Origin of the sequence: Edaphobacter paludis (genome assembly GCF_039993895.1) — a bacterium.
GTDB classification, from domain to species: domain Bacteria; phylum Acidobacteriota; class Terriglobia; order Terriglobales; family Acidobacteriaceae; genus Edaphobacter; species Edaphobacter paludis.
Genome location: NZ_CP121194.1, coordinates 1,780,510 through 1,837,493 on the forward strand (window position 1 = coordinate 1,780,510; position 56,984 = coordinate 1,837,493).

At 58.3% G+C, this 56,984-nt stretch carries 52 protein-coding genes (2 of these 52 only partly in view); 20 read left to right on the forward strand and 32 right to left on the reverse strand.

Annotation, left to right across the window (positions count from 1 at the left end; all coding sequences use genetic code 11):
• The 7 genes from P4G45_RS07325 to P4G45_RS07355 all read right to left on the reverse strand — a co-directional run.
• Positions 1-17, reverse strand: the 5' end (the start) of a protein-coding gene (locus tag P4G45_RS07325) for a glucose 1-dehydrogenase (RefSeq protein WP_348269230.1). It extends 775 nt beyond the left edge of the window; only the first 17 of its 792 coding nucleotides appear in the window; the start codon lies at positions 15-17; its stop codon lies off the left edge, out of view.
• A gap of 89 nt (positions 18-106) precedes the next feature.
• A complete protein-coding gene (locus P4G45_RS07330; RefSeq protein ID WP_348269019.1) occupies positions 107-1,099 on the reverse strand; it encodes a tetratricopeptide repeat protein in 993 nt (330 codons plus the stop codon).
• 84 nt (positions 1,100-1,183) lie between these two features.
• On the reverse strand, positions 1,184-1,951 hold the full coding sequence (pal, locus tag P4G45_RS07335; RefSeq protein ID WP_348269231.1) for a peptidoglycan-associated lipoprotein Pal: 768 nt from the start codon (positions 1,949-1,951) through the stop codon (positions 1,184-1,186).
• Positions 1,952-2,032: 81 nt separating this feature from the next.
• Entirely contained in the window at positions 2,033-3,343 is a 1,311-nt protein-coding gene (gene tolB, locus P4G45_RS07340) for a Tol-Pal system beta propeller repeat protein TolB (protein ID WP_373694190.1), read from the reverse strand.
• Positions 3,344-3,492: 149 nt separating this feature from the next.
• Positions 3,493-4,371: an energy transducer TonB gene (locus P4G45_RS07345; protein WP_348269021.1), complete on the reverse strand. Its 879-nt coding sequence runs from the start codon at positions 4,369-4,371 to the stop codon at positions 3,493-3,495.
• On the reverse strand, positions 4,310-4,723 hold the full coding sequence (locus tag P4G45_RS07350) for a biopolymer transporter ExbD (RefSeq protein ID WP_348269022.1): 414 nt from the start codon (positions 4,721-4,723) through the stop codon (positions 4,310-4,312). The genes P4G45_RS07345 and P4G45_RS07350 overlap by 62 nt, the downstream gene beginning before the upstream one ends.
• Before the next feature lie 2 nt (positions 4,724-4,725).
• Positions 4,726-5,499 (reverse strand): MotA/TolQ/ExbB proton channel family protein, encoded by a 774-nt coding sequence (locus tag P4G45_RS07355; RefSeq protein WP_348269023.1) that lies wholly within the window; start codon positions 5,497-5,499, stop codon positions 4,726-4,728.
• A 142-nt stretch (positions 5,500-5,641) separates the two neighbouring features.
• Between P4G45_RS07355 and recN the strand changes: the two genes are divergently transcribed.
• From recN to P4G45_RS07395, 8 genes are all read left to right on the forward strand, one after another.
• The gene (recN, locus tag P4G45_RS07360) at positions 5,642-7,336 is read left to right on the forward strand and encodes a DNA repair protein RecN (protein ID WP_348269024.1); all 1,695 of its coding nucleotides are present in this window, start codon (positions 5,642-5,644) and stop codon (positions 7,334-7,336) included.
• 399 nt (positions 7,337-7,735) lie between these two features.
• The gene (locus tag P4G45_RS07365) at positions 7,736-8,746 is read left to right on the forward strand and encodes a 4-hydroxy-3-methylbut-2-enyl diphosphate reductase (RefSeq protein WP_348269025.1); all 1,011 of its coding nucleotides are present in this window, start codon (positions 7,736-7,738) and stop codon (positions 8,744-8,746) included.
• Between the two features lie 32 nt (positions 8,747-8,778).
• Entirely contained in the window at positions 8,779-10,803 is a 2,025-nt protein-coding gene (shc, locus tag P4G45_RS07370) for a squalene--hopene cyclase (RefSeq protein ID WP_348269026.1), read from the forward strand.
• A gap of 27 nt (positions 10,804-10,830) precedes the next feature.
• Positions 10,831-11,973, forward strand: coding sequence for an adenosyl-hopene transferase HpnH (gene hpnH, locus P4G45_RS07375; RefSeq protein WP_348269027.1), 1,143 nt, complete (start codon positions 10,831-10,833; stop codon positions 11,971-11,973).
• A gap of 2 nt (positions 11,974-11,975) precedes the next feature.
• Positions 11,976-12,422: a hypothetical protein gene (locus tag P4G45_RS07380; RefSeq protein WP_348269028.1), complete on the forward strand. Its 447-nt coding sequence runs from the start codon at positions 11,976-11,978 to the stop codon at positions 12,420-12,422.
• 51 nt (positions 12,423-12,473) lie between these two features.
• Positions 12,474-13,481, forward strand: coding sequence for a hopanoid-associated sugar epimerase (gene hpnA / locus P4G45_RS07385; RefSeq protein ID WP_348269029.1), 1,008 nt, complete (start codon positions 12,474-12,476; stop codon positions 13,479-13,481).
• Positions 13,478-14,158 (forward strand): phosphorylase, encoded by a 681-nt coding sequence (locus P4G45_RS07390; protein WP_348269030.1) that lies wholly within the window; start codon positions 13,478-13,480, stop codon positions 14,156-14,158. The genes hpnA and P4G45_RS07390 overlap by 4 nt, the downstream gene beginning before the upstream one ends.
• Positions 14,159-14,209: 51 nt before the next feature.
• Positions 14,210-15,262, forward strand: coding sequence for a zinc-dependent dehydrogenase (locus P4G45_RS07395; RefSeq protein ID WP_348269232.1), 1,053 nt, complete (start codon positions 14,210-14,212; stop codon positions 15,260-15,262).
• 113 nt (positions 15,263-15,375) lie between these two features.
• Here P4G45_RS07395 and P4G45_RS07400 read toward each other — a convergent pair whose 3' ends face one another.
• The 6 genes from P4G45_RS07400 to P4G45_RS07425 all read right to left on the reverse strand — a co-directional run bounded on the left by P4G45_RS07400 (position 15,376) and on the right by P4G45_RS07425 (position 24,017).
• Positions 15,376-16,929, reverse strand: a complete 1,554-nt coding sequence (locus P4G45_RS07400; protein WP_348269031.1) for an acido-empty-quinoprotein group A — start codon at positions 16,927-16,929, stop codon at positions 15,376-15,378.
• Between the two features lie 49 nt (positions 16,930-16,978).
• A complete protein-coding gene (locus P4G45_RS07405; RefSeq protein ID WP_348269032.1) occupies positions 16,979-18,121 on the reverse strand; it encodes a c-type cytochrome in 1,143 nt (380 codons plus the stop codon).
• Positions 18,122-18,181: 60 nt separating this feature from the next.
• Complete coding sequence (locus P4G45_RS07410; RefSeq protein ID WP_348269033.1) at positions 18,182-19,588, reverse strand: multicopper oxidase domain-containing protein; 1,407 nt, start codon at positions 19,586-19,588, stop codon at positions 18,182-18,184.
• Between the two features lie 235 nt (positions 19,589-19,823).
• Entirely contained in the window at positions 19,824-22,259 is a 2,436-nt protein-coding gene (locus tag P4G45_RS07415) for an Orn/Lys/Arg decarboxylase N-terminal domain-containing protein (protein ID WP_348269034.1), read from the reverse strand.
• A gap of 214 nt (positions 22,260-22,473) precedes the next feature.
• Positions 22,474-23,481 (reverse strand): sigma 54-interacting transcriptional regulator, encoded by a 1,008-nt coding sequence (locus P4G45_RS07420; RefSeq protein WP_348269035.1) that lies wholly within the window; start codon positions 23,479-23,481, stop codon positions 22,474-22,476.
• A gap of 110 nt (positions 23,482-23,591) precedes the next feature.
• On the reverse strand, positions 23,592-24,017 hold the full coding sequence (locus P4G45_RS07425) for a BrxA/BrxB family bacilliredoxin (protein WP_348269036.1): 426 nt from the start codon (positions 24,015-24,017) through the stop codon (positions 23,592-23,594).
• A 103-nt stretch (positions 24,018-24,120) separates the two neighbouring features.
• Here P4G45_RS07425 and P4G45_RS07430 point away from each other — a divergent pair, with 103 nt between their 5' ends.
• Positions 24,121-25,188 (forward strand): UDP-N-acetylmuramate dehydrogenase, encoded by a 1,068-nt coding sequence (locus P4G45_RS07430; protein WP_348269037.1) that lies wholly within the window; start codon positions 24,121-24,123, stop codon positions 25,186-25,188.
• A 322-nt stretch (positions 25,189-25,510) separates the two neighbouring features.
• On the opposite strand, the gene P4G45_RS07435 is transcribed toward P4G45_RS07430, so the two are convergent.
• Genes P4G45_RS07435 through modA form a run of 3 tightly spaced genes read right to left on the reverse strand, consistent with a single transcriptional unit; the run spans position 25,511 to position 27,734 of the window.
• Entirely contained in the window at positions 25,511-26,224 is a 714-nt protein-coding gene (locus tag P4G45_RS07435) for an ATP-binding cassette domain-containing protein (RefSeq protein WP_348269038.1), read from the reverse strand.
• Positions 26,225-26,249: 25 nt separating this feature from the next.
• The gene (gene modB, locus P4G45_RS07440; protein ID WP_348269039.1) at positions 26,250-26,924 is read right to left on the reverse strand and encodes a molybdate ABC transporter permease subunit; all 675 of its coding nucleotides are present in this window, start codon (positions 26,922-26,924) and stop codon (positions 26,250-26,252) included.
• A gap of 48 nt (positions 26,925-26,972) precedes the next feature.
• Positions 26,973-27,734, reverse strand: a complete 762-nt coding sequence (gene modA / locus P4G45_RS07445; RefSeq protein WP_348269040.1) for a molybdate ABC transporter substrate-binding protein — start codon at positions 27,732-27,734, stop codon at positions 26,973-26,975.
• Between the two features lie 42 nt (positions 27,735-27,776).
• On the opposite strand from modA, the gene thrC reads away from it, so the two are divergent.
• The 6 genes from thrC (at position 27,777) to P4G45_RS07475 (ending at position 33,758) form a co-directional block, all read left to right on the forward strand.
• On the forward strand, positions 27,777-29,171 hold the full coding sequence (gene thrC, locus P4G45_RS07450; protein WP_348269041.1) for a threonine synthase: 1,395 nt from the start codon (positions 27,777-27,779) through the stop codon (positions 29,169-29,171).
• Complete coding sequence (gene thrB, locus P4G45_RS07455) at positions 29,168-30,061, forward strand: homoserine kinase (RefSeq protein ID WP_348269042.1); 894 nt, start codon at positions 29,168-29,170, stop codon at positions 30,059-30,061. Before thrC ends, thrB begins: the two co-directional genes overlap by 4 nt.
• Before the next feature lie 274 nt (positions 30,062-30,335).
• Complete coding sequence (gene trxA / locus P4G45_RS07460) at positions 30,336-30,668, forward strand: thioredoxin (protein ID WP_348269043.1); 333 nt, start codon at positions 30,336-30,338, stop codon at positions 30,666-30,668.
• Positions 30,669-30,836: 168 nt separating this feature from the next.
• The gene (locus tag P4G45_RS07465; RefSeq protein WP_348269044.1) at positions 30,837-31,304 is read left to right on the forward strand and encodes a hypothetical protein; all 468 of its coding nucleotides are present in this window, start codon (positions 30,837-30,839) and stop codon (positions 31,302-31,304) included.
• Between the two features lie 118 nt (positions 31,305-31,422).
• Positions 31,423-32,814 (forward strand): hemolysin family protein, encoded by a 1,392-nt coding sequence (locus P4G45_RS07470; protein WP_348269045.1) that lies wholly within the window; start codon positions 31,423-31,425, stop codon positions 32,812-32,814.
• On the forward strand, positions 32,811-33,758 hold the full coding sequence (locus P4G45_RS07475; protein WP_348269046.1) for an ABC transporter permease: 948 nt from the start codon (positions 32,811-32,813) through the stop codon (positions 33,756-33,758). Before P4G45_RS07470 ends, P4G45_RS07475 begins: the two co-directional genes overlap by 4 nt.
• A gap of 105 nt (positions 33,759-33,863) precedes the next feature.
• On the opposite strand, the gene P4G45_RS07480 is transcribed toward P4G45_RS07475, so the two are convergent.
• From P4G45_RS07480 to P4G45_RS07490, 3 genes are all read right to left on the reverse strand, one after another.
• Positions 33,864-34,319: a metallophosphoesterase family protein gene (locus P4G45_RS07480; protein ID WP_348269047.1), complete on the reverse strand. Its 456-nt coding sequence runs from the start codon at positions 34,317-34,319 to the stop codon at positions 33,864-33,866.
• A 5-nt stretch (positions 34,320-34,324) separates the two neighbouring features.
• Positions 34,325-34,804, reverse strand: coding sequence for a hypothetical protein (locus P4G45_RS07485; RefSeq protein ID WP_348269048.1), 480 nt, complete (start codon positions 34,802-34,804; stop codon positions 34,325-34,327).
• 142 nt (positions 34,805-34,946) lie between these two features.
• On the reverse strand, positions 34,947-35,801 hold the full coding sequence (locus P4G45_RS07490; RefSeq protein ID WP_348269049.1) for an ABC transporter permease: 855 nt from the start codon (positions 35,799-35,801) through the stop codon (positions 34,947-34,949).
• Positions 35,802-35,946: 145 nt separating this feature from the next.
• Here P4G45_RS07490 and P4G45_RS07495 point away from each other — a divergent pair, with 145 nt between their 5' ends.
• From P4G45_RS07495 to P4G45_RS07505, 3 genes are all read left to right on the forward strand, one after another.
• Complete coding sequence (locus P4G45_RS07495) at positions 35,947-36,873, forward strand: GGDEF domain-containing protein (protein WP_348269050.1); 927 nt, start codon at positions 35,947-35,949, stop codon at positions 36,871-36,873.
• A 205-nt stretch (positions 36,874-37,078) separates the two neighbouring features.
• Positions 37,079-37,657 carry a hypothetical protein gene (locus tag P4G45_RS07500; RefSeq protein WP_348269051.1) on the forward strand — a complete coding sequence of 193 codons (579 nt, stop codon included), beginning with the start codon at positions 37,079-37,081 and terminating at the stop codon, positions 37,655-37,657.
• A gap of 122 nt (positions 37,658-37,779) precedes the next feature.
• Positions 37,780-39,015: a glycosyltransferase WbuB gene (locus tag P4G45_RS07505; RefSeq protein WP_348269052.1), complete on the forward strand. Its 1,236-nt coding sequence runs from the start codon at positions 37,780-37,782 to the stop codon at positions 39,013-39,015.
• 62 nt (positions 39,016-39,077) lie between these two features.
• Here P4G45_RS07505 and P4G45_RS07510 read toward each other — a convergent pair whose 3' ends face one another.
• The 4 genes from P4G45_RS07510 to P4G45_RS07525 form a co-directional block, all read right to left on the reverse strand.
• Positions 39,078-40,970, reverse strand: coding sequence for a glycoside hydrolase family 2 TIM barrel-domain containing protein (locus P4G45_RS07510; protein ID WP_348269053.1), 1,893 nt, complete (start codon positions 40,968-40,970; stop codon positions 39,078-39,080).
• A gap of 128 nt (positions 40,971-41,098) precedes the next feature.
• A complete protein-coding gene (locus tag P4G45_RS07515; RefSeq protein WP_348269054.1) occupies positions 41,099-42,481 on the reverse strand; it encodes a glycosyl hydrolase family 28 protein in 1,383 nt (460 codons plus the stop codon).
• Positions 42,482-45,277 (reverse strand): glycosyl hydrolase, encoded by a 2,796-nt coding sequence (locus P4G45_RS07520; RefSeq protein ID WP_348269055.1) that lies wholly within the window; start codon positions 45,275-45,277, stop codon positions 42,482-42,484.
• A 5-nt stretch (positions 45,278-45,282) separates the two neighbouring features.
• Positions 45,283-47,157 (reverse strand): glycoside hydrolase family 35 protein, encoded by a 1,875-nt coding sequence (locus P4G45_RS07525; RefSeq protein ID WP_348269056.1) that lies wholly within the window; start codon positions 47,155-47,157, stop codon positions 45,283-45,285.
• 254 nt (positions 47,158-47,411) lie between these two features.
• Between P4G45_RS07525 and P4G45_RS07530 the strand changes: the two genes are divergently transcribed.
• Positions 47,412-47,993 (forward strand): PEP-CTERM sorting domain-containing protein, encoded by a 582-nt coding sequence (locus P4G45_RS07530; protein ID WP_348269057.1) that lies wholly within the window; start codon positions 47,412-47,414, stop codon positions 47,991-47,993.
• Between the two features lie 69 nt (positions 47,994-48,062).
• Here the strand turns inward: P4G45_RS07530 and P4G45_RS07535 are convergent, their stop codons facing one another.
• Positions 48,063-48,602 carry a hypothetical protein gene (locus P4G45_RS07535; RefSeq protein ID WP_348269058.1) on the reverse strand — a complete coding sequence of 180 codons (540 nt, stop codon included), beginning with the start codon at positions 48,600-48,602 and terminating at the stop codon, positions 48,063-48,065.
• A gap of 157 nt (positions 48,603-48,759) precedes the next feature.
• Positions 48,760-49,995 (reverse strand): zinc dependent phospholipase C family protein, encoded by a 1,236-nt coding sequence (locus P4G45_RS07540; protein WP_373694168.1) that lies wholly within the window; start codon positions 49,993-49,995, stop codon positions 48,760-48,762.
• A 319-nt stretch (positions 49,996-50,314) separates the two neighbouring features.
• Between P4G45_RS07540 and P4G45_RS07545 the strand changes: the two genes are divergently transcribed.
• On the forward strand, positions 50,315-50,752 hold the full coding sequence (locus P4G45_RS07545; protein WP_348269060.1) for a TlpA disulfide reductase family protein: 438 nt from the start codon (positions 50,315-50,317) through the stop codon (positions 50,750-50,752).
• Positions 50,753-50,773: 21 nt separating this feature from the next.
• Here the strand turns inward: P4G45_RS07545 and P4G45_RS07550 are convergent, their stop codons facing one another.
• From P4G45_RS07550 to P4G45_RS07580, 7 genes are all read right to left on the reverse strand, one after another.
• The gene (locus P4G45_RS07550) at positions 50,774-52,087 is read right to left on the reverse strand and encodes a rhamnogalacturonan acetylesterase (RefSeq protein WP_348269061.1); all 1,314 of its coding nucleotides are present in this window, start codon (positions 52,085-52,087) and stop codon (positions 50,774-50,776) included.
• 79 nt (positions 52,088-52,166) lie between these two features.
• A complete protein-coding gene (locus tag P4G45_RS07555; protein ID WP_348269062.1) occupies positions 52,167-52,475 on the reverse strand; it encodes a permease in 309 nt (102 codons plus the stop codon).
• A gap of 116 nt (positions 52,476-52,591) precedes the next feature.
• On the reverse strand, positions 52,592-53,029 hold the full coding sequence (locus P4G45_RS07560; RefSeq protein WP_348269063.1) for a CYCXC family (seleno)protein: 438 nt from the start codon (positions 53,027-53,029) through the stop codon (positions 52,592-52,594).
• A 514-nt stretch (positions 53,030-53,543) separates the two neighbouring features.
• The gene (locus tag P4G45_RS07565) at positions 53,544-53,858 is read right to left on the reverse strand and encodes a 4a-hydroxytetrahydrobiopterin dehydratase (protein ID WP_348269233.1); all 315 of its coding nucleotides are present in this window, start codon (positions 53,856-53,858) and stop codon (positions 53,544-53,546) included.
• A 35-nt stretch (positions 53,859-53,893) separates the two neighbouring features.
• Positions 53,894-55,012 (reverse strand): HD domain-containing phosphohydrolase, encoded by a 1,119-nt coding sequence (locus P4G45_RS07570; protein WP_348269064.1) that lies wholly within the window; start codon positions 55,010-55,012, stop codon positions 53,894-53,896.
• A 114-nt stretch (positions 55,013-55,126) separates the two neighbouring features.
• A complete protein-coding gene (glmU, locus tag P4G45_RS07575) occupies positions 55,127-56,551 on the reverse strand; it encodes a bifunctional UDP-N-acetylglucosamine diphosphorylase/glucosamine-1-phosphate N-acetyltransferase GlmU (RefSeq protein ID WP_348269065.1) in 1,425 nt (474 codons plus the stop codon).
• Between the two features lie 24 nt (positions 56,552-56,575).
• Positions 56,576-56,984, reverse strand: partial view of a pitrilysin family protein gene (locus tag P4G45_RS07580; RefSeq protein WP_348269066.1) — the end only. The gene runs 1,088 nt beyond the window's last position; only the last 409 of its 1,497 coding nucleotides appear in the window; its start codon lies off the right edge, out of view; it ends in the stop codon at positions 56,576-56,578.

Genomic DNA, 56,984 nt, shown 5'->3' on the forward strand with positions numbered 1-56,984 from the left:
CTTGAAGGATTTGACATCGTTAGGCCAATGTATCGTCCCTTAACGAAGTAGAGCAACTCAAGGGGCACTTGAATTGCTCTGGAGGTTTTCGGAAATTTCTTTGAGGCTAGCGGCGTGGATTTACAGCGACGCCCATGCCGCTGAGTTTGCTGCGCGCCTGCATTGCTTCCGGGGAGTTAGGGAAGCGCTGGATGAGCGAGCGAAGTTCGCGGACACCGGCCGCGTTTTGCTTGGAAGCGATGAGCGCGTTGCCCTTGTGCAGGCGCGAGACGGGGACCTTGTTGCTGGCGGGATATTGCTCGATGACCTTGTCGTAGTTCTTGATCGCTTCAGCGTAGCGCCCGGCACGGTAGTCGATCTCTCCCTGATAGTAGAAGGCATTTCCTGATAAGGGATTGTCAGGATAGTTCTTGGTGACGTCTCCGAATTCGGAGGCGGCGAGCGAATACTTGGCGGCCATGTAGTCGCCGAGAGCGGTCTTGTAGAGCTCGTCCGCGGGTGGTGCTGCGGGGCCGGCGTTGGATGGCGGGAGTGGCGTTCCGGCGAGGGGCTTGCCTCCGGCATCGGTCGTTGGCGCGGGCAGGGGAGCGCCTTCTGCGGGCGCGTTCGAGGCGGGGGTGGAGTTATCAGGCTGACCTGTGCCGCCGGCAGGCGCGGGTTGCATCGCCGCGCTCATCGATTGCTGCTGGTTCTGAATGTTCTGGAGCAGCTTTTCGAGATTGCCGATGCGTGCCTTGACCTCGTCGATGGAGTCGTTCATAGACTGAATCTGGCCCGAGACCTGGTCGACTTTGTTGCCTTGCGCGGTCTGCTGCTCCAGCATCTGCTTCTTCAGGTCATCCATGTTGGACGACATCTTGTTGACGGCGTCAGCGCTCTGTTGAATCAGGTCCTTCATGACGCCCATGCGCTCGTCGTTAGTCTGCTGGAGGCGGGCGACAGCATCCTGTAACTGCTGAACCTGGGTCTGGAGCTGGATCATGTCCCGATTCGCGGCAAAGGCGGTCGGGGTGAAGATCATCACGGTGCCGAGAAGAGCGACCGAGGCGAGACGGATCGATTTGCTGGCGAAGGGGAGCTTATTTGGTTCGTTGGCCATGGGCGACGCTCGGCTTTCTGGGGATGCTGTCAGCCCCCGTGCAGGGAATGCACGAGGGCTGAGGTGAGTGGAAACTACGCTGGACTAGCGGTCGAGAGAGAACTGGGCGCGGCGGTTCTGCTGCCAGCAGCTTTCATTCTCTTCCGTGCAGAACTGCTTCTCTTTGCCGTAGCTGATGACGCGGAGACGACTTGCGGCGACTCCTGCATTGACCAGCGCGGTGCGGGCTGAGTTGGCGCGATTCTCGCCGAGCGCGAGGTTGTACTCGGCCGATCCACGGTCATCGCAGTAACCACCGATGACAACCTTGATGGCGGGATGCGCGGTGAGGTAGCTGGCGGCCTGCGCAACCGAGGATTGCGCATCGGGGCGGAGATCGTAGCTGTCGTAGTCGAAGAAGACGTCCTTGACGTTCTGATGGAAGACCTCGTCGCTGCCCATGTCGCCAGCCTCATTGCTGGGAGCGGTGGGCGCTTCGGGGACACGGACTGTGACGCGGACGTTGGCTTCGGCGGTGCCGCCGTCGCCCTTCGCGGTGAGATGGAAGTTGGTCGAGGTCGAGGGGGATACGGTCTGGGTACCGTTGGCGTTCACCGGGCCGATGCCGTCGATGGTGACGGTGGTGGCATTCTCCGTACGCCAGTTGAGGACGACGGACTGGCCAACGTCGATTGCCGTGGGATCGGCAGTGATGGTGGCCGTGGGTGCTGCTCCGGTCTCAGCGGGCGCGGGTCCGAGACTGTTCGGATTGATACCGCTGTGTTTTTTGTGGCAACCGGTGACGGCTCCCATTGCGATTACGGTAGCGGCCAGCACAATGGCCCGGTGTAGTTTGGTTCGCGTTACGTTCATCATTTCTCCCCTGCTCAGCAGCAGTATCTCAAAACAATCAAGTTGACTGCGAAGACTATTTCGCAGTTTGGACGAAAAAAATTATTTCCAGCTCCAGTTTGGCATGTCAGCACCGGCTCCCGTGAGTTCATGCTTCTGGGTTCCGTCGGCGAGCATGGTCCAGATCTTGTTCTGACCCGTCCTGCCGTTGGCGGTGCTGGCGTAGACGATGTGTCTGCCATCGGGCGACCACGAGGGGAAGTCGCACGGACCCTGGTCATGGGTGAGTTGAATCCAACGCTTGGTGGCGATCTCCATCACGTAGATGTCCTGACCGCCGGGAGCGCCGGGGCCGTACTTGCGGTTCCAGGCGAAGGCGAGGAACTGGCCGTTGGGCGACCATGAGGGCGATGACGCGTAGCCACCGTCGGTCATGCGCTGCACGGCGGAGCCATCGGCGTCCATAATGTAGATCTGCGGCAGACCAGTGCGGCCGCTGACCCAGGCAATCTGCGCTCCGGTCTTCGGGTTATAGACGGGCGAGACATCGGGGCCGCGGAAGCTGGTGATGCGGCGGCTCAGACCACCGTTGGAATCCGCAATCCATATCTCGGGATCGCCGGTACGGGAGGAAGAGTAGGCAATATCTTTTCCGTTGGGCGACCATGCGGGCGAAAGATTGGTCCCGCCTGCTTCGGGAAAGCTGACCATGCGATTGAGCAGAAGCGAGTACATGCGAATCTGGAAGCCGTGTTTGCCGAGCGAAGAAAACGCGAGGCGAGAGTTGTCGGGCGCGATGCGCGGCGAGATGGAGATGGTGCCGAGATGGGTGACGGGATGCTGGTTGGCTCCGTCGTAGTCCATCGCCCAGATCTCTTTGTTGCCGCCCCCCATCTTGACGTAGTAGATCTTGGTTTCGGCAATGCCGGGAGTGCCGCCGCCGAGGCGGAAGATGATCTCGTCGGCGAAACGATGGGCCACCTGGCGTGCGGAATCTTCTGATGCGGCTTCGTTGTACTGCTTGGCGAGCACCTGAGGGTACTGCGTGTTCTTGGCATCGAAGAGAAAGCCGTTACAGACGATTCTGCCACCCTGAACGCTGAAGCCACCGAAGGCGACCATTGCCGCGGAAGAGGGAGCGGCGGACCACTGGGCGAGGCTGATCTCCGCAGGTGCGCCAGGAGTGGCCTGCGGCTGGAGGCTCTTTGAGACGACGTCGAAGATGCCGGCGTTGGCGAGATCGTTGTAGAGCGTCGTGTCGAAGGTGTGCTTGAACGGGACGGTCTGCGGATCGCTGGAGAGCGGCTTGAAATCTGCCACTGCGATGCGAATGCTGGCGGCTCCGCTGGAGGTCGAGGTCTTGAACCAGTCCTGCGCATGGAGCATCGGGCCGCTGATTAGAAGGAGGGACATGACTGCCAGCCAGAAGGGCAGCCGCGCGGGGGAGTGAGTGGGTGTGCGAACTGGGCTAAACATTCTCTCCTATGGTAGACGCAATTAATGGACGATGAGAGGTTGAAAAAGATAATTCACGCTATTGTCTGCGGTAATAAAAAATCAGATTATTGCCTTCGGTAATTAAATGTGTACTCCACGGTGATGTGATCGCCCTGAGGCAGCGGGCCGAAGCCGTTGACACGCTGCAGGGCGCGGAGGGCGGAAGTATCGAGGCTGGGAGAGCCGCTGCGGGTCTCGATGCGGGCGTTGGAGGGTGTGCCCTCGCGGTCGATGTCGAAGACAATGGTGACGCTCTTGCCGTTGGAGGCGACGGGGTCCGCCTCTTGCGTATACCAGTTCTGCGCGACGGTGCGGTTGACGATGTTGACGTAGTAGGCGAATCGGGCACCAAAGGCGCGATCCTGCATGCTGACGCTGGCAGAGCCGTTCTTGAGCTGCATGGTCGCTTCTGGAATGCGAACGCCGCCGGTATCGCCGGTTGTGGCTTTCTTCGGCTGAGGCGGCACGGGTTGAACGTGCTTCGGTGGCTGTGGCGTCTCTTTCGGCGCGACCTTTGGCGGCTTCACGGCCTTGGTGGGGATGGGGATGTCTGTCGGTTTGGGCGGCGGCTCGGTCTTCTCCTTGGCGACGACGGGAGCGGGGCTCGGCGTCTCCGAGGTGAGTACTCCGGTATCGAGTTCGCGCTGCTTGGGAGGAAGCGGAATGGAGGCGACCATGGTGGCCTGAATGGCTCCGGCGTTGGACGCATTCTCGCCCCATGGCGGAGTGTGTGCGCGAAAGATATACGCCCAGCCGAGAATGGCCGCGACAACGAGCGCGTGCAGAACGAGCGAGCCGACGATGTTGCCGCCGAGCTTGTCATCGGTGCTTTCGTCGCGACTGTATTGGAGCTGTGTGGCTATGACCCGGTCCTCACTTGACTCATTTTGTGATCGGCTGGGTGACGATGCTGATGTCGGTGATGCCGGCCTGCTTGACCGCATCCATCACAGAGGCGAAGGCACCGAAGGGCACACGCTCATCGGCGCGCAGGTAGATGACGCGCTTTGCAGTGGGAGCAGAGCCAACCGTTCGCAGCAGGTTAGGCAGATCATTGACGTTGACGGGCTTGTCCTGCAGAAAGACATTTTGATCTTTATCGATGGTCACGACCATGCGCTCTTCGGTGAGCTGATTGACCGAGCGCGTCTTGGGGATGGCGACGATGACCCCGGACTGAAGCACGGGCGCGGTCAGCATGAAGATGAGGAGCAGGACGAGAACAACGTCGACGAGAGGTGTGATGTTGATCTCGGCGAGCGCTGTCTGCGTGCGACCTTTGGCGGAGAAGGCCATTGCTAGAAGGACCTCCGGCGCGGCTCTTCGGGTTGCTGCGGCTGCGCAGGCGGGGTGAGTAGCGCAGCATTTTCGATGGCGTTAAGAAGCTCACGGCCGAAGTCGTCCATGCGCGAGGCGAACTCGCGCAGGCGCGCGGTGAGCTGGTTGTAACCGACGACGGCAGGAATGGCGACGACCAGGCCGGCGGCAGTTGTGATGAGTGCTTCGGAGATACCAGGGGCGACGGCGCGCAGGGTGGCAGCGCCAGCAGTGCCGAGGCCGTGGAAGGCGTCGATGATGCCCATGACTGTGCCGAAGAGTCCGATGAAGGGAGCGATGGCGGCGATGGTGGCGAGCCAGGTCATGCGGCGTTCCATGGCGGTGAGGGCTTCGCTGGAGGCGGTCTGCGCGGCGCGCTCGAGGGCGACAGGGTTGCGCGGGAGGCCGCGTCCTCCGTTCTGGCGCTGATACTCGTCGTGAATCTCGATGAAGACGGGGACCAGCGGGCTGGGCTTGAACTGTTCGGCGACCGAGGCGATCTCGCTTAGCCGGGTGGATTTGCGAAAGGCGCGGACGAAGCGCTGGCCCTGCATCTGGGCGCGGCGAAAGCTCGACCACTTGGAGAGCATGATGGCCCAGGAGAAGATGCTGGCGATGAGCAGGATGACCAGCACCGTGAAGGCAACGGGGCCGCTGTTGTGAACCATCTCTATCAGCGCGCTGCTGTTGGCTGCTACGGGAGCGGGGTTAGAGACGTCTTCCTGGAGGAGAGCAAGGGCAAAGTTCCAGAGCATAGTTATTGATCACCAGTTATTAGTGTAAATCGAGGATGCGAAGAAATGGAGGTGGGCATCTGCGGTGATGCCTGAGGGCAGTGATAGATGCTTCGGCATCAGGTTTGCTATCCTCGCGATACGTCATCCGTCTGAGGCCTACATGCTGCTGGAATTGCGCGCGGAAAACTATGCTGTGATCGACCGTGCGGTCGCTAACTTCGGTCTGGGGCTCAACCTGCTCACGGGCGAGACCGGAGCGGGTAAATCGATCTTAATTGATGCACTGGCGCTGCTGCTGGGCGGCAAGGCCTCTGCAGATGTCGTTCGGCATGGGTCGGACAAAGCCGTGGTGGGCTGCGTCTTCGAGATGACACCGGGTGCGATGGCCATCCTTGAGGCGAACGGGATCGACGCCGAGGCCGATCATATTCTGCTGCGGCGGGAGATCGCGGCGAACGGCAAGGGACGGGTGTTCGTCAATAATCAGCCTGCGACTGTCGGGGTGTTAAGGCAGCTTGCGCCGGAGCTTGCGCTGGTGCACTCGCAGGGAGAGACGCTGGGGTCGTTCGATCAGGCACAACAGAGAATCTTGCTGGATCGATTTGGCGGCATATCGACGGATGCCGTGGCTGAGGCGTTCGCGGTATGGCGGGCTACGACGGACAAGCTCGATGAGTTGCAATCGGCGGAGCAGGATCGTCTGCGGATGGCTGATCTGTGGCGCTTTCAGAGCAGGGAGATTGAGCAGGCGGGGCTGGCGACGGAGGATGAGGACATCCAACTGGAGGCCGAGAAGCGCGTCTTGGGCAATGCCGAAAAACTTTACACAGCGGCGATGGGTGCGCATGAGCTGCTCTACGAGTCGGAGAATTCGGCGGAGACGACGCTGGGCGCGGCGTTGAAGCATCTGGAAGAGCTGGCGCGGTACGATGCGCGGTTTCAGGAACCTGTACAGCAGTTGGCCGCGGCGAAGGCGGCAGTGGAAGATGTCGACGCGGGTGTGCGCGATTTTGCCGACAACATCCACGCTGCGCCGGGACGGCTGGAGGAGATTGAAGATCGGCTTGCGGCGTTGGATCGGCTGAAGCGCAAGTATGGTCAGACTCTGGCGGAGGTGATTGCGTTTGGCGCGGAGTCGGCTCGGCAGTTGTCCGAAGTGGAGAACAGGGATGCTCTGCTGCTGGAACTGATGGCAAAAGAGGTACAGGATGCTACGGCCTATCGGGCCGCGGCGACGCAGCTTACGGCCAGCAGGACCGAGGCCGCGAAGAAGCTGGAGAAGCTCGCTGAGGCTCAGATCAACGATCTTGCGATGAGCACGCGTTTCAAGATTCAGGTGACGATGGAGCAGGAGTCGGGCGGATGGAGTGCACACGGGTGGGACAAGGTGGAGTGCCTGATCGCGACCAATGCAGGTGAGCCGCTGAAGCCTCTGCACGAGATCGCTTCGGGCGGCGAGATGTCGCGGGTGATGCTGGCGTTGAAGGTGACGGTGGAAGAAGCGGCTTCGGGTGGAGCGGGGCGGAGGAAGAAGACGCCGCTGCCGAGGACTCTGGTATTCGATGAGATCGATATAGGTATCGGCGGAAGGGCCGCAGAGGCTGTCGGGCAAAAGCTGAAGACGCTTTCGAAAGGGCAGCAGGTGTTGTGCATCACCCATCTTCCTCAGATCGCTGCGTTCGGCGATCAGCATTTCCTGATCGAAAAGACGGAGAAGCGGGGCCGGACGCAGACTGACGTCCGGCGCATGGAAGATACGGAGCGCACGCAGGAGATCGCCCGGATGCTCAGCGGGGCGAAGCTGACCGAGACAAGCTTGAAACATGCTGAACATCTTCTGCAAAGCAGCAGGTAAAGGCGCACATCTTCACCTACGCTGTTGGCATCCCAAGAAGTAGGCAAGTCAACAAATCAGTTCCCGGAGGATCTACCGATGGCTACAGATGTGAAAAAGTGCGCGATGGAAGGGTGTACCTGTGTTCCGGCTGAAGGCAAGAAGTATTGCTCCACTTATTGTGAGGATGCCAAAGGTATTCAGACTTTGAAGTGCGAGTGTGGGCATCCTGGATGTAAGGGCGAAAAGTTATAGCGGATCCATCTGAAGCTCTCCAGTTGGAGCAGGTTCGAGGAGGATTTGTGCTCGTTTGGAGGCATTCCCTTGATTTCGCCGCTATGGTTCTCCGGAACCCCTGCATGCACCGAGGATGGTTCAACTTCGCCCCAAATATCGCCTGAACACGGTATACTGGGAGGCGTGACTACAACCACACTCGACCATGCTGTGACCGATCAGGGCAGCACTTTAAACAATAAGCGAATTCTCCTCCTCAAGCCTCGTGGCTTCTGCGCCGGGGTTGTGCGGGCGATTGATGTCGTTCAGATTGCGCTGGAGACGTTTGGCGCGCCGATCTATGTTCGCAAAGAGATTGTGCATAACAGCTACGTCGTTACCGACCTGGCTAAAAAGGGCGCGATCTTCGTTAACGAACTGGATGAGGTTCCCGAAGGAGCGCGGGTTATTTACTCCGCCCACGGTGTTTCCCCGGCTGTCCGCGAACATGCCAAGGAGCGGGGGCTGAAGGTTGTGGATGCAACTTGCCCGCTTGTGACCAAGGTGCATGTTGAAGCGATCAAGTTTGCCAAGCAGGGATACTCGCTGGTGCTGGTGGGGCATCGCGATCACGAAGAGGTTGAGGGTACGCAGGGCGAAGCTCCAACTGTTACCCAGGTGGTCTCGACGGTAGAAGAGGTTGAGGCGCTGGTGGTGCCGGACCCTGATAAGGTCGCCTACCTGACGCAGACGACCCTCTCGCTCGATGAAGCTCGCTACATGATCGAGGCGCTCAAGAAGAAGTTCCCGAATATCGTTGGACCGCACGCGCAGGATATTTGCTATGCGACGGAGAATCGTCAGACGGCGGTAAAGAATGTTGCTCACGGCGCGGATGTCGTGCTGGTAGTGGGCTCTCGTAACAGCTCCAACTCGAACCGGCTGGTGGAAGTCTCTCAGAATCTGGGGACGAATTCCTACCTGATCGACAAGGCTGAGGACATTCAGCTGGAGTGGCTCGATGGAGCGAATACGGTGGCAGTGACAGCGGGGGCTTCTGCTCCTGAAGTTTTGGTGAAAGATGTCGTGGAATATTTACAGGCCAAAGGATATGGTTCGGTCGATGAGGTGGAAGTGATGCCGGAGAATGTACGCTTCGGTTTACCCCCTGAGATCGTCCAAGCGATAGCGTCGGCGCCGCAGGCTTCCCGCTGAGCGGGAATGATCCGTCAGAGGGTTTGTTATCCATGAGTACATCTTCCATTAATCCGAAGACCGTAGGCCAGACGGCGCAGCCCCGTTTTGGCAGGATGGACCTCGGCCTGGAATATGTGGCGGACGGCATTGCCCGCGCAAAAGAATGGCTGCTGGACCAGCAGGACCCCGAGGGATACTGGTGCGGTGAGTTGGAAGCGGACAGTATGCTCGAGTCCGATTACATCTTCATGCATACGCTGCTGGGGACCGGCGATCCGGGCAAGATGGAACGGGCACTCAATGAAATTCTGCGTCACCAGAACGATGATGGCGGTTGGAGTCTCTATCCCGGTGGCCCGTCGAACATCAGCTACGGCGTAAAGGCTTACCTTGCGCTGAAGCTGATGGGATGGTCGAAGGACCATCCGGTGCTGGTAAAGGCGCGGGAGTGGGTGCTTGCCCATGGCGGCGTAGTGGAGTGCAACACTTTTACAAAGATCTACCTGTGCGCGCTGGGGCAATACGACTATGACGCGGTGCCGGCGATTCCGCCGGAGATCGTGCTTTTTCCGAACTGGTTTTACTTCAATATTTATGAGATCTCATCGTGGTCGCGCGGAATTCTCGTGCCGCTGTCGATCATTTATGCGAAAAAGCCGTTCAAGAAGATCCAGCCTGAGCAGGGAATTGATGAGTTGTTTGTAGGCGGGCGCCAGAACTCGAACCTGCATCTGCGCTGGGACGGGAAGCGTCCGGTTAGTTGGCGGAACTTCTTCCTTCTCACGGACCGCATGGTTCACTGGTTCGAGCGCGTCCATATCCGGCCGCTGCGGAAGATGGCGATCAAGAAGGCCGAGAAATGGATGCTGGAGCGGTTTGAGAAATCAGATGGGTTGGGTGCGATCTATCCGGCGATGCTGAACTCCATCGTGGCACTCCGCTGCCTGAACTACTCGGTCGATGATCCGCAGATGATCCGGGCGATGGATGAGTTTGAAAAGCTTGGTATTGACTGCCCTGAGGGTACGCCCGAATATCCGACGCCGACCTTCCGGATGCAACCATGCCTGCCCCCAGTGTGGGACACAGCGCAGGCGATGTATGCACTGGGCGACGCTGGCATCGCCAAGGACGATCCGCGGATGTTGAAGGCTGCGGACTGGATCTTGTCCAAGGAAGTTCGCCAGAAGGGGGATTGGGCGGAAAAGGTCAAGAATGTTGAACCTGGCGGATGGTACTTCGAGTTCAACAACGAGTTTTATCCGGATATCGATGATACCGGGCAGGTTCTGCTCGCCCTTAATTTCGTCGATTATCCTCGCGAGCGTCACCTGTACGAGGTGTGTCAACGGGCACTGAACTGGATTTGGGCGATGCAGTGCAAGAACGGCGGCTGGGCTGCGTTCGATAAGGACAACACCAAGAGCATCTTTGAGTACATCCCGTTTGCCGACCATAACGCCATGCTCGATCCGCCGACCGTTGATATTACGGGACGGATGCTGGAGATGCTGGCGCAGTATGGCTATACGCGAAAGGATCCGCGAGTCGAGAAGGCCGTGCAGTTCATCCTGAAGGAACAGGAGTCTGATGGAAGCTGGTTCGGTCGCTGGGGCGTCAACTATCTCTATGGCACGTTTCTTGTGCTGCGCGGGCTGGAGGCGATGGGCTTCTGGAACCATGAGCCCGCCATCCAGCAGGCGGCGGAATGGATTCGCATGGTGCAGAATGCCGACGGCGGCTGGGGCGAGACCTGCGGCACGTATGACGACCCGAATCAACGCGGCATCGGGCCAAGTACACCGTCGCAGACAGCCTGGGCGCTACTTGGTTTGCTGGCTGCGGGAGACACTCGCTCGGATTCAGTGGCAAAAGGCATCCGCTGGCTGGCAGAACAGCAGCATGAGGATGGAAGCTGGAGCGAACTGGTGCCGGGACGGAACGGCGAGAGTTATTACACCGGCACAGGCTTTCCGCGAGTTTTTTATCTTGGATATCACCTTTACAAGCAGTACTTCCCCTTGTTGGCGCTGACGACTTATTACCGTGCCATGGGGAATGAAGCGGCAAAGTAGCCGAAAGATTCATCGGAGGAAAAACTGATGGCAGTACCAGTTTCGCAGGCTTGGACAGTTGCAACTTACGTTTTGAAGCAGAAGCTGAAGGGCAGGAAGAAGTATCCTCTCGTGCTGATGCTGGAGCCATTGTTCCGCTGCAACCTCGCGTGCGCGGGCTGCGGAAAAATCCAGTACCCGGCCCACATTCTCAAGGCCGAGCTTTCGCCGGAAGATTGCTTCAACGCGGTGGAAGAGTGCGGAACCCCGATGGTTGCCATTCCTGGCGGAGAGCCTCTGCTCCATCCGCAGATGCCGGAGATTGTCGCCGGTCTGGTTGCGCGGAAGAAGTACGTCTACATGTGCACGAACGCGCTGCTGCTTAAGGAGAAGCTGCATCTCTTCAAGCCCAGCAAGTATCTTTCGTTCTCTGTTCACGTGGACGGACAGCGCGAGCACCACGACTTTTCTGTCTGCCGCGAGGGCGGTTACGACATCGCGATGGAGGGCGTTCGCGCCGCAGTGGCAGCAGGTTTCCGCGTGACCACAAATACGACCTTGTTCGACGGTGCCGATCCGAACAGTGTTCGAGCACACTTCGATGAGTTGATGACGGTTGGCGTTGAGAGCATGATGGTCTCTCCCGGCTATACCTACGACAAGGCCCCTGACCAGAAGCACTTTCTGGGACGGGCGCGGTCGAAGAAGCTCTTCCGGTCGATCCTGTCTAACCGTAAGAAGACCTGGCGCTTCAATGCTTCTCCAATCTTCATGGAATTTTTGATGGGAAAGAAGGACTTGACCTGCACTCCATGGGGTATGCCGACGTTCAGCATCTTCGGCTGGCAGAAGCCTTGCTATCTCCTCCAGGATGGTTATGCGGACTCCTTCAAGGAACTGGTGGAGACGGTGCAATGGTCGAACTACGGCACCGAGAGCGGCAATCCGCAGTGCGCGAACTGCATGGTGCACTCCGGCTACGAAGCCAGTGGCGTGAATTACACCTTCGGTTCGATCAAGGGACTGCTGCAGACGGCGAAGGCTATCTTCTTCAACAAATATGAGGACGAAGGCGCGATGAAGCTGCTGAACGAATGGAAGCCTGCGCACAGCGGCCCGCTGGTCCAGATCGCGTCGCCAACTAGCGCCGCCGAAAAGACGAGCGAACTTCAGGGAGTCTCCGGAGACTAACGATGGCAACTGAGATACAGGAATCAGCAAAACTGGCGCAGTTGGCGCACGAGAACCCTGACGAGATTGAAGTAGCTGCCGGACGGGAACGGGAAGTACTCGAAGGATGGGTGCCCGAGCTGGCCACGGACGCCGAGGTTCGTGAAGCGCTGGAGAAGGCGTTTGATTATCGCGGCGATGTCACCATTACTCGCAAGGATGGCTCCAAGATCGAAGGTTATCTTTTTGACCGAAGGTCTGGAAGTTCGTTGAACGACTCGTTTGTTCGCGTGATTCCATCGACCGGCCGGGAGAAGGTGAACATTGCCTACGCCGAGATTGCCGCGCTTGCTTTTACGGGGCGAGACACCGCGGCAGGGAAGACATTCGATGCCTGGGTAAAGAAGTACTGGGAGAAGAAGGCCGCCGGCGAGCAGAATATTCAGATCGAGCCCGAGAAGCTGGATTAGTCTACTTTTCATTCGCCAATCTGCATTCGTTACTAGGGAAAAGAGCGGGACGTGCGCGTATTCATTACTGGGGCGACGGGCTTCGTCGGCGGCCATGTGGCTCGGGCGTACGCGACTGAGGGTGCAAGTCTTCGCCTGCTGACGCGGCAGACCAGCCGCCTCGACTCGCTGTCGGGAATTGATGCGGACACGGTTGTTGGGGATCTGCGCGAGCCGGAGAAGCTGCGATCTGCGCTTGAGGGGTGTGACGCGCTTGTGCATGTCGCGGCGGACTACCGCCTGTGGGTGCGCGACCCGGCGCAGATGTATGCGGCCAATGTCGATGGCACACGCGAACTTCTGAGGATTGCGCGAGAGGTGGGCGTCCAGCGCGTGGTCTACACTTCAAGCGTTGCAACGATGGGTTTCAAGAGGGATGGCTCCATCGTGAATGAAGACACTCCGGTCTCCCTCGCGGACATGATCGGCACGTACAAGCGGTCGAAGTTTCTAGGCGAGCAGGAGGCGATCCGTGCAGCACAGGCAGGGCAGCATGTGATGATCCTGAACCCGACGACGCCGATTGGCCCCGGCGACGCCAAACCCACGCCAACGGGCAGGATTATCGTGGACTTCCTCAATAAAAAGTTTCCAGCCTATGTTGACACCGGGCTGAATCTCGTAGATGTCGCCGAAGTCGCGCGCATGCACGTTGTCGCGCTGGAGAAGGGAACACCGGGGGAGCGTTACATTCTTGGCGGCGAGAATTTGACGCTGAAACAGATCCTTGACCGGATGTCTTCGATCACGGGGCTGCCTTCGCCCACGATGAAGGTGCCTCACGCAGTTGCAATGGCGTTTGCCTTTTTCGATGAGAACTTCACTGGAAGACTCCTCGGCAAAGAGCCGCGAGCCACGGTGGAAGCTGTTCGTATGGGAAAGAAGACGATGTTCGCCTCCTCGGCGAAGGCTGAGCGCGAACTCGGCTTCAAGGTTCTTCCTGTCTATCATGCGATGCGTTCCGCAATCGACTGGTTCATTGCGCATGGCTATGCGCCCGCGCTCGATAAACACCAATGAAAGTATGCCCGGCCATCATTGCTGCGTTGCCTCGCGAGGTAAAGCAACTGGTTCGCGGATGGCAGGAGCATCGACTGCCAGGCAAGATCGTCGCGTACACGAACGAGTTCGCGGTCGTCGCATGTGCGGGGATGGGGCCTGAGCGTGCGGCGCTTGCCGTGCAGGTGGCTTTGTCGTTGAAACCTGTAACCGCGCTTTTGTCGGTTGGTCTTGCTGGTGCTTGCGATCCAATGTTGAGGGTCGGAGATATTGTTCGCGCTGGAATTGTGATTGATGCGCGCACCGGCGAGCGCTTCTCTGACCCGTCGTTTCGCGAGACGTTGATTACCACCTCTGTGATTGCAGGCGTCATGGAGAAGCAGCGCCTCTACGAATCTTACAAAGCGAGCGCTGTCGATATGGAAGCCGCAACAATAGCGCGTCTGGCTCAGGCACACAGACTCTCGTTCCGCGCCGTCAAATCCATCTCCGACGAGGCGTCATTTGAGATGCAGGAGCTAGCGCAATTTGCCACAGCCGATGGACAGTTTCGCGAAGCTGCCTTTGCTGCGCACTCAGCCGTTCGGCCGCATCTGTGGCCAAAGCTGCTCGCGCTTGCCGGCAACAGCAAACGCGCGGTGCAATCACTTACGAGTGAACTCGAGTCCCAACTACACTGGTATCGCCAGCAAGGATAAGGAAATAAGTTGAGCCTACAGCGAAACGAATCAGAGACCGTTCCGGCAACCATGCGCGCCGCCGTCTATCGCGGAGTGAACGACGTGCGCGTCGAGACAATTCCCGTACCCGAGATTGGCCCCGGTGAAGTGCTGGTGAAGATTCACACCTGTGGCATCTGCGGAACCGACCTCAAGAAGATCCATAGTGGCTCGCATGATGCCCCTCGCGTCTTTGGGCACGAGATGTCGGGAACGATTGTTTGCCTTGGCGAAGGGGTCAGTGGCTTCGCCGTGGGAGACCGGGTGATGGCCTATCACCACATCCCCTGCGGCGAATGCTACTACTGCCGTAAGCAGACCTTCGCGCAGTGCGAGGTCTACAAGAAGGTTGGCTGTACCGCGGGCTTCGCGCCCTCAGGCGGTGGTTTTGCCGAGTATATCCGGGTGATGGATTGGATCGTTCGCGGCGGCCTGGTCAAAATCCCCGACGAGATTCCTTTTGAGCAGGCCGCTTTCATTGAGCCGGTGAATACCTGTTACAAGGCCATTCGGCTGCTCAACCTGAAGCCGGACGAAACGGTGCTGGTCATCGGGCAGGGATCGATCGGCATTCTGCTGGCCGCGTTGGCGAAGCAGACCGGAGCAACCGTTCTAACCAGCGACCTTTATTCGGAGCGACACGCTGTTGCGGCCAAGTTTGGCTTGCATCATCCGCTCGATGCTCGTGGAGATGTTGTTGCGGCTGCAAAGGCTGCGACTGAAGGACGCGGCGCAGACGTTGCGCTGCTGGCTGTCGGCGGCAACGGACTCATCAAGGTGGCGATGGATGCAATTCGTCCCGGCGGCCGAGTCGTTCTTTTTGCGCAGACCCAGCACGGCGAGGCACCGTTCGATCCGGCTGCCGTTTGCATGGACGAGAAAACACTGATGGGTTCCTACAGCGCCTCGGTTTCCATTCAGGACGACGTCACACACATGGTCTTCGATGGCTATCGCAATGGGTTCGACCTGACCCATCTGATCTCGCACCGCTTTTCTCTTGAGGATGCAGTCGCGGCGATTGATCTGGCTTCGCATCCTCAGGCCGATTCCCTGAAGATCGTGATTCAGCCTGGGAATTAAGCATTCTCGCAGATCGTAGGTCTTCGCGGTCAAGTGAAAGACAAAACAGGCGTCTCCACTGGCTCAGTCCACGATGAACTTTGGGCTGGGCCTGTGGAGACTACGTGTTCTCTTCAACGACTTGCGCTTGGAAGTTTCCAGGCGAACAATACGCTGCCGCTGCTGGTGAGGACATACTGTTCACCGTCGAGTTTGTAGGTGATCGGGGAACTGGCGATGCCTGCTCCTGAACCTGCATGCCAAAGGGTCTTTCCATTGGCCGTATCCAGGGCAAGAAAGTTTCCGTGAGCATCACCGGTGAAGGTCAGTCCGGAGTCGGTCGTCAAGACGCCCGCCCCCGATCCATTCGGCCCGAGTTCATGGGTCCAGCGAATCTTGCCAGTCTGATAATCGATTGCCTCGATGACGCCTTTACCCCACAGGCCATAGTCCGCGCCTGCCCAGCCAAACGTGCCATCCGCCGGCTTTGCAAAGTAGAGCGACCAACTGGGATGGGCATCCACGATAAACAGGCCGGTGTGCGGATCGAAGCTGGGTGAGCGGAAGTTCGTCATACCGCCTTCATCGGGTGCGATCAGGACACCGTCTGGAGACGGTTCTTTTACGGGGTTGGGAACTGGCTGCCCCTTCTCATCTATCTTGCTCGCCCAGTTGACCGGACCGAAAGGCACCGTCAAGAGGCTCTTCCCATTTGTGCGATCCAGTACAAAGAAATACCCGTTGCGAGAAGACTGCATCAGCATCTTGCGTTGCTTGCCGTGAAACATGCCGTCTACCAGGACAGGAATTTCGACCGCATCCCAATCGTGAGTATCGTGTGGCGAAGGCTGAAACGCCCACACCAGCTTGCCCGTATCTGGATTCAGGGCGACAATGCTGCAGGTATATAAATCATCGCCGGGACGCGTGGAGCCGGTAAGCACCGGGGTGGGATTTCCGGTTCCCCAATAAATGAGGTTCAGTTCCGGATCATAGGTTCCGGCCATCCAGGTGGTGCCTCCAGTGGAGGCAGTGAGTGCGGGCGGGGTTACATCAAAGTTCCATTGTGTCTTGCCCGTGTCGGGATCAACTGCCCGGATAAAAGTTGCGAGATTGTCCATGTCGCCGCCAATCCCGATGATGACGTGGTTGCCCACAATCAACGGCGCTTCCGTAGACCAGTACCCTTTATTGACATCAGCGACTTCTATGATCCAGCGCACTTTACCGTCTTTGGCGTTGAGGCATACAAGGTGCGCGTCCGGCGAAGCAAAGTAGACCCAGCCTTTATAGACCGCCACGCCACGCTGGCCGATATGGTCGCCTTTGTTCGGTGGATAGGTGTAGTGCCATATCTGCTGCCCGGATCGGGCATCCACCGCCCAGACGTTGTCCGGGACCGTAAAGTACAAGATTCCATCGACCAGGATCGGTGACGACTTGATGGTGGCATTGCGTTCGGTTTGGAATGCCCATCCAAGAGTCAGATGATTTACGTTCTGCGGCGTAATCTGCGTCAATTTGCTGTGACGCTTGCCCGTATAGTCGCCATGATAGCTCGGCCAACTGTCGGCGGGAGGATGGAGCAACATGGCCGAATCGACACTCTGCGCCCGCAGTGAGTAAGAGGAAGCGCCCAGTACCAGCACGCTCGCCATAACAACAAATGCTTTCTTCAGGAACTTCATATCGGCAGGTAATCTCCTCTGTGCAGTGCGTCGTGCGGCGCGGTCGAAATCAACGCAGCGTTTGCATGTAAGCCATTAAGTTATGGACGTCGGCGTCGGTGTACTTGGGAAAAAGAGCGACGTGGGCTTCGACCGGCGAGTCCACCAGATACTTCACATGGCCTACAGGCCACGACCGATAGGTGCCGCTGCTGTCACGCAGACCAACGACAAATTCGTCGAGATAGGCCAGAGTTCCCACTACTTTCTCTCCAGACGGAAGGGTAACTGTTACGCGACTCGTGGCTCCGCGGGGATAAAGCATGCGCTCTTCCAACTGAAGCCCCTGATAGCGGCTGGCGATGCCGGCAAGATCTCCCGTGGCCGAATGGCATTTTGCGCAGGTTCCCGCGCCGTTGAAGTATTGCTTGCCCAACTCCGCGTTGCCGGTTTGCAGATCGGCAACATCAACGCCACGGCGTCCGCCTTTCTTGGACGAGGCCTTGGCTTCCTGGTCATGGACGAAGGCTGCCAGACTGAGCACTTCCTGAGGGGAGAAATTGAAAGAAGGCATCTTCTTTTCCGGGCGTCCGTCGCGCACGACCTCTCCGATTTTGTCTCCTGCCACGTCGGAGAGGACAAGCTTCGATCGGGTCAGATCAGGACCGGTCTCGCCGCCCATGGCGTCACGGCCATGACAGAACGCACAGTTCTGTTGGAAGAGTGATTTGCCCGCGTCGACCAGGCCAGAAGAGTGGATGGCGGCAGCGTTACTGTTTTCAGCGGAGGCGGTTTCGGTAACGGATAGCGCAGGGCTACCAAGATAGCGCAGCAATGCGGTCATCTCATCACCCTGCAAATTTGGAAATCCAGGCATGCGGCCCTTGCCATTGTGGACGAACGCAATGATCTGCGGATCCGTCATCTGGTGCTTAATGCCAAGCAGGGGCGGGAAGGAAGGCAGGAGGCCTTGACGCTGATCTCCGTGACATATGGCGCAGTGGTGCGCGTAGGCCTCGGCCCCTGGCTTCGCCGAAGTTCCGGCGCCGGGCTTCTCCGGAGTAGCGCTACTGGGTGGTAGATCTACTTGAAATTCTGCCCCTGCAATTGAGGCCACTCTGTTAGAAGCAGCATAGATTGGCGTTGGGCGTGCCTGAAAGATGAAGAAGCCGACCCCTACTGCTAAAAGCATTGCATCCCGAAATCTCTGCATAAGTCGTGAAACTCTCCCCCGTGCGAAGGTAAGTAAATCGTGTCGGAACAATAATAGAGGCTATCCCCGGTACTTGATCAATTGCATGAAACCATAATCCATATGGAGTTGTTGATGACAGTGCATCAGCGTGTCGCCGGGGTTGTTGGCAACGAAGTCGACCTCCACCGTATCAAGTGGCATGACATTGATGACATCCTTCATCAGTCCGCTGATTGGCTTTGTGCCGATCTGGGTGACCTCAAAGGTATGCCGATGCAGATGCATCGGATGCTGGTCTCCACTGCCATTGCGAAAGACTAGCCGGTAGCGCTTGCCCGATTCGACCATCAGTGGGTCGATGTCCGGCCATGATTTGTTGTTAATGGCCCAGGTATCGAACTTGGAGCCGGGCTTTGGGCCATTGTCTCGGAACGTAAGAACAAATGTCTCATCGGGCGCATGGGTCGAAGCCACTGTGTTGGCAAACTGCGTGTAGTCCCATTCTGCCGGAGCAGGATCTCTCCATACCGGCGTACCTTTCTTTCCGGCATACTCGACGACGATGCCTAGGCCCATATCGCGCGCTTTTGGCAGCGTAGAACCGAGCACCCAGACGCCGGGCGAGTTCATCTCGACGATCGCGTCAACGCGTTCGGCAACCGCCAGCGAGAGCACCTCAACCGACTTTGGATTCGGAACAGGATTGCCGTCCATTGCAATGACGGTGAATTTATGACCCGGCAGGGCAAGGACGACGTTTTCTGTTGCACTCGCATTCAACAACCGCATCAGCACGCGCTGGCCCTGCTTTACACGGATCGGCTCACCCGACCCCAGCCGGTGTGACTGAATTGTGGCGTATTTGTAGCCCACATCGGAACCGGTCGTCAGCGGCGAGTTGGACGACTGCTCACGCATAGTCTCGACCATGGGCACGAAGGAAGGCTCCCAGTGATGAATGGCGAGGTTGATCTCCTGATCGTAATGGGCAGGCTGCTCACGGCCTTCTATTAGAAGGAAGCCGAACTGGCCTGTGTATGTGCCCAGGGAAAGGTTGTCATAGGCAGCTGCGTGGGTGTGATACCAACGGGTGCCGGAAGGCTTGGGGGTGAACGAGTAGCGATGCGTGGTGCCGGGCGTAATCATCGGCGACCCCTCTTCCATCGCACCATCGTTCAGAGAATCGATGGCGAGGCCATGCCAGTGAACGATATCCGGATCGTTGCTGGCGTTGGTCACATCGATGGTGACCGGCACGCCTTCACGCAATCGCAAGGTCGGTCCCGGAACCTGGCCGTTGTACGCCAATGTTTTGACGGTGACACCCGGGCTGATCTCCAGCGTGCAGGGTTCGATGCGGAGAGTGTGATCTGCCTTCCCATGTGAAGAAGAGCTGCTCTGCATGTTCTGCATCGGAAGCGCGGCATAAAGTGATTTGCTCGCCAGCAGTGCGCCTGCCGATGAGATAAAACTTCTACGATTCATTATTTGACCCTGTCATTTTGTTAGGAGCATTCTACCCTGAAAATGTTTTTTCAGTCGCGAGATATCACCCCATTCTTATGCAGCCATAAGGTAGAAGCGGCTCAATCCGTCATCGTTAACGATGAACCGCTCCATACCGGATAGATAATTTTGCATCGAAATTGCTCAAAGTAACAACAAAAGAAAAATTGCTGGGATTCTTGGTTGTGTTCCGGATGACTGACGGTGGGGATGCCTATCTTTCCGCTAACGGATTGAGGTCGTCGAGAGTTGGCGGCTCCGCAGCCGGTTTTGGCTTGCGCGGCTTTTTCAGTGGTGGGGCGGAACTGGGCGGGCGGTGTTTGCCGTTTCCATTTCGCCTTTTGCTGGTGGCCTCGACGACGCTGCGCATCCAGTAGTTGCCATCGGAATCAACCTCTACGCCGTGAACCTCGCGTTCGAAGCCGGGGAAGCGCTTGCCAAACTCTTCCATGGCGAGAATGAGACGGATGACGGGGCTGTCGGCTCCGCCGAAGCGCTCGCCGGGCATGGACATAGGGATGCCGGGAGGGTAGGGAACCAGCATGACGGCGGCGATGCGGCCGGGCATATCGGCGAAGCGTGTCTTTTCAGTCTCGTTGCGCAGCAGCTTTTGGTAGGTCTGCGCGGGAGTGAGAACCGGGTCAAAGTCTTCGTCGCAGGCTTCGCCGACTAAATTCGCGAGTCTGAGTTGCATCATGACGGAGTGCATCTCGTCGCTCAACTCTTTGAGGGTGATGTTGCGATACCGGTTGGGATATTTGGCAACCAGTTCGGGCAGCGCTTCTTCAAGAGGAGCTTCGCTGTCGTAGAGGCGCTTGAACTCGAAGAGATTTTCGAGGAGGCTGCCCCACTTGCCCTTGGACGTTCCGACGGAGAAGAGGACGAGGACGGTGTAGTCGCCGGTGCGGGCGATTTCGACGCGACGGCTGTCGAGGAACTCAGTGAGGATGGCGGCGGGGATACCCCAGTCTGATACATTGCCCTGGGCGTTGACGCCGGGCATGAGGATGGTGACCTTGGTGGGGTCCAGCATGCAGTATTCGTCGGCGATGTCGTCGTTCTGGAAACCATGCCAGTCTTCGCCAGGTTTGAGCGTCCAGCAGTGAGGGTTGGTCGCGAGAAGCTCGTCGGGAGCTTCTTCGAAGACGTGGGTGACGCCGGTAATCGAGTCGGTGACCTGCTCCGGCTGGAAGAGACGGAAGAACCAGCCGTCGCCATCTTCGGCGCGGAGGCGGTGGGCGACCGAAGACATCGCCTTGCGGAAGGTGATGGCATCCTGAATCGTCTCATCCATCAGCGTGGGTCCGGCGGGCTCGTCCATCATGGCGGCGGCTACGTCGAGCGATGCAATGAGGGGATAGAACGGCGATGTTGTTCCGTGCATCATGAAGGACTCGTTGAACTGGTCGAAGTCGAGCGGAGCGCGGGGGCTGAGCTTGATGTGGACCATGGAGCCCATGGAGAAGGCGGCGAGCATCTTGTGCGTCGACTGGACGGAGAAGAGGGTGGGGCGGTTGGGCAAGTCGTCAGGAACGCCCATGGCGAAGCGGCCACGGTAGATCTCGTGGAACTTGGCGTAGGCGTACCAGGCCTCGTCGAAGTGAACGCGAGGAACAGACTTCGAGAGCTCCGTGACGACTTTATTAACGTCGTAGCAGAGACCGTCATAAGTCGAATTGGTGACAACGGCATAGGTGGGATTCTGGTTGGCCACGCCGGTACAGAGAGGGCTCTTGTCGATGAGGCCGCGGATGAACTCGGGGCTGAAGCGCTTGATGGGAACGAGGCCGATCATACCGTAGCCATTGCGCGTGGGCTTCATGTAGACGGGTCGCGCGCCGGTGACAGTGAGAGAGTGGCAGATGGACTTGTGGCAGTTGGCGTCGGCGAGGACGATGTCGTCCTGCGCAATCACTCCATGACCAACAATCTGGTTTGAGGTCGACGACCCGCCGAGAACGTAGAAGGTCCAGTCGGCGCCGAAGATGCGGGCAGCGTTGCGCTCGGATTCGCCTGGAGGCCCGATGTGATCGAGCCACGAGCCGAGTTGCGAGGTAGAGATGCCGAGGTCGGAGCGCATGATGTTCTCGCCGAAGAAGCGCTGGAACTCCATGCCGACGGGATGCTTGAGGAAGGCGACGCCGCCCATGTGGCCGGGCGCGTCCCAGGAGTAGGCGCCCTGATCGTTGTACTTCTTCAGCTCGCGAAAGTAGGGCGGAAGGAGCTGCTCGTGGTAACGCTCGACGGCGAAGTCGACGCGGTTGGCGATAAAGGCCGGAGTGTCACCGAAGAGGTGAATGTACTCGTGGACCTGCTTGACGACTTCGAGGGGGAGCTCGCTGACGAGGGTGCGGTCGGCGATGAGAAAGATAGGTATCTTCTTATTGCGATGACGGACGGCGCGGAGGATCTTCAGCGCGGCGCGTTGATCAAACTGGTTGTCGCCTTCTAGGTCCCAGTCCAGCAGAATGGCACTGTGCGACGGATCCGAGGTGACAAGAGACAGGCCATCCTCAGGCGTCGAGGTACGAACGACCTCGTAGCCTTCTCGTTTGATGGCATCGACTAAACGTTCCATGGCCCGGTCGGAGACTGAATCGGTACCACCTACTTCACTCGCAATCAATAAAACCCAACGACCTTCGTTCATACACCTCTCACTTCTTATTCAATGTTACAGGGAGTTTCCGGCTGGTGTTTATGCGGGGACTTGTGGGTGATCCTGCGGGTGCGAGGCGGGGTCGTCTCAGGGGCATTGCAGCCGTCGGAGCCGCGGATTGCCCAGTGGCACGCTACGCTGGCGACTCATCGAGGGATGCCTTTTTTCGCGAGTCAGGTGGCCGACAACTCCTGAAACTGTAAGGTCACTGAGAGGCTTGTGCGTTAGTGGCGCTCGGCGACGCATCAGCCGGGAGCACAGTCTCCAGCATTCGATACAGTGTGGATCGACTGATTCCCAGCAACTCTGCGGCTCGCAGCTTATTGCCGCCGCAATCCTTCAACACGCGAAGAACATGCCGGTCCACTACATGCTGTAATCGCGTGGCCTCAGGGGCAAGTTCTTTGGATGCCGCCGTCTCGTCAATATCAAAACGCATTTCGGAGATACTCAACTGCCATGGTTGAATCACTCCGCTCTCACACTCGAGAACTGCACTGTTCAAGGCGTTCTCCAACTCCCGAACATTTCCCGGCCAACGATGCGACTTCAACAGGGCCATGGCATCGTCTCCGATGATTGTTTCCTTCCGGTATTTCTTTGTAAGCCGGTCGAGAAAATGGCTTGCCAGTACGGGCACATCTTCCATCCGCTCCCGCAGGGGAGTCAATGCGATCTGGACCATCGCAATCCTCTGGTAAAGCTCCTGACGAAACCGCCCTGATGCAACCAGTCCTCTCAGGTCTTGACTTGAGGAGGCGATGATCCGGGGGCTCAATTTCTGCGGAGCTGCCAGGCCGTCCTGTGACCACTCGTGCCGTCGCAGAACCTCCAATAGCTCGTCCTGCGTCTCCAAAGGCATCTCGTCGATGCCATTGAAGAATAGGGTGCCACCGCACCCTATCTTCATCAAAGACGAGATCCGGCTGCCACAACCCGCTACAACAAAGGACCCCCTCGGTCCCATGCTCTGCTGGTGCATGGCGCGTGCCACTAACTCCTTGCCGGTTCCGCGCTCGCCCTGGATCAGGACTGCACGAAAATGGGGTCCGATCCGCCGAATCTGGAGTCGCAGACGCTTTATCGCCGCGCTTTCGCCAACCATCTTCCAATCGCTGCTCTGGAGTGGATCCGAGAAGGCCAGGCGAGTGTCTTGCGACCTTGTTCCGGCCAGCGGCAGAACGGAAGAGGGAATGTGGCTGAAGGTTGCCATAGCTGCTCCCTTCATCGGCGGGAAATGCTACAACATGAATCCGCTTAAAAAGCTGAGCCGGATAACGCATGTAGCGTTATCCGGCTCGTGGTGTCTTAATTGATGCTGTTCTATGCAGAGGTCTTGGCGCAGTAGGTATCGAACGCGCGCGTCAGTTCCTGAGCAATCGCCGGAGCCGTCGAGGTCTCGATCGCCGAGCGCTGCATCAGGTAAACCAATTGTCCATCGCGCAGGATCGCAATCGCAGGAGAGGTCGGAGGATGGCCGCCGAAGTAGCTGCGTGCCTTCTCTGTCGCTTCGCGGTCCTGACCGGCAAATACCGTTACTGCATGGTCAGGCTTTGCGGCGTGCTGCATCGCCAGGCGAACGCCTGGGCGCATCTTACCCGCTGCGCATCCACAGATCGAGTTCACTACTACCATCGTCGTTCCCGGTTGCGCGACGGCAGCGTCGACATCGGCTGCTGTGCGGGCTTCCGTCAGACCTGCGCGGGTAAGCTCCTCGCGCATCGGAATCACCATAATCTCTGGATACATGAGCATCTCCTTGGAGACAGCCCGAAACGGCCGCCTGACTCGATTGTACGGTCTCACTGCATGCCGCGCCAGTCGATAGTGAAGGTGTTGTACTCTCTAACCCGTGGAGACTCTTCCTATTCGTGTTCAGGAGCAGGTTTTACTGGCTCCGTTTACTACCTTTCGCATCGGCGGCCCTGCACGCTATTTTTGCGAGGTGGCCAGTGAAGCCGAGCTTGTTGAGGCGGTTCAATTCGCGGGCCGGAACAGCCTGAAAATCTTCGTTCTCGGCGGCGGCAGCAATCTGCTCGTCAGTGATGACGGCTTCGATGGCCTCGTCATCCACATTGCCATCGATGACCCTATCGAGTCCGTCGGCGACGGACAATTCGTCAACTACACCGCCACGGCTGGAACCGATTGGAACGCCTTTGTGCTGCACATTTGCGAGCAGGGAATCAGCGGCGTTGAATGCCTGGCTGGAATTCCCGGCTCGGTCGGCGGCACGCCTGTGCAGAACGTCGGCGCTTATGGGCAGGAGGTAGCCAGCACAATTACCGGTGTTCGGGCCTTCGACGTGGAAACCGGTGTCTTTGTCACGCTTGCGCATGACCAGTGCGGCTTTGCCTATCGCCACAGCATCTTCAATACCAGCCAGCGAGGCCGTTATATTGTCACCGCGGTCACGTTTCGGTTTGACCTGAATGCTCGGCCAAACCTTGCCTACGCCGATCTGCAACGCCACTTCGCCGATTGGGACGCAACGAGGCCCGCGCCGACGCCGCTTGACGTTTATCACGCTGTCCGCGCCATTCGTCATGGCAAGGGAATGCTGATCGTCGAAGGAGAGGCGGACTGTCGCAGCGCGGGCTCCTTTTTCAAGAATCCTGTCGTTGCGCCTTCTGTGCTTACCCGGATTGCTGCCAATCTCCAGCTGCCCGCAGGGGAGATTCCTCACTGGCCAGCCGCTGGGGGGCAGGTCAAACTTCCGGCTGCGTGGCTGCTTGAAAAGGCCGGGTTCATCAAGGGCTTCACTCTCGGCCATGCTGGTATCTCGTCGCGGCATACGCTGGCGCTTATTAATCGAGGTCACGCTACGGCTACCGATATGGTGGCGCTACGAGACAGGATTTCGAGCGAGGTTTTGTCCCGATTTGAAATCCGGTTGGAGCAGGAGCCTGTTCAGCCGTAGGCTGCGTGGCTTTTCAGGGGTACCCCCCTCCCCGTACTTAAGTCCTAAAGTCTTCGAAACAAATGACCTAAGTCTGGACCTGATTGAGATCCATCAGCGGCTAAACAGGCTACGGAAAAGTCGATGTGCAACGAAAACCGTACCTCAGGGGCTAAAGCTCCATTCCCAGGAAAGCACTTGCGGCACGGCTGAAGCCGTGCCCTTAAGCAAAACCGGCTATTTCCGCAGTCTGTGAAGCGGCACTGGTTAAATGAAAAAGTCCGGCACGATGCCGGACTTCCTGTTTTCTTCTCTGCGTTAATTGTAGCAACGCTGTCAAGGGTTACTGCCTTTGCTGGAGGCGGGAGAGTTGATCGAGCAGGCGGGTTCGCTCTTCGGCGAGTACGGTTTCGACCGGTCCCTGTTCGAGGACGCTGCCGTCGGAAAATTTGATGACCTCGGCGGCCAGTTGGAATGCTTCGCCGACATCGTGGGTGACGGAGAGCACGGGGGTCTTTTTTGCGGCGAGCCAGCTTCGCAGATCGTCGAGCAGTTCGTCGCGCAGGGGAAGATGCAGACCGGCGAAGGGCTCGTCGAGCAGAAGGAGGCTGCCGGTGCTGACGGTAATTGCAGAGGTTGCGGCGCGGGCGACGGCGACACGCTGACGCTCTCCTCCGGACAACTTCCATGGCATGGAGTCGGCGAGCCCGGTCAGGCGAAACCGCTGTAAAGCTTCGTCGACGATTTCAGCCGAGGCTGCCGGGACGCCGTAGGCTATGTTTTGCCGCACCGTCATGTTGGGAAACAGTGCAGCTACCTGTGCCGCAAGCCGGACACCGCGCCGATAGGCGGGCAGGGAGATTCCAGCGGCGGTATCGAACAAGGTTGTCGTTGTAGCGCCGTGCAGGACGATTCTTCCTGCTGCCGGGCGCATCAATCCTGCAATTGCCCGGAGGATCGTTGTCTTGCCGCTGCCTGACGGGCCGAATAAAACTGTCCATGGCTCGGTCAGGTTGAAGGCGGCATCGAAGGCGAGTGCTCCCTGACGATGTTGCATGGAGAAACTAAGATGAGGCGTGCGCTCAGACAAGTTCGCCTCGCCCCAGCCCGCTTTCGCGGCGCGAGTAGATCACGATCAGCGCCACTAGAGAGACCACTACAAGCACCAATGCGGTTCGATTGGCACCACTGTAGTTGAAGTCCTGCACTTGGTCGTAGAGCGAGATGGAGAGGGTCTGCGTGGCTCCGGGAATGTTGCCGCCGAGCATCAGCACGACGCCGAACTCGCCGACGGTGTGGGTGAAGGCAAGCACAGCGCTGGTCAGCAGGGAACCGCGTGTCAGGGGCATGACCACGCTCCAGAAGGTTCGCCACGGCGACGCTCCCAGCCCGGCCGATGCTTCGGTGTAGCCGCGATCGACGACGCCGAACCCTGCCACCAGCGGCTGTACGGCAAAGGGCAGGCTGTAGAGGACCGATCCGACCAGCAATCCGGAAAAGCTGAAGGCGAGGGAGTGCCCGAAGATTCGGGCGAGGATACGGCCCGGAGTGGTGAGCGGGCCGAGCATGACTAGCAGGTAGAATCCCAGCACCGTTGGCGGCAGGACCAGAGGCAGGGCTACGAGTGCCTGTACTACCGCTCGTCCTGCGCCTTTGCCTGAGGCGATCCACCATGCCAGCGGCAGCGCAACTACCAGCAGAATTGCTGTTGTGCTTGCAGCCAGCCGCAGGGTCAACCAAAGCGCCTCAAAATCCATACAGCGCCAGTCTATACATTTTGCAAAGGCCGCTGGCTGCAACTCACCCTATCGCACTGCCGCCAGACCCAGCTTGCTCAGATTTGTCTGCACGGTGGGCGTCAGCAGCCAGTCGAGAAAGGCATGGGCGTCAGCGCGGTGTTTGGACTTCGCTATGACTACGGCGCATTGGCGCAGTTCGGGGTAGACCGTGGGCACCAGCACATAAGTGCCTATCTCTTTGAAGTGTGCTGTATCTGCCGTCGTCAAGGAGATCAGGCCGAGTTGGGCGTTGCCCGACTCCACGAACTGCGCGGTCTGTGCGATATTCTCCGCAACCACCAGATGCGGAGACACCTTGTCGTAGAGGTTAAGCTTATGGAGTGCTGCCACCGCCGCCCGGCCATAAGGGGCGTGCTCAGCGTTTGCAATGGCAATCCGAGTTACTCGCGGGTCGGTCAGCTTCTCCATGCTGAGTGGTTGCAAAGGAGAGTCCTTGCGCGCCCAGAGAACCAGTGTTCCTTTCGCGTAGGCGGTTGGCTCTTTCATGTCCGAAAGTCCGGCGGCTACTACCTTTTCGGGAAACACGAAATCCGCTGCCAGGAAGAGGTCCATGGGGGCGCCGTTCAAAATCTGCGTCGTCAGCGTGGCGGAAGATCCGTAGCTGACGATCAGTTTTATTCCGGTTGCATGTTCATAAGCCGCGGCCAGGACGGGCATGACCGGCTGCAGATCCGCTGCCGCTGCTACATGTAGTTCCTTTTGTCCCCACGCTGTACCTGCACCAAAGAACCCGCTTACCAATACAAGGCAAAGAAGAACAGATCTCATCTTTTGGTTGACTCCGCTCTTTACGGTAACCTAGATAGAACAATGAAAGTCGCGACCCATCATCTTAGATGCACAGAATGCGGAGCCGTCATTACCGGCAGCGCCGTCAACAGCATATTTCGCTGCCCGGACTGCAATGGACTCTATGACGTCATCTATCCCTGGTCGCCTGCTACCGGTTCGTCTGAAGCGAACAACCACAATCTGCCGAATGCGAGCGCGCTTCGCTGGCTGTGGCAGGAGCGCCGCACCTCGACCCTGCCTATAGACCAGAGCGGCGTCTGGCGCTTCCGCGACCTCTTTCCTATCGTGGAAGACCCGGCGAACATTGTCACTCTTCGCGAGGGCAATACACCGCTCTACGACCTGCCGCGCTGCGCCAAGGCGGTCGGCCTCGATTCGCTGCTGGCGAAACACCAGGGCATGAACCCTACCGGCTCCTTTAAGGACACCGGCATGACGGCTGCCCTGTCGGTCGCCGCTGACCGCAAATTCGAGTGGGTTGCCTGCGCGTCGACGGGGAATACTTCGGCTGCGATGGCCGCCTATGCCGCACGTGCCGGGCTGCGCAGCATCGTCTTCATCCCCGAGGGAAAGATCGCCTGGGGCAAGCTCTCGCAGTCGATGGACTACGGCGCGCTGACCATTCAACTGAAGACCGATTTCGACGGTTGCGTCCGCATCCTGACCGATCTGGTGACGCGCTTTCCGATCTATCTGCTGAACTCGGTCAACCCCTATCGGCTCGAAGGCCAGAAGACTCCCGCGTTTGAGATCCTCGAACAGCTTGAATGGCAGGTGCCTGACCACATCGTCGTTCCCGGTGGCAATCTGGCCAACTCGTCTGCGCTCGGAAAAGGCTTCATGGAGATGCATCGCCTCGGTCTCATTTCGCGCATTCCGAAGATCAGCATCATTCAGGCGGAGGGTGCCAATCCTCTGTATCGCTGGTATATGGATTCAAACCGCATCATGCGTCCCGTTACCGCCGACACTCGCGCGACCGCGATCCGCATCGGCAACCCGGCCTCGTGGCGCAAGGCAGCCAATGTGATCGATAAGCTTGGCGGCTGGTGCGAGCAGGTCTCCGAGCAGGAGATTGCGCTGGCCAAGGCGCAGATCGGTGCTGAAGGCGTTGGGTGCGAGCCTGCATCCGCTGTTACTTTCGCCGGCCTGAAAAAGCTGGTCGCGCTGGGTAAGGTCACGCGCGAGGAGCGTGTTGTGCTTATTCTGACGGGGCACACCCTCAAAGACTCCCAATACACTATCGACTACCATCGGGGAGAGTTGCTGACCGAGGCTGAAAACGCCCAGATCTCCGCCGAGGACCAGGCACTGCACGCTGCTTTGCGTAAGCCGCCTATTGTTCTTGAACCGGACTCGGACGTCGTGCTGCATGCGCTTGAATCCCACATGAAGCTCGCTCAGCCTGTATGACGCCCCTACATCTGCGTTTGCCAGCAACCTCTGCCAACCTTGGCCCGGGCTTCGACGCTCTGGGGCTCGCGATGGCGCTCTACCTCACGGTTGATGCGACGATTGCGGAGTCCTTCGGGATCGCGGCCACGGGTCGCAATGCCGACCTTTGTGGGGATGCCGAAAATAGCCTCATCTTTACGACTTACAGCAGCGTGCTTGCAGCAAATGGCAAGCCGGTTACGCCTCTGCATCTCGAACTGAATAATGAGATTCCTCTCGGGATGGGCTGCGGTTCCAGTGCGGCGGCGCTGCTCGCCGGTGTTTTGCTCGCCGATCATTTCGGGAAACTGAATTGGACCAGCCAGCAGATTCTGGAAGAAGCCTGTCGCCGTGAGGGCCACCCCGACAACGTCGCTGCCTGCTATCTGGGCGGAATGACGGCGTCTGCTGATGATGGAAGCCACGTGGTAACAGCAACCTGCGGACAAAATATCACCTGGAACTTGTATATTGCACTGCCGTCGGTGAGCCTCGCTACGGAGAAGGCGCGGGCGCTTTTGCCGCCCACGTACTCTCGTGCCGACGCGGTCGCCAATGTTCAGGCTACAGCGCTGCTTGTGGCTGCGTTTGCGCTCAATCGCGGCGATCTGCTGCGGACTGCGATGCGGGATCGAATTCATCAGCCGTATCGCATGGAGGCGTGTCCTCTTCTGCCCCGGCTTCTGCCTTTGAGCGAGACACCCGGCGTCCTCGGGGTGGCGCTTAGCGGCGCGGGGCCCTCGGTTCTTGTGATTGCTGAGGAGTCCGCCGCTGACACGCTGCCGGCGATCATTCGTCAAACTGCGGGGGATGACGATCTCGAGATTATCCAAACCACGATCGCTGCCGGAACTGTCATTCAGAGGTAGATGGGCAGACCTATCGGGCCTCATCAGAGGTCCCCTAAACGGGTAACCATTTCAACAAGTTACTTAAGATTTCTTTACCTTTCTCCACTTCCTTCGTACCTTAGCTCCTGTGGGCAGTTCTGGGGAGGGCTGCTACGCCGCCCGTTGACCTCTTTCATTAGAGGTCCGGGCGTTTGCCTTTTAAGGTGCTTTCCGGTCTGAAACTCTTCCTCGCCGTGAGCATCTATTATTGAGAGGACTGCTCTATAACAGCAGAACATCCGGAGGGAAGTACATGGCAGGACAGTTCGTAACGAACATCAACGACGCATCCTTTGAAAAAGAGGTCCTTCAGTCGGACCAACCCGTGCTTGTAGATTTTTGGGCTGCATGGTGTGGCCCGTGCCGCGCGCTTGCGCCGATCGTCGACGAGGTGGCCAACACGTATCAGGGCAAGCTCAAGGTCATGAAGATGGACGTTGACGCCAACACGGCAACACCTGCGCGCTACGGCATCCGCGGCATTCCCGCGCTTCTTATCTTCAAAGGCGGCCAGGTGGCCGAACAGATCGTCGGCTATGTACCCAAGGACACGATCGACAAGTCGGTACTCAAGGTCCTCGCATAAGTTTGTACCCAACGTCTCAAAACTCAAGCGGCCCGGCAACCAGCCGGGCCATTTCTTTGCGCTGCATCGATCCTCTGACTGCCTCTTCTGCGATTGCAAGGGATTTATTTATTGCTAAAGCTGAGGGACGCCTATATACATATCGCACTCCAGTTTCCGAGGAACTCAATGAAACGTTTGCTTATAGCAGTTCTCTGCCTGATGGTACCTGCCTGCGCCTTTGCAGCCGACAACAGTTATAAAGTCACCTACGATGGAGGTTCGCTCCCCGGTGTCAAAGCCAGCAAAACAGTAAAACTTTACGTCGATCCAACCCTTGTAAGAATCGTTGATGATAAGAAGGAAGTCATTAACATTCCAGCATCGTCCATCACTGAAATTTCTTATGGGCAGGATGTTCATCGTCGCGTAGGTGCTGCCATAGGTCTTGCTGTGGTTAGCTTTGGCGTCGGCGCATTGATGGCGCTGACCAAATCGAAAAAGCACTATGTTGGCTTGACATGGGCAAACGGTGACCAAAAGGGTGGTTTTGCCATGCAATGCGATAAGAATGAATACCGCGGTATATTAGCCGCTCTGGAAGGTATCACAGGCAAGAAGGCTATCAACTCGGACTCGATGACAGTAAAAAACTAAGAAAGCTTACTAGAAATCCATCCTTTGCCTCTGCGAAGGATGGATTTTTTCTTGTTTGTTCTCGTTGCTACTCTTCTTCTCAATTACCGAACCGATCCTGAGCCGTTACACTTTTTAAATGCTTGAATGGATGCTCTTCCGCACGATCATGGTGGCCTTCTTCATCCTGGCCAACAGCTTCTTCGTCGCTGCTGAGTTTGCCCTTGTCAGCGTACGTGAGACGCGCATTCAGCAACTTATCGCGCTTGGCCGTCCCGGGGCGCGTACTGTGCTCCAACTCAAGCACAATATCGACGAGTTTCTTCCTGCCGTGCAGTTCGGTGTTACGCTGGCCGCACTTGCCCTTGGCTGGATCGGTGAACCCGCCGTTGCGGAGATGATCCTCCAGCTTGTACATCACTGGCTGCACCTGATGCCAACGTACGCCGTCGTCTACGCTCATACGCTCGCTGTCATCATCTCTTTTGGGCTGATTACTTATTTTGAAGTTCTGCTGGGTGAACTGGTGCCCAAGTCACTCGCATTGCAGCGAGCGGAGCGCATCGCACTCGCCGTTGCCGGACCGATGGACGTGTTTATCCGCATCACGCGGCCTGCGGTCAACCTTATGAATAACTCGGCAGCGCTTGTGCTCAAGCTTTTTCGCGCACCGCTCCACGGCGAAGGCGCTGTCCACTCGCCGGAAGAGATCAAGCTGATTGCCACCGCCACGCGCCGCATGGGTCTTCTGCCTGTCTTTCAGGAGGAGATCATCCATCGCGCCATCGAGCTGAACCATGTGACGGTTCGCGAGATCATGACACCGCGCGGTAAGATTTTTTCGCTACCCGCCGACCTTCTTGTCGAGATGGCGAGCGGCCGCATCGTCGAAGAGCAGCACTCCCGCATCCCCGTGTATGACCCGGCCAAGGGGCCTGAGAATATCATCGGCATCGTTTATTCCAAGGACATCTCGCGACTCATGCACTTTCGTGGCGTGGCGCTTAGCCTCGGCGGCAAAGGCGGATCAGGGCTTACGCTGCGTCAGGTCATGCATGAGCTCATGGTGGTTCCGGAGACCAAGCTGGCGGTTGAGCTGCTGCAGGAGTTTCAGGAACGCCGCCGTCAGATGGCCATCGTCGTCGATGAGTTTGGATCGACCGTCGGAATTGTGACCGCCGAAGATGCGCTGGAACAGATCGTGGGTGAGCTCGACGACGAGTTTGACATCGCTCCGCGCAGCCCGCTGCTCAGCTCCACGGGAGCGATGTCGCTCGACGGCAGCACCACCCTCCGCGACCTTGGCACCCAGCTCCACTGGGAGTTTCCGCGCGAGGCCGGAGTGGAGACGCTTGCAGGCTTTATGCTGGCGCACCTCGGTCACATTCCCACCGTGGGCGAGAGCATTGAGCACGCCGGTCGCCGCTACTCCGTCGCCGAGATGAACGGCCGCCGCATCAGCCGCGTCACGGTCCAGATACTCACCCCGGCAAAAGCGCTGGAGCCGAAGGGTAGGGAAGCAAAGGTATGAAGCCAGCGCTGTGGAATCCGATTCGCCGCATTCTGCTTACGCTTCCCGTCATTTGGGTGGTTGTCTCGGTTGTCTTCCTGCTGATCCATCTTGTCCCGGGCGACCCCATTGCGCAGATGCTGGGAGAAGGTGCGAACACCGCTGACATCGCTGCGCTGCGCCACGCCTATGGCTTTGACGCTCCGCTCAGCCAGCAGTATGCCCACTATTGGCATGGAATCCTGCGCGGTGACCTTGGCCAGTCGCTGCGTCTCCACGACTCGGTTACGCATCTTGTGCTTCAGCGCTATCCCTACACGCTTGCGCTTACCCTGGCTGCGCTGCTCATTGGAATTGCTGTCTCTGTTCCTTCGGGTATTCTTTCGGCGCTGCATCGTAATCGCTGGCAGGACCGTACCCTAGGCGTCGTCTCGCTGGTTGGGCTTTCGTTTCCCAACTTCGCGCTGGGCCCTATTCTCATCCTCGTCTTCTCGATCTATTTTGGATGGCTTCCGGTCTCGACTGCAGGGACTGGAGGTGTGGGCGACTTTCTCGTGCATCTGATTCTGCCGGCGATCACACTTGGGCTCGGCCTTGCCGCCATCCTCACGCGCATGGTGCGCACCGCGATGCTTGAAGAGCTGGGGCAGGACTACATCCGCACCGCTCGCGCCAAGGGACTCAGCGAGCACGCTGTCGTCTACCGTCACGCGCTGCGGAACGCGCTGATTCCCGTGCTCACGGTGATCGGGCTGCAATTCGGTTCGCTGCTGTCGGGAGCTATCGTCACGGAGACGATCTTCAGTTGGCCGGGCATAGGCCGCCTCACGCTGTCGGCTATTTCGAATCGAGACTATGCGCTGGTGCAGGGCTGCATTCTTGCTGTCGGCCTGACCTACGTCGCTATCAATCTACTGACCGATGTGGCCTACACAATCGCTAACCCGCGAATGCGCAGCCAGTAGATCGAGACAGGATTTGCTGTTGGTGTGGAGGAAGGCAACCGCAGATTCCCTTCGGGAATGACAACCAAGAGGCACGGCCGACTCTACGAGAACTGCTACTTTGCTCTAAAGCAACTCCACAATGCGGGCGTCAACGCCACTCTCACCCACAGTCATCAATGCTACCGTTACCGGAAGATTGAATCGGCGTGGACCAGCGCTTCCGGGATTCAGATACATCACGCCATCCCGCACTTCGACCGAAGGCTTATGCGAGTGGCCACTGACGACCGCAGCCACTCCAGCCACAACGGGATTGATATCTAAATCCGTGACCGAGTGGACCAGGTAAAACAGCCGTCCTTGAAGCTCCACTACGTCGGTAGCGGGAAGCTCCGCGCACTTGCCCCCGTGATCGATGTTGCCCCGAATCGCTGTTACCGGGGCGATCCCTCGCAACGCGTCCAGAATGCGCGCATCGCCGACATCTCCGGCATGAAGAATATGTTCCACCCCGGCCAACGCAGTGACGGCCTCAGGCCGCAATAGTCCATGGGTGTCTGAAATTACCCCGACCAGCATGGCGATCAGGCCAGCCGCAGGCTCTGCAGCGATGCGTAGCTCTGGCTCTGCTTCGGATCGTGGCTGCGGTCAGGGTCGATTTTCAACTCCATCACGGTCACACCATCGAGCGACACTGTGTAGTCCTCGATCTCTTCGGTCGACCCACTTGGGCTGAACGTAAACTGCTGCCGCACCACTTCGTGCAGGTTCGTGCCCGAACCCGCAAAGATGGCAAATTCCTGCGAACGCTCCGCTGCCTTGTCGATGAAGTGCAGCTCGATCCGACGAATTGTCAGAGGCTCATCGAAGTGCAGACGAATCACTTGCGGCCCTGTGCCTGCCGCGCGCCAGCCTGTGGTCAGCGTTTTGCCCAGCGCGTGTTCAATGGGAAACATCGCATCTTCAGACGTAATCTCGACCCGAGCAATCCGCTCCAGATCGCGCCAGTTGTCCCGAATCGGAGTTGCAGCCACGGGCAATGGTGAAACGATACTCTTACGCATAAACGCTCTCAAGCCTCAGATCCAAGCATATCCGATAAAGGTGGAGTTAAAACGGTTCTCGTCCAGATGGAGTTTGGTGATTCGAGCAGAACGCAGATTCCCTTCGGGAATGACAACCAAAGAAAGCTACTCCTGAGCGGAATTAGATGCCGGTTTCCATCTTCGTTCGGGGATCGAGATAGTCGCGCAGCGCATCGCCGATAAAGTTGAACGACAGCACACAAAGCATCACCGCCATCGCCGGAAAGAAGACCAGATGCGGCGAGTCGAAGAGATGCGACCGCGCGTCATTCAGCATGGAGCCCCAGCTTGCCACCGGCGGTGGAACTCCCAGACCCAGAAAACTCAGCGTGGCCTCGGCGAGCACGGCGCCGGCCATGCCGATGGCTGCCTGCACGATCAGCGGCTGCACAATATTCGGCAGGATATGCCTGCAAAGCACGCGGAGATCGGAGGCGCCCAGGGCACGCGCCGCCTCCACAAACTCGCGCTCTTTCACGGCCATGACCTGTCCACGGACCAGCCGTGCATAGCCCACCCAGCCTGAGATTGCCAGCGCCAGAATTACATTCAGCAGCCCCGGCCCCATGAACGCGACAAACGCAATCGCCAGCAGGATTCCCGGCAGCGACATAAACGCATTGGTGACGTAGACATTCAAGATCGTGTCCGTCACACCGCCGTAGAAGCCTGCCAGGCATCCGGCAATCAGCCCCACCCCGAGCGAGAGCCCCACGACACTTACGGCGACGATCATCGAGATCCGTGCGCCGAAGATAGTTCGCGAGAGGATGTCCCGGCCCAGCTCGTCGGTGCCAAACCAATGTGCCGCGCTCGGCCCCATCAACCGCCCGGTCAGGTCGAGCCGCGCCGGATCATACGGCGCCAGCCACGGCGCGAACAGCGCGCATACCGTAAACAGCAAAAGCAGCACGATCCCGAGAGCGGCCAGCGGCTGCTGCCTCGACCGATGCAATACTGCCGTCCTAACTTTCATTCCCTCAACGCTAATCATTTAGTCCCAGCATGAAGCCACAAGGCCAGTTAGGCAAGAGCCGAAAATAGAGGTATCCACAGATTTTTTTGGACCGTCAGGCAACGTTTTAAACCTGCAAAAATTAAAGCATTTGGAGAGCCATGGAGTGCAATTTATTGCATCCTACTGGGCAAAAGGAAATCCAAAACAGTTCAAAGCAATGCCTAATATTATTTTTCAACTGATTACTCTCCTTGGAATACTTCTTCTCCTGCTCTCATTCGTGCCGTTGAGGCGTATTTTCAAGATTCTTCCATCTGGCCTTACGCGCAATGCATGGTTAGGTCTGGCCTTTCTCATCGGCTTTTCCATCGTCGGTTATCTTCTTTTGTTCTGGCTTAATTACACCGAAGGCCCTGACCACCACGAGGATTGGTTAATATCTTTAATCTGTCTTTTGGCTTCCATCTTTGTTTTATGCGTTTGCATGATCTCAGATCGGACTGCGAAAGAAGTATCGAGGATTGCTGACCTGGAGCTGGCGGTCCTTATCGACCCTCTCACGGAGCTGTACAACAGACGACACATTTTGTCGCTTCTTGAAAAAGAGTGTTCGCGCTCCAAATTGCTGCATAAACCGCTCTCTGTCTTGCTGTTGGATATCGACAGCTTCAAAGAGATCAATGACACCCTTGGACATCAGGCCGGCGACTTTGTTCTGAAAGAGTTTTCCAGACTCTTCGCAGCCATTCAGAACAATTCTGGTTTCGTAGGCAGGTACGGTGGGGAAGAGTTTCTGATTCTCCTGCCGGATACGACTCGGTTCAATGCCTTTCAGGCTGCGGAGCAGCTTCGTTACGTCATCGAATCGACAACGATGATGCTCGAAAGCAAGTATGAGATTCCGGTAACGGCAAGTATCGGCGTGGCCACATCGTCAAGCTTCACTGAAACTCCTCATGACCTGATCTCTCTGGCGGATAAGGCTCTGTACGAGGCTAAGGCGAGCGGCAGAAATAATGTCTGCATGGCGCCGCAGCAGCATGCCTGGCAGCAGGAAGCGAAATCGACTCTCGCCATTCCGTTTGTTTAGGCGAGTAAGCGGGCAGCGGTTCGGGTAAGCCGCTGCCCTCTCTAAGCCGAAAGGTTCAATTGGATAGAAGGTAGCAAAATACTGTGGCGCAACCGCCCGGTGTGAAGCTCTGTGTCGCGAATACAATTCACTCTAAGCGTAAGGCTGTCCTGATTGCAGATTTATTTTAGGCGATGCCCAATATTGGATTGGAATTGAAGAGTTTATGACGATGTTTCCTGCAGTAATCAGGATTGCGGAAAATGCGCCTTTTATGGCTCTTCTGTTGTATGTGTCTTTTAGTCGCTCTTATCAAAAAAGTACAACATCGTTCACGGACGATACTGTGGCATTTCCTATAGAAACCATAGCGGTTTGGCTTTGCCTGCTTTGTATCCCCATATTTTTATATTGGGCAATGATGGCATCGGCCAAATTAGATTTTTCGTCTCATTATTTAGACACGGTATCTAAAATTATGGAGGTAATCATTCCGGCTTGGTTTGGTCTCGGACTCTTGTTCTCACTCCCAGGGACGTTGGTTGTTACACCTGAAGGAATTGAAAAGCGATTTTGGCTGAGATCAAACAGGGAAGTGCTTTGGGGAAAGATTACATCGATTATCGTAGGTGAAGACCGTGTAGAGATTGCTGGCGCGAATGGTAAGAAAATAGCCCATGAAAGATTCAATTTAGATCGGGAGAGATTCTTGTTTGAGTTAAAGCGGCGTTGCTCCGAAGAAGATTTTGCAGAGCGGCTCGATCAGAATGTAGCGATGGCTGCCCGAAAAAAGCGCGGGTCGTAATCAAGGAGAGGTTTTTCCTAGAAGTTGTTCATGAATCAATCCCTGAAGTTCAACGCTGTTGAAGAGTAAAATCAAGTCAGAGCAAGACAAACCATCGTGGCCCTCAACCCCAAAGGACCAGTTTGCGAATTTTGATTTACGGCCTCAACTATTCTCCCGAGCTTACCGGCATCGGAAAGTACACCGGAGAGATGGCTTCGTGGTTGGCGGGACGTGGCCATGACGTCCACGTCGTCACCGCACCACCGTACTATCCTGCGTGGAGCATTCGCGAAGACTACCGGGGCAAGCTCTACCGCACGGAAAAGGTTCCCGGCGAACCCGTCGTCTATCGCACCCCGCTGTACGTCCCGGCCCAGCCTACCGGTCTCAAACGCATGGTGCACCTTTTTTCCTTCATGCTTGGCAGCCTGCCGGTCATGCTCCGTCAGACCTTTTGGGAGCCTGAGGTTGTCTTCACGGTTGAGCCAACTTTTTTCGGAGCTCCCCTCGCGCTTCTGGTCGCTCAGACTGCGGGAGCGGCCTCGTGGCTGCATGTACAGGACTTCGAGATCGATGCAGCCTTTGACCTTGGGCTGCTGCCTGCGAAAGGGCTTATTCACGACTTCGCCCTTGGCCTTGAAGGGTTCTTCACTCGCGCGTTTACTCGCGTCTCCAGCATCTCGCAGAAGATGGTCGAGCGCGCCTTCACCAAGGGAGTTCCCGTAGACCGTACCGTCCTTTTTCCTAACTGGGTCGATGTCGATGCCATCCATCCCCAGCCGCATGATGCGCCGAACAGCTTCCGCCGTGAGCTTGGCCTGGAAGACAAGATCATCGTTCTTTACTCCGGCAATATGGGAGCCAAGCAGGGACTGGAACTGCTCGCGCCGCTCGCTGAAACGTTCGAGAATACGCCATGCGTCCATTTCCTGTTCTGCGGCGATGGAGCCTTTCGTCCACAGCTTGAAACATTGGTTGCTCACCGACCTAATGTGACCCTGCTGCCGCTGCAACCCTTCAGCCGACTCAATGACCTGCTTAATGCTGCCGATATTCACTTACTGCCGCAGCGCGCCGGAGCGGCCGATCTGGTCATGCCCTCGAAGCTTACCGGAATGCTCTCCAGCGGTCGTCCCGTGATTGCCACTGCGGACGCTGGGACGCAGGTCGCTCACGTCGTCGAAGGCTCTGGCCTCGTCGTGCCTGCGGAAGACGCTCCTGCGCTTCACGCTGCGGTGCAGCGACTTATCGACGATGAGCCGCTACGTCAGCAGTTAGGTGCAGCGGCCCGTCGATATGCCGTCGAGCATTTAGGCAAGGAACAGGTGCTTCTGCAGTTTGAAAGCAATCTACAGAGCCTTGTTCCCAAGGCATAAATACGGCTGTTGCCTGTTATCTGTAGGCAACAGCCGCAATACCGCAGGATATTTTCCCGGAGCTATTCAGCCTTGCCCACGGAATGCTCCTTGTAGGTCTTCTGGAAGAGGTAGAAGGCCTGCTTCTTCTTGCCGTCCTCGGAGATAAGGCCCTTGCGATTGAAGCCGTCCTGTAGTTTGGGGATGTTGCGGGTGGGCGAGCGGAAGTCCATCAGGATCCAGGGAATGAGACCGCGTACCTGTGGAATTTTATTAATCATGACGAACTGGTGCTCGTAGACGTTGACCTGCTGCTCTTCGGTCCAGCGCTGGTCTTTGCCGCCATGGTTGCCCTGCTTGGCTTCGGCGCCGAACTCGGAGATCAGGATGGGCTTCTGAGGAAGCGTCCACTTGATGTTGTCGGCGTCTTCGGGACGGCCTTCGTACCAGCCGACGTACTCGTTCTGGCCGACGACGTCGAGAGCGTTGGTCAGAGGATCGTTCTCCACCATCTCGTTGCCTTTGGCGTGCGGGCCGATGATCGCGGAGGTAATGGGCCGCGTTGGGTCGAGCCTGCGGGCTTCATTGGCGAGGTTGGTGAGGAACTGGGTGCGAGTGGGATTATTCGGCGTCTCGTTGGAGACGGACCAGAGAATGACCGAGGCCTTGTCGCGGTCGCGGCGGATCATCTCGTTGAGCATGTAGGTGGCCTTGGCGTAGACCTCGGGCTTGTCGAAGGAGATGTGCTGCCATAGCGGAATCTCCGACCAGATCATGATGCCGTCGCGGTCGGCTTCGCGCTCCATACGCTCGTCGTGCGGGTAGTGGGCGAGGCGGACGAAGTTCGCGTTCATGTCCTTGAGAAAGCCGAAGATGTTTTTGACGTCCTCATCGGTGCAGACGCGACCGGTGCGGTAGGGAGCCTCGGCGTGCTCGTTGACGCCCTGGAGGAAGATGGCTTTGCCGTTGAGCAGGATGCGGGTGCCATCGACGCGGATGTCGCGGAAGCCGATGTCATCCGTGAGCTTGTCCTGCTGATCCCCGGAGCCTGATGCGAGTTCGACTTTGTAGAGCTTTGGCGTCTCGTGCGACCAAAGTTCGAGCTTGCTTGCTTTTACCTCAAAGGGAGCGCGGCCATCGGCGTCAGTTTTGAGAGTAGTATCAACGCCAGCCTCGGGGATGCGGAGGGTGACCGGAGTTCCGGCGGTTGCGCCAACGACGTGGACGTAGCCCGTAAGCGTGGTGGCATCGGCAGCGGAGAAGGTGCTGCCGTGCTTCAGGTGTATGTCGTAGTCGTCGATGAACTGCATGGGAACGGTGACTAGCGAGACATCGCGGGTGAGGCCGCCGTAGTTGAACCAGTCGATGCCGACCGAGGGAATGCCATCGACCTCGCGGGTGGAGTCCACGGCGATGACGACGAAGTTGTTGCCGGGCTTCAGCGCGGCGGTGACTTCGCAGTCGAAGGGAGTAAAGCCGCCCTCGTGGTCGCAGATGCGCTTCTGGTTGACCCAGACGAAGGACTTATAGTTTGCCGCGCCGATGTGGAGGAAGGTGCGCGTGTTGGGCTTGGGCTCGAAGCCGAAGTCGCGCTGATACCAGATGACTCCCTCGTAGCGAAAGAGGGTGGGGTCCTGGGTGTTCCAGTCGCCGGGGACTTTGAGTGTGGGCGCGGTGGCGAAGTCGTACTCCGCGTTGTGCGGGCCGCTGTCGATATTGGGGTGGGTGTTGAGGGCGTAGGTCTTGTCGTTGACCTTGCCATCGGGGGCATAGAGCGCTCGCGCAGGTGGCTGATCGACGAGGTAATGCCAGTTGCCGTCGAGTGACGTGACGGTGCGGTGGTCTACTCCGACAAGCAGCGTCTTCAGCGGTTGCTGCGCTAACAATGGCGACGCGATGGCACAACATACCAAACTGAGCAATGCATTGCGGTGGCCTGTCCACTTACTTGAGACGATCTTCGAGAAACTAGTCATGGCACTCACACTCTGGCTGAAGTTGAAGGAATTTAGAACGAAGAGGCGAGACGGCTGGCAGCAACGGCGTCCTACAAGCGACAGATGTCGTACCTCTTTATTCACGCGACCATGCTATCAGCCGTGGATTATTTTGGTTCGCCGTAGGGGATGTCTTTTTTGCCGGGGGCTATCGGGGTGTCGGTGAACTGTACTTTGCTGCCGTCGGCTGTCTTGATGTTGTTGTCCGTCATGGTCCAGTTTTTGGCGTTGGCGATCGTGCCTGCCGTTTTGGCCTCGATGTCGAGATGATCGAGACGGAAGTTCGTCAGCGGCGCGGTGGGGTAGGCGCTTACGTTGAAGGCTTCCTTTGCTCCCACGGCTTTGATGTTCCAGATGTGGACGTCGCTGAAGTGGGGCAGGCCCTGTGCCTCTGGAACTTTGGTGGTGAGGACTATCCAGTAGTGAGGCGGATTTTTGACCTCGGGCGGCAGCGTGGCATAGCTATAGCTGGGATTCCAGTTCATGGTCATGTGGATGGGGATGGCTACGCCCTGGAGATGGAGGTCGTGGATGCGGATGTCGGTGGCGGTGCCTCCGCGAGTGTGAGCGGATTTGAAGAGGACGCCCGAGGGTACTCCGCTGAGCGCCGTGAGGTTGTAGGCCTCGATGTTGTGGAAGCCGCCGGAGGTCTCGCTGCCGATGGTGATGGCGGCAGCTCCGTGGCGGATGATGGAGTCGCGGAGGATGATGTCTTCGGTGGGCCGGTTGACGCGGAGGCCGTCCGAGTCGCGGCCGGATTTGAGGCAGAGGGCGTCGTCGTTGACGTCGATATCGGCGTGTTGAACGAGAACTTTGCGCGAGGAGTCGATATCGATGCCGTCGGTGGAGGGGCCTTTGCCTCCTTCGTTGTTACGGATGGTGACGCCGTCGATGGTGATGTCGTGGGAGTAGAGAACCTGGACCGTCCAGAAGCCGGAACGCTTGAGCAGGATGCCGCCGCCGAGGTGAACGTTATAGGAATTTTGCAGAAGAACGAGCCGGGGGCGTTTGGCGTCGTAGTCGGAGGCCCAGCGGAGGCCGCGCGGCTCGTAGGTCTTGCGGAGGTCCCAGTAGGACTTCCACCAGATAGGGCCGTCGCCGTCGATGGTGCCTTTGCCGGTGATGGTCACGTTTGACTGGTCACGCACGTTGATGAGTGCGGCGGGCCAGGTCATCTCGATGCCCGCGATGCGGGTGGGCAGCTCGGGGTAGTCCGCCAGATGCTCGGAGCCAATGATTGTGGCGCCCTCGGGAACGTCGAGTGTGGTGCCGGACTTGAGGAAGAGCGAGCCGGTGAGGTAGGTTCCCGGCTTGAGGGTGATGGTGCCGTGGACTTCGGCGGCTGCGTCGATGGCCTTCTGGATGGCGGCGGTATCGAGCGTGGTGCCGTCGCCCTTAGCTCCGTAGTCGTTGGCTACAAAAGTTTTGGGTGCGGCGAAGGCGGTGGTGGTGAGTGCGAGGGCACAGGTGAGGAGGAGGGCGCGGGACATCTATTGCTGCTCCTGGGATTTCGAGGATTCAGAGGTTACAAGTTTGATGGTGCCGAGGATGCCGGAGGAGGTGGGCACCACCTTGTTGAGGTCCTGCATTTGGAAACGGTCGCCGTATTTGGAAATGAGGGGTTTGTAGTCGTGAGGCGGAAGGGCCGACCAAGCGTTGAGCGCGGTGTTATAGACGTGAATCTCGATGCGGTTTTGGCCGGACTTGAGGAAGGGCGAGACGTTGAGCCGGTAGGGCGGATGCCAGAGCGACCCTGCGCGCTTGCCATTGATGAGGACTATGGCGGCTTCGCGGATGGGTGGCTCGAACCAGGCGCGCATGCCGGGGCCGGTGCGGGTAACGCGTGGGTCGGGCATGCCATTGTGCATGGGGACGGGGCGATTGTCGTCGATGCGTGACGGAGGGGTAACGGGCGTGCCGCCGTCGACCTGAAGGTAGGTGGGAGAAGTGGGTGCGGAGGTGAGATTGAAGTCACGGGTATAGACGGCCTCGCCGGAGTAGTGGCGGGTGTCGTCGCTGGCGATCCAGTCGGTGAGAGTAGCTTCGGATTTGGTTTTGCCGGTTGCCACGAAGCGAACCTGCCAGTTGTTGCTGAGGTCGGCTAGTTGGGTGGAGGGAGCCGGACGGAGGGCCGGAGCTTTGGGGTTGACGCTGCTGAAGATGAAGATGCGGGACTCGTAGGGAGCGAGTTGGAGTTCGACGTTGGCGGAGGGGGAGCTGGAGGCTTCGCCGCTAGTCGGGTTCCACTGCTCGCCGAACTTGTGCGCGGTGGCAAAGGTGGCGGTGGTGTCGATGGGGTGGTTGCTGGTGTTGGCTACGAAGTAGATGTCGGACGTTGGAAGCTTGCGGCGGATGAAGCCAACCTCATCATTGCCGGAGGTGAGTGTGAAGTCGGGGGTAGCAGCGTTGTGGAGGGCGGCGGCGAGGGCGGAGTCGTCGGGGACGACGCTGCCTTTGGCGGCGGTGAAGAGCTGGTGTGAGAGGTTGGTGATCTCGGGCAGGGCTTTGCCTTCGGGCGAGATGGAGGGAGCGCGGCCGATGGCGATGACTTTGCCTCCCGCTGCTACGAACTGCTCGATCTTGCGGAGGGTGTTTGCCGGGATGCGGTCGGTGGGGGGCAGGACGAGGATCTTGTGGGTGCCGAGGCCGACGGAGTTGATGGCATCGGCGTCGATGTAGTCGATGTTGTAGCCAGCGGAGAGGATGGTGGACATCAGTTGAGGCGTGATGATCTGGTTCATCGCGGCGGTGATGCTGTCCTTGCCGGGGGCGAATGCTGCCCAGACGTCGTCGGTGGGGAGCAGGATGGCGACCTGGTTGGCTGGATTTCCCTGACGGAGAAGATAGCTGATGCCGCCGATATAGCGGGTGACGTCGGGCATGACCGGGTGCCAGGGGTTGTGGTCGTTGAAGACGGCGGCGGCGTAGAGCGACCAGCCGGGCTCGCCGACTTGCGGGGCGGAGTAGGGCCAGCCGTGGCAGATGATCTGATTTTCGCCGCTGAGGAAGTCGATGTCGGCTTCGGCCTTCATGTCGAGTGGCGTAGCGCGGAAGACGGGAGAGTGGAGCCAGGTGAAGGTTTCGCCTGAGCTGACATTGTTGCCGAAGACGTGGTTGGCAGAGGTGGCCCAGCGCAGGGTGGAGAAGGCGCGCCACTGTGGGCCTTCTCCTTCGGGCAACGCGGCGAGGCGTTGGCTTGAGAAGGAGACGGCGGGATTACCGTAGGTTTGCGAGCGGAATTTGGTGTGATGGGCGATGGCCCAGTTGTTGATCTGGGTGAGGTAGTTTTCGTCGACGAGTTCGGTGAGGGTCTTGCCCCAGTCGTGGCGGACTTTTTCGGCTTCGGGGGTGCCACCGGCTATCAGTTCCGGCAGATGCGGGAGCAGGTCGTAGCCGCGGCGCTTTTTGAATTCGGCGGGCAGGTTAGGGGTCCAGTCGGCTCCATAGGCTTCGAGCGAGTCGGAGAAGATGGCGTAGGGAGGCGTGGGGCCGAAGGACTTGAGCAGAGGTTCGCCTACGGATTTGAGGTGATTGGCTACGGCCTGATGGCTGAAGGGATCGAGCACCCAGCCTTCGGCTCCGACGGCTGCGCGTTTGACGACTTGACGGGTGTGCGAGGCGATGAAGAAGAGAGCGGTGCGGCGGGTGGCTGATGGAGCTATGTGGCTGAATTCGTCAGCGCTGATAGTTTTGGCGGTGGCGGCGTCCCAGTGTTTGGGCTCTCCGTTGACGAGCGAGAGGGAGATTACCGTTTCGCCCTCGGCTAGTTTGGGTGCGGCGACGGAGGTTGCGCTGGCGGGGATGGCAACTTCAACGATGCGGAGGCGTCCGGCGGCTTCGGCCAATGTAGTGGCGGGACCGCCGTAGGGCCAGCCGCTGCCCAGAGTGACGTCGATGCGCAGGCCGAGCTTGCGTCCCTCAGATTGGGCGTAGTTCACGTCGTCGAGGAATTCGGGGGAGAGGAAGGGGAGGTTCTTTAGGCCTTTGGCGGGGTCGTCAAGAACTTGCGGATACTCGAAGGCTAGTTCGGCTCCGCCGATGCCATCGGCCTTCATCTGCTGAAGCTCGCGCAGGATTTCCGGTTTCTGCACGGCGAGACCGAACCACCACCAGCGCACCATAGGTCTTGTGCTGGTGGGCGAATTCTGAAAGTTCTGATGGAGGGTTTGGATGGATGTCTGTGCAGTTAAGGCGTTCGATTGAGCGTAGATCAGCGCTGTCGCCAGCAAGGAAAGCGTGGTGAGGGAATGCCCTCGACGTGAAGATTTGCGTGGTGAAGCTGGCATCGGAGCTACTCCTGTTTGCTGGTGCTTTGGTCGGCTACAGGACCGTTGAGGATGGATTGGGCCAATCCCGCGACGTGGGGGTGCTCGGATTGGGGGATCATATCGAAGACGACGATCTGGTTGCGGCCTTTGTTCAGCCACGGACCGGGGACGTAGAGGGTCTGCTGAGGGCCGGTGTTCCAGAAACGGCCTATGATGTGGCCGTTGATCCAGAGGGCTCCTTTGCCGAGGTCGCGGATGTCGAGGAAGGTGTCTCCGGTCTGCGTGAGAGTGAAGGTGGCGCGGAAGAAGGTCGGCTGAGCTCCGGCTTTGTGATTTGTGGCTTTTGTGAAGGTGGGCAGGATGGTCATGGGCAGCGGGTAGACCTGCCAATGATTGAGGGGCTTGCCGGAGAGAGTGACGGAGTGGGTGATGCCCTTGGATTCGCCGCGCATGTTGCGAGTGGAGTTGATGCGGCCGTCGTCCGCTATGAAGATGTCGAGGCGTGCGCGGCTGGTGGTCTGGATTGAGACTGGGGGGAGATTGCCTTGGGGGTCCGCAGATCGCCGGTCGAGGGTGCCGGTGAGTTTGCCGTCGAGATAGATCTGCGCGTAGTCGTGGACCTGGTCGATGACCAAATCGCCGTGCGTGTGGGCCGGGAGTTCTGTGCGGTAAAGGATGTAGCCGTAGGACTGGTCAAACCGCTCCATCGGCTGAGGGAGTTCGCTGGGAATGGGCTTCGGCAGATTAGTCCAGAGAGGCGTGGATTGGGTGAGGGTGATTTGGGGGATGGTGATGACAGGTGGAGCGGAAGGGATGGGTGGGAGGCAGGACTCGTTGCCGCATGGGGAATACTGGGCGAGGACTTTGCGGTAGGCGAAGAACTTGGGCGTGGTGTGACCGGATTCGTCGAGCGGGGCGTCGTAGTCGTAGCTGGTGACGTCCGGGAGGAAGTGGCCCTTGATGAGGCTCGAGCCGGACATGAAACCGAAGCTGGTGCCTCCGTGGAACATGTAGATGTTGATCCCGACTCCGCGCTTGAGGATGTAGTCGAGGTCTTCGATCTGAGGACCGATGGGGCGGGTTTCGTGCGGGTGGCCCCAGCTATCGAACCAGCCGGGCCAGTACTCGGAGACGAAGAGGGGAGCGCCGGGGCGAACCCTTTCGAGAGCGTCCATGCCGCCCTTGTGGTTGCCGATGCCGAAGTTGGTGGCGGCGAAGAGATCAGGGATGGAGCCTTTGGGGATGTTGCGCCAGTTGTCGGCGGTGTAGAGCAGGGAGTCGGTGAATCCGGCGTGGAGGAAGATCTGGTGGAGATGTTCCATGTAGGCGTGGTCGGAGCCGAAGTTGCCGTACTCGTTTTCGACCTGGGTCATGAGGATGGGGCCGCCTCGGCCTATTTGTAACGGCGCGAGTTCTTTGGCGAGGCGATCGATCCAGCGCTCGGCGGGGACCATGAAGGCGGGGTCGTTGGAGCGGAGAGCAGCGGCGGAGGTCGGGTCTTTGAGGAGCCAGGCAGGGAGGCCGCCGAGATCCCACTCGGCGCAGGAGTAGGGGCCGGTGCGGAGGATGACGTAGAGGCCTTCTTCCTGCGCGGCCTGGATGAACGCGGCAACGTCGTTGTTGCCGGTGAAGTCGAAGTGGCCGGGGGTGGGCTCATGCATGTTCCAGAAGACGTAGGTGGCGATGGTGTTGAGGCCCATCGCTTTTGCCATCTTGAGGCGGGCGTGCCAATAGGCTCGAGGGATGCGCTCGTAGTGCAACTCGCCGGAGAGGACTTTGAAGGGGTGGCCGTCGAGCGCGACGTGGTCTCCCTGGACGGCGAAGGTGTGCTTTATTTGTGCGTGGAGAGGAAGAGAGCAGAGGAGTAGGACGAGCGCGGGAAGGAGGGTTCGTTTCATGAGGAATGAATTTCAGCTGACGAAGCCAAGGTAGTTCATTTGAAAGAATGTTTCAAGGGAGGATTATGAGCGGTGAGTGATTTTCGCTAAATGGAGGTTTTTCTCCTGTTTAGCTGTAAAACTTTGCAGCTATAGCAAGATCTCATGCCGATTTTTGAGGTTTTTGCAGGATTTTGTTTGGAGGTCGAGGTGCAGTATTTTCTACCGGCATCACTTGGCCATTTTGATGCGAGTGATGTGAGGAGACCATAATAATGCGATTCGGGATCACGATTACTGCTTTAGCCCTTTCTTTGCTGCCGATGTCTGCTCATGCGAGCAGCTTTGTCTATAACCTCGACGTTGCGCTGTCGGGTGGAACGGTAACAGGAACGATCACAACGGATGCTAATTCGGGCGTGATTGCGACCACAGATATCGTGGATTACAGCTTGATGTTGAATGATGGCACCCATACGCTGAACCTACTGGGACCATTAAGTGGAAATAATTCGCAGGTATTGATTGGCGGGTCGGCGGTGACGGCGACTGCGGCGGCGCTCTCTTACGATTTTGCGGCGGATGCCTCCTATTTTGTCATTCAGTCACCCCACATAAGAGCAGGGACGAACTTTTTCTGCCTCAACGATCCGGTTGCCAGTTGCAGCATCGGCGGAAATTCCAATGTGGCTGCGGAGATTGGTGCGGATCCGATCTTTCAGGGGCCTCCCATGGATGGAGTCGGCGTCTTTGCCACGGCGGCTGGGCCTTCACCCGTTCCAGAGCCTTCGACGATGGCGTTGATGGGGACAGGCGTGCTGGGTCTGCTGGGAGCTGTCCGACGCCGGTTGAGTTAACAGAAGAACGAAAGCTTGGTGCACGGCGCAGACCTTTCGGTCTGCGCCGTGCTGTTTTGCAGCGACGGATCAGTCGGGAACTTGCCAGCCAACCGGGGTCTGGGCAAGGGTGGCTACACCGGTGGCGTGGCCGCTGGTGATCTCGGCCATGGCCGGGAAAGCCTTGAGGACCGCGGCTGATTTGGCCCAGACGGGAATATCTTCCACGGTGTAGTGATAGGTCACCTGGGTCTCTTTGAATCCGTTAGCCAGAGCAGGGGGAGTGAAGTGGTCGATCGTGTTGGCGACGCGGTGGCCATAGCAGAAGCGCGGCGCGTAGCGGACACCGAAGGTAGTGACGGTGTAGCGGCTGACGTGGATGGACATCTCCACGGTCTTATCGAGGAGTTGCGATTTGACCAGCGTGTCCATCCGGGCGGTCTCTTTGGGGTCGGTCGTCTCGTAGGGGAAGCTGATGTTGCTAAGCAGGCAGTCGGGGTGGTCGACGAAGTGTTTATTTAGACCCTGGAGAAAGTTTTCCGATGTGGGAGCGGATTTGGAGTGGCATCCGACGAAGGGAAAGAGAAGTGTGCAGAGGAGCGCGGAGTTCAGTAGGGTCGATGGTTTCATATGGTCACTTCTAGTTACATTTGAGTTGGATGCTTTGTTTTCGAGGGACGGCTAGGTTGATTACGATCAACCTAGCCGTATCTCAAAATCCATGTCCCAGAAGCGGAAACTCTGCGGCAAGTGCGTGGAAGGTTGTGTGTCCATGTGTGGTGGTGGCTTAGTTGGCCCCAGGAGGATCGACGGTGCCATCGCCGGGGATTGGCGGAGCTTCCGGATTGAGTTCGGCAGGAGGTTCCTGAGTGGTGGGGACGGTTTTTAGAAGCGCTAGTTCCGCCTGAACCCTGGCCCATTGCTCGGGTTTCTTCTTAGTTGAGATGGGAGCGGCGGGATCGGCGTAGTAGTCGGCTATGTTTGTTTTGAGGCCGGAGGGCACGGGCTTTGTGGGATCGCGCGTGATGGTCGCCAGCAGCTTAGCGTAGGTTTCGTCGGTGAGGCGATAGGCTCCCGGCTTTACCTTGGCTCCGGTGTCGAGGTCGCGGTTGGGGACGTAGGAAGTCACATAGTCGAAGTTCGCCAGGACGTGCCGCAGGACGGTGGCAGAGCGGTTGAAGCTTTTGACATAGAGTTCCTGTGTCTGGGCGTTTGGCCCACGGATGGCGGCGTCGGAGAGAGGCCCGATGGGGGGCAGAATGAAGAGGACGCCAGCAAGGAGATGAGTTCCGATCCCGGGCTTTTTGCGGTATTGATCCCACCCGTTTTCGAAGTCGGATTGAGAGAGGTCTTTATAGAGCTTGTCGAAGTCTGGGGTGTTGGCTTCGGGGGGAAAGCTGTGTTTATGCAGGATGACTTCGGCATAAGCGATGCGTGGGAGGAAACTGCGGACGGCGAATTGATAGCCGCGCAGGACAGGTCTTCTGTGGCCGATGATCTGGTAGAGGTCGATTCCGTAGGTTTGAAAGAGAGAACGGCGGAGCAGTGGAATGGGGACGGCGAGGCCGACGTGCTTGAGATATGCCGAGGGCGCGAAGTGGCGCTTGCTGAGTTCGTTGACATCGAAGGCGAATTCGGTGCGGACGTGGGCGTGCTCCCCTTGCTCGTAGGTGACGAAAGGGCCGTATTTCTTGCCCAGCTTGGGAAACTCGATGGGAACGGCTTGGTTTATGGCTTCAGAGTGGCCAATTGTGTCGCCGTAGTAGTGGGAGAGGGCTCCGATGGCAAAGGCGAGCTCGTCGGCGGTGTGGGCGTTGTGGATGAGACTGAGAACGAAGTCGCCGGGACGGACGTAGTGGGTGAGATCGCTGAGAAATGTGTTGCCGAAGGGATAGTAGCCGAGATCCTGGATTGCACAGCCGCCGTAGGCGTAGGCGTGGGCTTCCTTGATCTGCGCCTCGGTGAGGTTGGGGTAGCGCTTGAGCAGGAGCGGGCGAATGGATTGCTTCCACGTGAGATCCACAAGCTGCTCGTGGGTCTGGACAGAGTAGGAAAAGGCTGGACGGGAGAAGAGGAGCAGCAAGAGTACGACAAAGAGCGCTTTGGAGTGGGAGCGGGTGAGACAAACCGCTTTCGCCTGGGGCCTGTACATACAAAGAGGATAAACGGAACTGCGATTGAAAGGGAGTGAACTTATGGGGGATGGGAGATCTCTATGATAGGAGTGAGTGGGCATCGAGATGAATGATCGTGGGAAGAGCTGGCTCGGGATATTTTTTGTAGTGGCAGCATCGCTGGCGCTTTTTATATCGATGCACCGGAGTCGTGTGCGGGCGGGAGGTATGACACCTGTTGCGATGCGCCATCTCGCTCCAGATATGAAGTTGGAGCGGTTGGATGGGGGTAGCTGGCGGCTGCGGGAGCATCGCGGACAGGTGGTGCTCATCAATCTTTGGGCGAGCTGGTGTGGGCCATGCCGGGAGGAGACTCCGGGGCTGGTGAAGCTTTCTCTTGAGGATGGTCCGAAAGGTCTCGCGGTGGTCGGGTTATCGCTCGATGTTGGTGACAGGGAGAAGGTGCACGCGTTCGTGCGGCAGTTCCAGGTGCCCTATCCGATCGTATTTCCTGAACCGATGTCGCAGCTCGCGGATACGGTAGATGGTGTGCCAACGACCATTCTGGTGGATAGGAATGGTCGTGTGGCGAAGACCTATGTGGGTGCGGTGCAACGAGCGGTCTTTGCGTCAGATATTGACACTTTACTTGCGGAGAAAGAGTAACTCGTCGCCTTATGATTTGCGTCAGACCTGTGGAACCTTCATAACGTCAGGTGTTGTGGCTGGAATGGGAGTTGCAGGCAGGTGGAAGTCAGCCTGCGAGTCGGGATGGGCTGGATCGAATTTGCCTGCATCTTTGGTGATGAACTTTTTGAGGGGTAGGTTGTTCTGGCGGATTCCGTCGACGATGCAGCGAGCAAGCTCGTAAGCTCCGTAGCTGTTGAAGTGGGTGTCGTCGCTGATGGCCTTGGTCTGGTTAGGGTAGGCGTTGGCAGGGAAGTGCATGAAGGCCTTCTTGGCGCCTTCGGGGCCCATGGCTTCGAAGAGCGTCTTGCTCATGGTGTTGAGGTCGATGAGGGCAGCGTGCTGCTGGGCGGCGACTTCGCGCATGGCGTCGGGGTAGCCGGCGAGCGAGTTAGTGATGTGTCCGGCGTCGTCGAAGGTGCGGCGGTTCATGCTGGTGACGAGAACGGGGGTGGCGCCGGCGGCGCGGGCCTTGGCGATGTATTCGGTGAGCAGGGCTTTGTATTCGGGGATGGGGACGACGGCGTGGTCGGTGCCGCGCTGGAGCTTTTGGTCGTTGTGGGCAAACTGCATAAAGAGATAGTCGCCGGGCTTGATCTGGCTGAAGATCTTGGCGAAACGCTGCTCGCTGACGAAGCTTTTGATGGTCTCGCCGGACTCGGCGTGGTTGGCGACGACGACGCCGGGACGGAGAAAGCGGGGGAGGATCTGGCCCCAGGCGGTCCAGGGCTCGACGTCCTGATCGACGACAGTGGAGTCTCCGGCGATGTAGATGGTGGGTTCTTTGATCGGTTGAATTACGATGCTGCGGACGCTGGGGTTGTCGCCGTTGAACTCCAGCGTGAGCTTGTGGTCCCAGTCCATGTTGCCGTTACGCTCGCGAGGTTTGAGGTGGACGTGTTGCGTGACTCCAGAGGCGTCTGTGAACTCGGGATAGCGGATGTTGACGTCGAAGGTGTGCTTGGCGGAGGCGTTGGCGTGGATCGGGATTCTTTCGAGCATGAGGCGGCGGGCCTCGGCCCACACGGTGGTGGTGGAAGCTTTGTCCGATCCCAGAACTGTTGTGACTCGGTAGCTGCCTTCGGGGAGGGAGGCGGAGAAGAAAAAGGGCTTGTCGCTGGAGCAGGACTTTGAGGAGATGGCGGGGATGGTGTCGAGGTCGAAACCGGGAGTGGCTTCAGTGAAGGCGGAGGTGGGGCTGAGGGTGGTGTAGCCGGGCTTCGACGCTCCGCAGATGAATTTCTGCGCGGAGGCGGAGGGCAGCAGGTTGGTGGCGAGGGCCAAAGTTGAAGCGGCGAGGGTGAGGCGGTTCATGCTTGCTCCCTAATCAGTAGAAACAGTTTCAAAGGGAGAATATTAGCATTTGAAGCCGACAATGGGGAATAGGTGGCGGCTAGTGGCCTCCGGTTAGCCAGAGCATGTAGGGGTCGAGGAGCAGGAAGAGGATGAGGCAGATGGAGAGAAGGTCCATGTAGAGGCAGAAGAGGACTCCGACGTGGAATAGATCCCATTGTGGGCAGCGCATGCAACGAAGGGTGTCGGCGCCGCCAATGAGGGCAATACCTGCAGGGAGCACGAGAAAAGGGTTGGTGCGGTCGTTGGGAAAGCCGGAGAGGAGATAGGCGGCCCCGAGGCTGAGAAGCACGAGCGCGCTGCCCCGCAGGAGGGAAGTTTTGTGCGGATTGAGGATGCGGGATCTCATGCCTTGGCCCAGAACAGCTCAAAGCAAGGATAGGCCAAGCCGAGATAAAACTGCCAATTGCATGGGCAAAGTGAACCGGCTCCGCCGCGCATAGCGGGTAATTCGGCTTTGGGCTCTTAGAGGGCAGCTTTGGTGAGGTCGATGGTCTGCCAGTCGCCCCGTTCGATGCCAGCTCGAATCTGGGCAGGAGTTACACCCTTCATGGTTTGCTGGTAGGCGTAAACAGCTTCGCGCATGCAGGTGGAGCATGCGGCTCCGTGGGTCCCTTCGAAGCAACTATGCAGGCTATTGTGTCCCATGACGCGGTCGCAGTGGCAGTAGCAGGGCTGCTGATGGAGCACGGACGGGATCTTTGCCGCCATCTTATATACAGTCACCTGATATGGATGCGAGAAATAGGGGCCGGTGAGCTGATCGCCGCTCAGGACAGGCGGGAGGTGTTTCTTCGGCGCGGTCGCGTTGTAGGCCGGTACATCGTCGGAGGGGTTGGTCCACTGCGCAGACGCAACCATGGTTACAAGGCCTAACACTACACACCCGAGTATTCGCTTCATGTCGGACATCATAAATCGCGGCAGGAGGGAATACCAAATCAGGGCCGGTCTGCTGCCTGCCGGAGGGGGAATGCGCCAATTTGTTCAAGATGAAAATAGCGAAAGCTAAAGGGGATTAAGGATTTGGAGCACCCGGACCAGATGATCAACAAGAAGGTCAGCCTAAAAGACAAAAAAAAGGCGGCATGAACGATGGTTTGTTCATGCCGGGAGGCCAGTGACGCAACTTGTGTCAGCCGTGAATCGATGATGCGGGCTGAGAAACTTGTTCGGTGCGGATACTCACGCTTGCCGATGAATTGAATATACCACAATGTGTATCCGCAAATCCTAAAATATGTTCAATCATAGAAAAAAATCATTTTCAAAATAGAAAATATTGTCGGTCAGAGCGGCATAGGTGTGTGTAAGTCATTTATATTCATATGGGTGGCCAGTTAGGCTCCTGAGAAATTTCCAAGCAAAAATAATTTAAAAAAGTGAAAACTGGTCTCCACACCCGATGCTCTCTTAGTTAACTTTTTGCAGCGTATGGGCTGGAATGGCTGGCGAGTTCGGCCGTGATCCGGCCCGCCATGGCTGCATCCCGTTCAGTGATTCCACCTGCATCGTGCGAGACCAGGGCGAGCACGACGTGGTTGTAACGGATATCGATGTCGGGGTGGTGCCCGGCGTCTTCGGCGATGGTGGCGATCTGGTTAACAAATGCCATCGCTTGGGGAAAGTCGCTGAATGTCCATTCATGAACGAGCTTGCCGTCTTTCAACTGCCACTCGGGATGGGCGCGCAATACATCTTCGATTTCGGTTGGAGTCAAAGCCCTTTTCATGGCGATCACCTCGCAGGTACATCTGCAGGGAGATGCTAGGCTTCCCGTCGGCCCGGCGCAAGGACGGGGCGGCAGAAGGTGGAGGACAGCCCGGCGGTAGGCATTTTGGCAACTTCGGCACGGAGATCGGTCCATGAATTGATGGGCATGGCGAGGAAGGCTTCGACAATCTGCGGATCGAACTGCTTTCCTGAGCAGCGGGCGATCTCGGCGCATGCAGTTTCGAAGCTTGTCCCCTTACGGTAGGGGCGATCGGAGGTCATGGCGTCGAGCGCGTCGGCGATGGCGAAGATACGCGCGCCGAGGGGAATGGCTTCGCCGCTCAGTCCCCGTGGGTAGCCGGTGCCGTCGAAGCGCTCCTGGTGGGCGTATACGATCTCGGCGGCTTCGCGAAGGAAGGGGATCTTGCGCACCATCTCGTAGCCGCGCTCGCAGTGCTCGCGCATGGTGGTCATCTCGTCGGTGTTGAGTCTGCCGGGTTTGAGCAGGATGCTGTCGGGAGTGGCGATCTTGCCGATGTCGTGGAGGAAGGCTCCGCGAGCGATGATGCGAAGCTCGTCGGTCTCGACGCCTATGGAGCGGGCGAGGGCGATGGTGTAGGCGGTGACGCGACGGGAGTGGCCCTCGGTCTCTTCGTCGCGCAGGTCGAGGGCATCGCCCATGGCTTCGAGCGTGATGTCGTAGCTTCGTTCGAGGTCCTGCATGGTGGAGCGCAGACGGCCGGTGCGGGTGGAGACGATAGATTCGAGGTTGTGGCGATAGATGGCGTTTTGTTTACGCAGGCGGCCATGCTCGATGGCGCGCAGGATGACACTGTCGAGTTCGGTGCGTGAAAACGGTTTGAGGAGATAGTCGATAGCGCCGCGGCGAAAGGCGCTGGTGGCTACCTGGGTGTCGTCGATAGCGGTGCAGATGACGACGGGGATGGCGGGGTAGTCGAGGGAGATGTCGTCGAGCAGGCTGAGACCATCGCTGCCAGGCATGATGATGTCGGTGAGGACGAGATCGTAGTCAGGGTCCTGCTGCAGGCGAATGAGAGCGTCCTGGGCGTTTTCGGTTGCCGTCGTTGCGTGGCCATCATGTTCAAGCAGCGCTACGAGAGTATCGCGCATCGCGGCTTCGTCTTCGACGATCAAAATTCGTTTCTGCGGCATGAGTAGGCACTTTTGCGCAGTAGCGCAGCCGCTTCGTTCGATGACGTCGATACGAGCGGCTACGAGCCTTATCGGCGTCGAGTGCTGTTTCTTTATTGCTGGGCTAGAAGCTGCCTAGGTTTTTTTGATTGCTGCTTGCTTTGCCGCAGCCCAGCCGGGTTTGGTAGTTTGACGGCTTCGGCCCAGGGCGAGTGCGCCTTCGGGGACGTCTTCGGTGATACAACTTCCGGCGGCGATGTAGGCACCGGCTCCTATAGTGACAGGAGCGACGAGGGTCGAGTCGGAGCCGACAAAGGCGCCGTCGCCGATGATGGTCTGGTGCTTGTGAACGCCGTCGTAGTTGCAGGTGATGGCGCCCGCGCCAACGTTGACTCCGGCACCGATGATGGCGTCGCCGAGGTAGTTGAGGTGGTTGGCCTTGGAACCTTTGCCCAGCGTTACTTTTTTGGTCTCGACGAAGTTGCCGACGTGGGCGTTTTCGCCGATGCGGCTCTCAGGGCGGAGATGGGCGTAGGGGCCGAGAATTGCGCCGTCGCTGACTTCAGCGCTATCGAGGATGCAGCCGTTGCGTACGGTGACTCCGTTGCCAAGAGTCGATTGCTGAATGACGGAGTAGGAGCGGACTCGGCATTCTGTGCCGATGGTGGTTGCGCCGAGTAACTGGACGTAAGGCTCGATGATGGTATCGGGGCCCACGGTGACGGCGGCATCAATGACACAGGTTTCGGGACGGAAGATGGTGACGCCCTGGGCCATGAGGCGCTTCGCTGTCTCCATGCGCATGGCGGCGTCGAGGTGCATCATCTCGGCGATGGTGTTGGCGCCGAGGACCTCGTTGACGTGGTCGGCTTTGACGGCGACGACGCGCTCGCCGTCGGCGACCAGCATGGCGGCCACATCGGTGAGGTAGAACTCGGCGTGGGCGTTGTCGGTGGAGAGGGAATCGAGCTTGCTGAAGAGCGCCGCGGTTTCGAAGCAGTAGATTCCGGAGTTGATCTCGGGTGTGGAAAGCTGGTCGGGGCGGAGAGACTTCTGTTCGACGATCGCTGTGACTTCAGGTTTGTCCGAGGAGACGCGCAGGACGCGACCGTAGCCGGTGGGATCGTCGGGTACGGCGGTGAGGATGGTCATGGCGGCGTGTTCGCGGAGATGGAGCTCGCAGATGGAGGCGATCGTCTCGGGCCGGATGAGAGGCACGTCGCCGGAGAGGACCAGAAAATGTCTGGGGATGGTTGCGCCGGTTTCGGCGAAATGCGCCTTGACCTGCTGGAGCGCGTGACCGGTGCCGCGCTGCTCTGCCTGGAGGACAAACTGCACGCCGGTAGGGGCGACTGCGGCGCGAACGCGATCCGCTTCGTGGCCGATGATGCAGTAGATGTGGTCGGCGGGGACTATGGTTTTAGCTGCGTCGATAACGTGCAGCAGCAGAGCTTGTCCGCCGATCTCATGCAGGACCTTGGGGCGCTTACTTTTGAGCCGCGTTCCTTTGCCTGCGGCCATGATGGCAATTGCAAATCCAGTGGCGTCGATAGCATCCATAGATAGATAGGGTCTCACGGTAGGTTACCTGGTGGGCTTGCCCGGCGGCGGCGGGATTGCGATATCGAGATTCGTTACATTGCCCAGGGTATCGAGCTTTGGCGAGATCTCGGACTGGTTGCCTACTACGACGATGGCGAGCTTCGAGGGGTCGACGTATTTGTTCGCTACGCGGGCAACATCGGCTGAGGTGACCTTTTCGATGCCGGTTTTGTACTTGTCGAGGAAGTCGGGCGGGTAGCCGTAGAAGGCCAGGATGACCTGTTCGTTCAGCGTCTTCTCGGGCGAGTCGTAGTGGAAGATAAAGGAGTTGAGAACCTGATCTTTTGCTTTGTTGAGCTCTGCCGGGGTGGGTGGTTCTGTTTTAAGCTTTTCGATTTCGGCCAGCAATGCCTTCGTGGCGGCTACGGTGCTTGTGCTCTTTGTGCCCGCG

Coding starts and splice junctions, on each gene's coding strand:
- P4G45_RS07330 (WP_348269019.1), bottom strand. CDS start 1,099: ATGGCCAACGAACCAAATAAGCTCCCCTTCGCCAGCAAATCGATCCGT.
- pal (WP_348269231.1), bottom strand. CDS start 1,951: ATGAACGTAACGCGAACCAAACTACACCGGGCCATTGTGCTGGCCGCT.
- tolB (WP_373694190.1), bottom strand. CDS start 3,343: ATGTCCCTCCTTCTAATCAGCGGCCCGATGCTCCATGCGCAGGACTGG.
- P4G45_RS07345 (WP_348269021.1), bottom strand. CDS start 4,371: ATGCGGTCAAGCAGGCCGGCATCACCGACATCAGCATCGTCACCCAGC.
- P4G45_RS07350 (WP_348269022.1), bottom strand. CDS start 4,723: ATGGCCTTCTCCGCCAAAGGTCGCACGCAGACAGCGCTCGCCGAGATC.
- P4G45_RS07355 (WP_348269023.1), bottom strand. CDS start 5,499: ATGCTCTGGAACTTTGCCCTTGCTCTCCTCCAGGAAGACGTCTCTAAC.
- recN (WP_348269024.1), top strand. CDS start 5,642: ATGCTGCTGGAATTGCGCGCGGAAAACTATGCTGTGATCGACCGTGCG.
- shc (WP_348269026.1), top strand. CDS start 8,779: ATGAGTACATCTTCCATTAATCCGAAGACCGTAGGCCAGACGGCGCAG.
- hpnH (WP_348269027.1), top strand. CDS start 10,831: ATGGCAGTACCAGTTTCGCAGGCTTGGACAGTTGCAACTTACGTTTTG.
- P4G45_RS07380 (WP_348269028.1), top strand. CDS start 11,976: ATGGCAACTGAGATACAGGAATCAGCAAAACTGGCGCAGTTGGCGCAC.
- P4G45_RS07390 (WP_348269030.1), top strand. CDS start 13,478: ATGAAAGTATGCCCGGCCATCATTGCTGCGTTGCCTCGCGAGGTAAAG.
- P4G45_RS07395 (WP_348269232.1), top strand. CDS start 14,210: ATGCGCGCCGCCGTCTATCGCGGAGTGAACGACGTGCGCGTCGAGACA.
- P4G45_RS07400 (WP_348269031.1), bottom strand. CDS start 16,929: ATGAAGTTCCTGAAGAAAGCATTTGTTGTTATGGCGAGCGTGCTGGTA.
- P4G45_RS07405 (WP_348269032.1), bottom strand. CDS start 18,121: ATGCAGAGATTTCGGGATGCAATGCTTTTAGCAGTAGGGGTCGGCTTC.
- P4G45_RS07410 (WP_348269033.1), bottom strand. CDS start 19,588: ATGAATCGTAGAAGTTTTATCTCATCGGCAGGCGCACTGCTGGCGAGC.
- P4G45_RS07415 (WP_348269034.1), bottom strand. CDS start 22,259: ATGAACGAAGGTCGTTGGGTTTTATTGATTGCGAGTGAAGTAGGTGGT.
- P4G45_RS07420 (WP_348269035.1), bottom strand. CDS start 23,481: ATGGCAACCTTCAGCCACATTCCCTCTTCCGTTCTGCCGCTGGCCGGA.
- P4G45_RS07425 (WP_348269036.1), bottom strand. CDS start 24,017: ATGTATCCAGAGATTATGGTGATTCCGATGCGCGAGGAGCTTACCCGC.
- P4G45_RS07435 (WP_348269038.1), bottom strand. CDS start 26,224: ATGCAACATCGTCAGGGAGCACTCGCCTTCGATGCCGCCTTCAACCTG.
- modB (WP_348269039.1), bottom strand. CDS start 26,924: ATGGATTTTGAGGCGCTTTGGTTGACCCTGCGGCTGGCTGCAAGCACA.
- modA (WP_348269040.1), bottom strand. CDS start 27,734: ATGAGATCTGTTCTTCTTTGCCTTGTATTGGTAAGCGGGTTCTTTGGT.
- thrC (WP_348269041.1), top strand. CDS start 27,777: ATGAAAGTCGCGACCCATCATCTTAGATGCACAGAATGCGGAGCCGTC.
- thrB (WP_348269042.1), top strand. CDS start 29,168: ATGACGCCCCTACATCTGCGTTTGCCAGCAACCTCTGCCAACCTTGGC.
- trxA (WP_348269043.1), top strand. CDS start 30,336: ATGGCAGGACAGTTCGTAACGAACATCAACGACGCATCCTTTGAAAAA.
- P4G45_RS07465 (WP_348269044.1), top strand. CDS start 30,837: ATGAAACGTTTGCTTATAGCAGTTCTCTGCCTGATGGTACCTGCCTGC.
- P4G45_RS07470 (WP_348269045.1), top strand. CDS start 31,423: ATGCTTGAATGGATGCTCTTCCGCACGATCATGGTGGCCTTCTTCATC.
- P4G45_RS07475 (WP_348269046.1), top strand. CDS start 32,811: ATGAAGCCAGCGCTGTGGAATCCGATTCGCCGCATTCTGCTTACGCTT.
- P4G45_RS07480 (WP_348269047.1), bottom strand. CDS start 34,319: ATGCTGGTCGGGGTAATTTCAGACACCCATGGACTATTGCGGCCTGAG.
- P4G45_RS07485 (WP_348269048.1), bottom strand. CDS start 34,804: ATGCGTAAGAGTATCGTTTCACCATTGCCCGTGGCTGCAACTCCGATT.
- P4G45_RS07490 (WP_348269049.1), bottom strand. CDS start 35,801: ATGAAAGTTAGGACGGCAGTATTGCATCGGTCGAGGCAGCAGCCGCTG.
- P4G45_RS07500 (WP_348269051.1), top strand. CDS start 37,079: ATGACGATGTTTCCTGCAGTAATCAGGATTGCGGAAAATGCGCCTTTT.
- P4G45_RS07510 (WP_348269053.1), bottom strand. CDS start 40,970: ATGACTAGTTTCTCGAAGATCGTCTCAAGTAAGTGGACAGGCCACCGC.
- P4G45_RS07515 (WP_348269054.1), bottom strand. CDS start 42,481: ATGTCCCGCGCCCTCCTCCTCACCTGTGCCCTCGCACTCACCACCACC.
- P4G45_RS07520 (WP_348269055.1), bottom strand. CDS start 45,277: ATGCCAGCTTCACCACGCAAATCTTCACGTCGAGGGCATTCCCTCACC.
- P4G45_RS07525 (WP_348269056.1), bottom strand. CDS start 47,157: ATGAAACGAACCCTCCTTCCCGCGCTCGTCCTACTCCTCTGCTCTCTT.
- P4G45_RS07530 (WP_348269057.1), top strand. CDS start 47,412: ATGCGATTCGGGATCACGATTACTGCTTTAGCCCTTTCTTTGCTGCCG.
- P4G45_RS07535 (WP_348269058.1), bottom strand. CDS start 48,602: ATGAAACCATCGACCCTACTGAACTCCGCGCTCCTCTGCACACTTCTC.
- P4G45_RS07545 (WP_348269060.1), top strand. CDS start 50,315: ATGACACCTGTTGCGATGCGCCATCTCGCTCCAGATATGAAGTTGGAG.
- P4G45_RS07550 (WP_348269061.1), bottom strand. CDS start 52,087: ATGAACCGCCTCACCCTCGCCGCTTCAACTTTGGCCCTCGCCACCAAC.
- P4G45_RS07555 (WP_348269062.1), bottom strand. CDS start 52,475: ATGAGATCCCGCATCCTCAATCCGCACAAAACTTCCCTCCTGCGGGGC.
- P4G45_RS07560 (WP_348269063.1), bottom strand. CDS start 53,029: ATGAAGCGAATACTCGGGTGTGTAGTGTTAGGCCTTGTAACCATGGTT.
- P4G45_RS07565 (WP_348269233.1), bottom strand. CDS start 53,858: ATGAAAAGGGCTTTGACTCCAACCGAAATCGAAGATGTATTGCGCGCC.
- P4G45_RS07570 (WP_348269064.1), bottom strand. CDS start 55,012: ATGCCGCAGAAACGAATTTTGATCGTCGAAGACGAAGCCGCGATGCGC.
- glmU (WP_348269065.1), bottom strand. CDS start 56,551: ATGGATGCTATCGACGCCACTGGATTTGCAATTGCCATCATGGCCGCA.